Below are 54,127 nucleotides of genomic sequence, written 5' to 3' on the forward strand. Positions count from 1 at the left end.
CTCTCAGGCGCCCTGGGGACAGTCTCGACCGATAGGGGCTGCTGCACTTTGCTGCTGCACAAAGATCAAAAGGGCCACTCCCATGTTGGGATGTGGCCCTTGACCTTGGTGGGCGATACTGGGATCGAACCAGTGACCTCTTCGGTGTGAAGCAGACCTACTGATCATGCGGCCAGGTGTTTTGGCTGCTCAAGCCGATGCACCTGTGCACTGCTGTGCGTGATCGAACCTCACAGAGCACCCCGGATGTCACTCACTTTGCCGCCCGCTCCCGCGATAGGACTCGAATTCGTCGGAGCCCGCAAGCGGCAAGACGGAAGCGATGTCGATCTGCAGTTCGACCAGACACGCCGTTTTCACATCGGCGACAAACGTTCTGATCCTCTGGTCAATGATGGTTAGAGGAAGGGCAGTGGTCCACACATCGGGGTGGAAGACTGATCCGACGCACCATCCTTCTTGGCGCCGGTGGATACGCACGGCTCCATCATCAGAGAATCCTCCTGACTGCATCTCGAACGGAACACCCTCAGGACCGCTTCGCCAGTTCAGCAGTTCCACGGCAAGTTCGGCGACGGGGAAGAGGTGTTCCGTGAAGATCAGGCGCTCTCCGTCAGTGATTGAAAAATCTGCCTCAACGTGGGCCAGAATCTCAGCCGAGTGGCGAGAGTGGAGATCGTCTGCGCTGACGTTGGAGAACACGAACTGCATTCAGGCATGTTATGCGCTCTGGCGTAGCGGCGTAGCGTTGACCAACGTCTACCCTGCCCGTCTGCCGTCGTCCCACCCGCAGAGGTAGCGGGCCAGCCGCGGGGCTGCCCGGCCGCGCGCCCGGTGTCACGGCCGTGATGGAGCGTGGCGGCCCCGCGGCTGGTCTGCTAGGGCTTGTCCTGGGACGGCGGCAGATGGGCAGGCTTCCACCGCGACCACCCCACCGCCGCTCGCCGTGATCTTGGCCTGCCCGGAGCCGGAGCGCCCCGCCGGAGGCATGCGGTAAGCCCAGCCCCGTGACTGGCTGCGCCTGCGCTTGGCGACCCTCACCCCGTGGGCAGCGCACCGCGCCTACGAAGCGGCCCTGTCCTCGTTCGCGCCAGCTGACCGGCGTTTGCGCGGGCCGGTGCGGGAGCCTAAGTGGACGCAGCCGGCCCGCGCCGAGTCGGCAGCGCGTGCGGCCTGTCAGGGCCGCTTTAAAGACGTACAGAAAGTTCTCACAGAGCACGCAGACCATGTCTGTCGGGTCCCGAGACCTGGCACACGCAAGCGGTGCCCGTCAGCGTCTGTCAGCTGGCATGCCGACGGCGGCTGCTGCGTCTGCGAGCTCGGGAACTTCGAGGACCTCGACCCCGCTGGCGGTGAGGAGCTCAACTCCCTGGCAGTCGTCCACGAACAGACTCGGTTCACGCCAAGCGATCACCACACGACGGATACCTGCGTCAAGAATGAGCTGAGTGCAGGTCCGTGGGCGAGAACGCCTCTCGGAGCAGGGTTCCAAGCTGCTGTAGATCGTCATGTCGGTATGGGCGCCGGGTTTCAACTTGGCTAGGGCTGACTCCTCCGCGTGAATGTGAGGATCGGATTCACGCGAGTAGCCGCGCGCGACCTCGTGGCCGGCACTGTCCGTGATAATGGCGCCAACGGAAAAGGCTGTCGCTGAGGGGGGACATGCTTTCGCAAGCTCGATGGCGTGCATCAGCCATTCGTGGTCCGTCGTGGTGATGCCGCTCATGAGATGTCGGAGACTTCCTTTGGCAGGTAGCGAATTAGCGTGACGTCACCGATGGCGCGGACCTCGGCGACTTTCATGCGACGGCCGGAGCCTCCAGGGAAGTCACCGGCGTTGACGAACCTCGGAGCGGTGGCGTCGCCTACGAAGATCGGGGCGCTGACAAGCTGTAGTTCGTCTGCTAGGCCCTGAGTCAGGAACTGTGTGTGAACCGTACCGCCGCCTTCAACCATGAGGCGACGGACTCCGCGATGACCCAGGTCATCAAGCACCGTTGGTAGGTCAACGCTTGGTCCTACGCTGACGACGTCGGCTAGGCCCGCAAGCGCTTCGTGAAGCTTCGGCGCGCTCGACTCGGGGCAGTACACGATCTTGTCTCCGCCGTGATGCCAGAACCTGAGATCTGGGTCTAGGTCACCGCTGTTAGTGATCGTGACCTTGACTGGGAACGGTGGAAGCCCCTGGGCGACGCGCTCGTTCCGGCGAGCTTCAGAGTTCACGAGTAGCCGCGGATTGTCTTTGCGCATGGTTGTGGCACCGATCGAGATGGCGTCACTGTGAGCACGAACGTCATCGACACGATCGAAGTCTGCGGCGTTGGACAGGAGTAGGCGCTCGGGGATGTGTCGTCGATGTAGCCATCGACGGACACTGCGCAGCTCAGCAGGACGTGTGGGCGCTGGGACATGGCAGATGATTCCTTGTGACGACCATGGAACAGGACAGTCACTCAGATAGTCACCCGGAAGATCAAAAGGGCCACTCCCCATGTTGGGATGTGGCCCTTGACCTTGGTGGGCGATACTGGGATCGAACCAGTGACCTCTTCGGTGTGAACGAAGCGCTCTCCCCCTGAGCTAATCGCCCGCCCTGTCGGCTCCTTGCGGTGCCGACGGGGAAAACCATACCGCACTCTGGCACCTGCTGGCGAAGCGAAGCGGCCGGGTGGTGGTTCGCAGGTGGCTGCGCGGTTGCTCTGGGGTTGCTCCGGGGAGGATCGGGGGAGGTTCCGGGGTGACGAGGACGGGGCCGGGGAGGGATTCAGGTGAAACGCGGCGGTTGCCCACCGGCGGGGTGGGTCGGTGGCATACCATCGTCCTGTTCCGTAAGGCACCGATCGCGATCTTTTGGCAAGAAACGTTCATGGTCGGCGCGGCGGGACAGGCTCCACAACACGCAAAACCCTCGTAAATACGACCCGATTTGATCCCGTTTAGCCTGGTAGATGCCTAAATGTCCAGCTGTGATGTGCGTTACAGAAGGCCCCTGGAGCGGAATCTTTCCTACAGGTTTCTTCGTTCCGCGTCATAGCTGCAGGACGAAGTCCGTCAGAGCAGTGAAAGCCCCGAAGAGGGGACCTACGACGAAAAGGTTTGGCTGACGATGAACAGCACCACCGTCTCCGCCGAGCTTGGCCTTCGGCTTGTGGTCCCCGACCGTACTACCGTCCCCCTGCTCGCCGGACTGAGTTACACAGCCGACGACCCTTACGCCATCCGCATGGCCTTCCACGTAGGGAATGACGAGCCGGTCGAGTGGATCTTTGCTCGCGAACTGCTCACCGTGGGCATCGTGAGACGTGTCGGCGACGGCGACGTACAGGTGTGGCCGGCGCGTGCCGACGGCGAGCGCACGCTCCACATCAGTCTCACGTCCCCGTTCGGGCAGGCGCTCTTCGAGGTGCCGCTGGCCCCGCTCACCGAGTTCCTGCACCGTACGTACGAGAAGGTCCCCGCGGGCCGCGAGACGGACTACATGGATCTCGACGCCGAGCTGACCAACATGCTCTGGCCCTCCTGACCCCCTAGCCAGGCAGCGTTTCCAGGACCTTGCGCATGCGGGCGATCTCGATGCTCTGACCCGAGTAGACGTCCTTCGCCATCAGCCGCATGCGCTGGTCCCGGCCGGTCGCCAGCTCCTCCCCCGCCATCTTGACCGCCCCCTCGTGGTGCCGGGTCATCAGCTGCAGGAACATGCGGTCGAAGGCCGCCCCCTTCGCGGCGCGCAGGGCGTTCAGCTCCTCGGGCGTCGCCATGCCGTACCCCGCCGCCTCGGTGTGGGTGTGAGCGTCCGGAGCTGAGCGGCCGAGTTCGTCCAGCCAGGCCGTCATGGCCTTGATCTCCGGGGTCTGTGCGGCGGTGATCTGGCGGGCGAACGCGCGGATGGTGTCCGTGGTCGTACGGTCGTTCACCAGTGAGGTCATCTCCAGGGCCTGGCGGTGGTGGGGGATCATGGCCTCGGCGAAACGTACGTCCGAGGCCACCGTCGGCACCGGCGTCTGCCCGACCCGCTCCCCCGGCGTCGCGGTACGGCCCACCGCCCCCGGACGCCCCGGCACGATCACCGGCGCCCCCGTGCCCACGGGGGAGGGCCCGGCAGGCGCGGCAGGCTCCTGTGAGCAGGCTGCGAGCACAAATGTGGTCACAACTGTGATGAACACCGCACACGACCGCGTACCCACTGACATAGCTTCCATAGTGAACTACGAGACAAAGGGGAATGCGCGTTGATCTCTGCCAAGTTGCGCGGAGCGTTGTTGTGTACGGTGCTGCTGTTAACCTCCGCCTGCGCGGCGGGGCAGTCGGCGTCCGGGGAGTCCACACCCGCCACCTCCACGCAGGAGACCAGCGCTCCAACCGGCAAGCCGTCGTCCGACGACGGGGTGATGACGAGCGACAACGTCAAGCTCGTCGCCCAGATGCCGCGCCCCGCCCCGATGAACGGCCGCGACGACATCAACACCGACCTGGCGTTCCAGGGTGACTACGCGTACGTGGGGAACTTCGGCGGGTTCGCGATCTATGACATCAGCGAACCGACCAAGCCTCAACTGGTGAGCACGGTGTCCTGTCCGGCGCAGCAGAACGATGTTTCGGTGTACGGCAACCTGTTAGTCCTGTCGATCGACGAGCCGCGCGGCGGCGAGGAGTGCGACTCCGGCGACGACAGCCGCGAATGGGAGGGGCTGCGGATCTTCGACATCACCGACAAGAAGAGCCCCAAGTACATCAGTGCGGTCAGGACCGACTGCGGCTCCCACACCCACACGATGGTCCCCGCCGGGGAAACGCTGTACGTGTACGTCTCCTCGCCCGGCCCCGAGCCCGAGTCGAAGACCTGTCCCCCGCCGCACGAGCTCATCCAGATCGTAGAGATCCCCACAAAGTCGCCTCAGTCCGCAAAAATCGTGGCGAAGCCGGATATCTTCCCTGAGCGGCAGCACTCCGAGCTCGCCTCCGGCTGCCACGACATCACCGCGTACCCCGAGAAGAAGCTGGCCGCGGCTGCCTGCTTCGGCGACGGTGTGCTCCTCGACATCTCCGACCCGGTCAATCCGAAGGTCCTCCAGCAGATCACCGACACGGAGAACTTCCAGATCTGGCACTCGGCGACGTTCAACAACGACGCCACGAAGGTCGTCTTCAGCGACGAGCTGGGCGGCGGCGGCCAGGCCACGTGCGACAGCAACACGCCGCGCACGAAGGGCGCGGACGCCGTGTACGACATCGTGAACGGCAAGCTGGAGCGGCGCGGATACTTCAAGATCCCCCGGGACCAGCAGGAGAACGAGAACTGCGTGGCCCACAACGGCTCCCTGATCCCGGTGCCGGGCAAGGACGTCATGGTGCAGTCGTGGTACCAGGGCGGGGTGTCGATCTGGGACTTCACGGACTCGGCCAACCCCAAGGAGATCGGCTACTTCGAACGCGGCCCGTTCCCTGGCGGTGGCATCGCGGGCTCCTGGTCGGCGTACTACTACAACGGGTACATCTACTCCAGCGACATCATGGCGGGGCTGGACGTGCTGCAGATCAACGATCCCCTCACCGATCCGGCCAAGAAGGTCAAGATGGACGACTTCAACGTCCAGACCCAGAAGTCGTACTGACCCAGGGCCGAGTGCCGATTGCCAGTTGCTCTCGGGGTGCGGCCCACGTGGCCGTCTCCGGACGCTGACTCGAACGTCTTCCCGGGTGGGTGCCGTTTTCTTGTTCTTGACGGCGCCCGCCCGTCCGTCCAGGGCACCACTGGCCGCCGTGCCCTGAGCGCCGCCCGTGAGCCCCGTCCGTGAGCCCCGCTCGTGGACGCTACCTGGGCGCCGTCCCTGAGGAGTCCCTCCTTCTGTACGGCGGCCGCTCATCGACACTGGAGGGCCGCCTGGGCGCCCGTCACCACGTGACCGCTCTTGGGTGGTCCCTGGTCGGCGGTTGCTGGTCGGCGGTCTGAAGTGGCTGGGCGGGGCAATGCGGCGGGTGCACGCGCGGACGACGCGCTGATCGGCCCGGAACGCCACCTGATCGGCCCGGGACAGCGAAAAAGCCCCAGTCTCCCGGCAGGTGCCGTGAGCTGGGGCTTTTGGAGCATGGTGGACGATACTGGGATTGAACCAGTGACCTCTTCCGTGTCAGGGAAGCGCTCTCCCGCTGAGCTAATCGTCCTTGTGAGGTGGCGACGGGATTTGAACCCGTGTGGACGGCTTTGCAGGCCGCTGCCTCGCCTCTCGGCCACGCCACCGAGCCGGAAGCTCCGAGCGGAAGACGGGATTCGAACCCGCGACCCTCACCTTGGCAAGGTGATGCTCTACCACTGAGCCACTTCCGCATCCGCCCCGTCTTACCCGGGGCGACGAGAGAACTCTAGCGAATCCTGGCCGAGTACCCAAACTGGATTACGCTCCCGCAGGTCACGTGTGGCCCCCGTTGACGGTGATGCGCTGGCCTGTGACGAACGCACCACCCTCCGAGGCGAGGAACGAGACGGCCGCCGCTACGTCACCGGGCGTGCCCATGCGCCCCAGGGGCACCTCCACGAGGTAATCGCTCTCGTCGAGGCCCGCGTGCCGCTCGACCGGGATCCAGCCGGGGGCGACGACGTTGGCCGTGATGCCGTACGGGCCCAGCTCGCGGGCCCACACCTGGGTTATCGCGTGCTGTGCGCCCTTTGCCGCGATATAGGCGGACATGCCGGGCAGCTTGCGGTCCACGATGTCGGAGCCGATCTGGATGACGCGTCCGCCGCCGTGCTCCTTCATGCCCGGCAGCACCGCCTGCACCAGCAGTGTCGGGCTCTTGACGAAGAACTCCAGCTGGTCGAGGTGCGTCTGCCAGGTGAGGTCCTCCAGCGCGACGGACGGCTGCTGGCCGGTCGCGTTGACCACCAGGACGTGGACCGGGCCCAGGCGCTCGGTGACGCCGGCGACCAGGGCCGCCACGTCGGGCTCGTGCGTGACGTCGGCGCCGAACGCCTCCGCGGCGCCGCCCGCGGCGTGGATCTCGTCCACCACCCTCGCGGCGCCGTCGGCGTCCCGGCTGTAGTTGACGGCGACGGCCAAGCCGTCGGCGGCCAGCCTGCGCGCGATCACGGCTCCCAGGCCGCGCGACGCGCCGGTCACGAGGGCGACTGCTGTCATGAGATCCGACTCTAGCGACGATCTCCTCGATCTCGACGATCTCCTCGAACGCCCGCAGCTCGGGCCTTGGCGACGCACGCGCCATCCACCAAGCTCAGGCGACGCGGGCACCGTCGGCCCGGCTCCCCCAGTCGACATGGGCACGGTCCGCCCGGCTCCCCCAGTCGACATGGGCACCGTCCACCCGGCCCCCTCGGGCAACGTGGGCACCGTCGACTTGGCTCCCCCAGGCGATGTGAGCGCCATCGGCCAGGCTCAGGCGACATGAGCGCCGTCGAGCGCGTGAGCCCGGCGAGCGCCCCGAACCCGGCGAGCGCCGGAGAGCGCCCTTGAGCCCGGCGAGCGCCGTCCAGCACTCTGAGCCTGACGTCCTGAGCCCCGTAGGCCGGGTTTCAGCGGCCCTGGGGGCCGCCGGACACGGCCGCCGGGTGCGGGCCCTCCGTCTCCAGGCGGTATTCGCGGCCGGAAACCGCGCGGTTGCCGTCGATGACGCGCTCCGACGGAGTCCGCTCCCCGTCCGCCAGCGCCTGCCGCATCCTCCTGAACCGCTCGTGCTCCTCCAGCACGTACCCGGTCCCCAGGGTCGTGCGGTCGACCTGGGTGGCGAGCAGGTCGCGGAGGTACGCCTTGTTCGGCGCGAACGTCATCGGCGGCGGGAACGCCTGAGCCAGCACCTGGTCCGGATCCCGCCCCTCGAAGCGCCTGAACAGCTCCGCCGCCAGCCGCAGATGCTCCAGCTCCATGTTGAGATGCAGCTCCCAGATCCCCTTCACCCGGGGATCCGACTCGGTCTCCATGAACGAGTAGTACAGGTAGCACTCGTTGTACTCGTGGTTGAGCAGCCGCTCCCACCAGCTCTCGCCCGGATCGGCCAGCGACTCGTAGTGGGTGAGGTGCCCCTCGTCGATCAGCGCGATCTCCTGGTAGAGCCGCCGGGCCGCGGGCTCCAGGCACATGGGGCCGGCGTTCATGGAGAAGTTCATGAGCTGTTGCTCCAGCGCCATGACGGTGAGCGCGTGCAGCCGTGACAGCGGCTCCGTCTTCCCCCTGTCGTACGGCTCGCGCACGTTGTCCGTCGGGTCCCGGTGCTGCAGGTACGTCGGCCGCCCCGGCATCACCTCGGTCACCCGGCCCACGATCTTCTCGGCCGCGCGGTGCTCGATCATCTCGTACAGGTTCGCGTACCGGTAGAGATGGTCGAGATGCTCCAGCGCGCCGAACTGGTAAGCCTGCTTCAGGTACTCGTCCGGCTCCATCCGCGCCGCCCACGCCGTCAGGTCCACCGCGGCCTGCTCGTAGGCGATCGTGGTCTCCAGCACCGACGACACCCCCGGCAGCAGCCAGTTGACCACCTTCTGCTGCTGTGCCTCGATGTAGCGCACCCGCGCCAGTCGCTGCCTGATCTCGGCGTCGGGGCAGTGGCGGGCGAGCTGGTGGCCGAAGAAGATCGCCTCCGTCTCGATCCCGTTCATGGTGATGATCCGGCACCGCGTGTAGGGGTCGATGTGGTCGGGGTCGATCGGTGTGACGTTCAGCTGGTTCCAGGCGCGCAGCTGGTCGTCCAGCGGGATACCCCGCTCCTGCAATGGGTCGAAGGCCATGTCGCTGCGCTTACCCGGGGCGAAATGCGGCAACCTCCGCGTTCGGTCCTCTAACGGCCCGCGTTCGGTAAGGAAGCGCGTGCCCGCCGGAGCTCCGGGTAGGGCGCGGGCGTGGGTGAACAAGATGTCATCGATTTGCTGGTGACCCAGCACAGCCAGATCAGGGACCTGTTCGACGAGGTCGAGCAGGCGCCGCCGGACAAGGTGGAGGAGGCCTTCGACCGCCTGACGCGGTTGTTGTCCGTGCACGAGACGGCCGAGGAGGAGATCGTCCACCCGTACGCGCGCAGGAAGCTCGACAACGGGCAGGGCGTCGTGGGCGACCGCCTCACCGAGGAGAACCGGGCCAAACAGCTCCTCCTCGACCTCCACAAGGGGGGCGTGGACCATCCGCAGTTCTGGGAGCGCCTCGGCCAGCTGCGGCTCGCCGTGGCCGCGCACGCCCGGAGCGAGGAACGCTACGAGTTCGCCAAGCTGCGTGCGAACACCTCCGCGGTCGAGCGGCGGGCCATGGCCGCGGCGGTGCGGGCGGCCGAGAGCCTCGCCCCGCTGCGCCCGCACCCCGGCACGGAGAGCGCCACCAAGAACGTGCTGGTGGGCACGCCGATCGCGCTGATGGAGCGGGCTCGGGAGCTGATCCGCAAAGCGCTCGGCAAACGCGGCTGACGCCCGCTCCGCAAAGCGCTCCACAAAGCGCTCGGCAAGCGCCGCTGACACGCGCCCGGCGACTGCGGCTGACGCTTCGACGCAGGTCGAAATGTCGCCGTACTAACGTCGTACGCATGGAGTACATCGCTCGTGACGCCGACATAGCCCCCGTCGCCGCGCTCATCGCGGACCCGACCCGGGCGGCCATGCTGACGGCCCTGCTCGACGGGCGGGCCCTGGCGGCGGGAGAGCTGGCCAGGGTGGCCGGGGTCAGCGCCGCCACGGCGAGCGCCCACCTGGCCAGGCTGCTCGACGGGCGGCTGGTCGACGTCGTACGCCAGGGCCGCCACCGCTACTACCGCCTGTCCGGGCACGACGTGGCCGAGGTGCTGGAGGTGCTGGCCAGGGTCAGCGCCCGCCCGCCCGTGCGGTCGCTGCGCCAGTCCAGGCAGGCCAGGATGCTGGAGGAGGCCCGCACCTGCTACGACCACCTCGCGGGCCGCGCCGGGGTGGGGCTGCTCGACCGGCTCAGGGAGGGCGGCTACTACGCGGCGCACGACCTGACCGAGGCGGGCGAGCGGCTGCTCGGCGGCATCGGCGTGGACGTGGACGGCGCGCGCGGGTCCAGGAGGCGGTTCGCGCCCGAGTGCCTGGACTGGACCGAGCGCAGGTCGCATCTCGGCGGCGCGCTCGGGGCCGCGATCACGGAGGTGCTGTTCGAACGGGGCTGGTACCGGCGTGGGAAGGTGCCCAGGGCGGTGGTCCTCACCGACGAGGGCAGGGAGGGCCTGTCCGCATTGTTCCCAAGTAAGGAGCTAACATCGGGTACGCCGGTTACCTAGCGAGCAGCGAGAGAGACTCCCCATGCGCGACAACGAAGTCGTGAACGTCGGCCCCGAGCCCCTGACCTTCGACGACGTCATCAAGGTGGCCCGTCACGGCGCCGCCGTACAGCTCACCGACGACGCCCTCGCCGCCATCTCGGCGGCCCGCCAGCGGGTGGACGAGCTGGCCGAGAGCCCGACGCCCGCGTACGGCATCTCGACGGGCTTCGGAGCCCTGGCCACGCGGCACATCGACCCCGCCCTGCGGGCCCAGCTCCAGCGCTCGCTGGTGCGCTCGCACGCGGCGGGCAGCGGGCCCGAGGTCGAGACCGAGGTCGTGCGCGCGCTCATGCTGCTGCGCCTGCACACGCTCGCCACCGGCCACACCGGCATCAGGCCCACCACGGCCAAGACCCTGGCCGCGCTGATCAGCGCGGGCATCACGCCGGTCGTGCACGAGTTCGGCAGCCTCGGCTGCTCGGGCGACCTCGCGCCGCTGGCGCACGTCGCGCTCACGCTGATGGGCGAGGGCGTCGTACGGGACGCCTCCGGGAGCCTCCAGTCGGCCGGCGAGGCGCTCAAGCAGGCCCACATCGACCCCGTCGAGCTGGCCGCCAAGGAGGGCCTGGCGCTCATCAACGGCACGGACGGCATGCTCGGCATGCTCATCCTGGCCATCCACGACCTCACGGCGCTGGTCAGGACCGCCGACGTGAGCGCCGCGATGAGCGTGGAGGGGCTGCTGGGCACCGACCGGGTGTTCATGCCGGAGCTGCAGGCGCTGCGGCCGCACCCCGGCCAGGCCCTGTCCGCCGCCAACATGACCAAGGTCCTGCGCGACTCCGGCGTCATGGCCAGCCACCGCGACCCGGAGTCCTGCACCCGCGTCCAGGACGCCTACTCGCTGCGCTGCGCCCCCCAGGTCGCCGGGGCCGCCCGTGACACGATCGCGCACGCCGCCACCGTGGCCGGGTGGGAGCTGGCCAGCGCCGTCGACAACCCCGCCGTGCTGGCCGACGGCCGGGTCGAGTCCAACGGCAACTTCCACGGCGCCCCGATCGCGTACGTCCTGGACTTCCTGGCCGTGGTGGCCGCCGACCTGGCCTCGATGTCGGAGCGGCGTACCGACCGGTTCCTGGACGTGGCCCGCAACCACGGCCTGCCCGCCTTCCTGGCCGACGATCCCGGCGTCGACTCGGGTCACATGATCGCCCAGTACACCCAGGCGGCCATCGTCTCCGAGATGAAGCGCCTGGCCGTGCCCGCGAGCGTGGACTCCATCCCCAGCTCGGCCATGCAGGAGGACCACGTGTCCATGGGCTGGTCGGCGGCGCGCAAGCTGCGCAAGTCGGTGGACGGGCTCACCCGCGTGCTGGCCGTCGAGGTGCTCACCGCCGCCCGCGCGCTCGACCTGCGCGCCCCGCTGGTGCCCGCGCCCGCGACCGCCGCCGTGGTCAAGGCGCTGCGCGAGACCGTGCCCGCGCCGGGGCCCGACCGGTTCCTGGCGCCGGAGATCGAGTCGGCCGTGCGCCTGGTGGCCGACGGCGGCGTGGTGGCGGCGGCGGAGTCGGTCACCGGTCCCCTGAACTAGCGGGGAAGCCCGACTCCCCTGAACTAGCGGGGAAGCCCGACTCCCCTGAACTAGCGGGGAAGCGCGACGATCAGGTCCACCTCCAGCAGCAGCCCCGGCCGGAACAACCTGGACACCTCCACGGTGGTGCTGGCCGGGGGCGTGCCGGTGATGTACTTCGCGCGGACCCGCCCGTACTCGACGAGCTGGTCCATGTCCGTCACGTACGACCGGATGAACGCGATGTCCTCGAACGTCGCCCCCTGGTCGGCGAGGATCCGCGAGACGACCTGGAAGATGTGCTCGGACTGGGCGGCCATGGAGCCCTCTCCGACGAGGTCCCCGTGCTCGTCGAAGGCGGCCTGGCCGGAGACGTAGAGCATGTCGCCGACGCGTACGGCGTGCGAGTAGCGGCCGTTCGTGGCGGGGATCGTCGACAGGTTCAGCGGCACCGCGCGGTGGGCGGGACCCCCGCCGGCATGCTCGGCGACGGCCGTCAGGTCGCGCTCCCCCAGCCCGGCCGCCCGCGCCTCCTGCAGCCTGGCCCGCGCCGCGCCGGCCATGGACGCGCCCTCCCAGGCGCCCAGCTCCAGGTCCTTGGTCGCGTGGGCCAGCGAGTAGCGGGTCTCGGCGGACGGCACGCGCAGCCGCTCCGCCAGCGTGCCCAGCGGGGTGCCAGACAGCACGTCGATCAGCGCGCCCCGGTCCACGCCGTGCGCCTCGCCGTATGCGAACGTCTCGGCCAGCAGCACCTGGGCGGGCACGAGCGCGCTCATGACGGCGATCTTCATGGCCGCGCCCGCGCCCAGCGGCCCGAGCTCCCGCACCGAGCCGAACACCGACAGCACCTCGCGGCAGCCCGACACGTCGCCGCCGGCCAGCACGGTCAGCGTGCCGTCGGCCGCCGGGCCCACGCTGCCCAGCACCGGCGCGTCCACCAGGCCCACCTCGGCCGGGAGCAGCGCGCGCAGCTCGCGCACCGCCTCCGGGCCGATCGTGGACATCTCCACCACCGTCGCGCCGGGCCGCAGCCCCGGCAGCGCCGCCGTCAGCACCTCCCGCACCGCGGCCGGGTCGCTGAGCATGGTGACGACCAGCTCGGCCCCGTCCACCGCCGCCGCCGCGGACACGCCGCCCCCGCGCCGCCACGTGGTCACCTTGTGCCCGGCCCGGGTCAGCCGCCGGGCCATGGGGACGCCCATGCGCCCCTGTCCGAGAAAAGCAATCATGTGCGACAGTCAACCTGGACGCGAGGTATTCCACCACCGACTAGATTGCATATCAGCCATGCGAGATCTGAATGCCTTGGATCCAGGAGCGCTGCGGCTGTTCCACGAGGTCGCCGCGAGCGGCTCGTTCACGGCCGCCGCCGAGCTGCTCGGATACACCCAGTCGGCGGTCTCCCGCCGAGTCGCCGCGCTGGAGCGCGCCACCGGCGGGCCGCTCTTCGAGCGCCTGCCCCGCGGGGTGCGCCTGACCCCCGCGGGGCAGGCGCTGCACCGGCACGCCGTGGCCGTGCTCGACCGGCTCGAACGCGCGGGCGAGGAGCTGGCCGCCATCCACACCGGCCGGGGCGGGACGCTGCGGGTGGGCGCGTTCGCCACGGCCAACGTGGATCTGGTGCCCGGCACGCTCAAACGGTTCGCGCAGCGGCGGCCCGGCGTCGAGCTGCGGCTGGTCGAGGGGCTGACCCCGCGGCTGATGGACCGGCTGCGCGGCGGCGCGCTCGACGTGGCCGTGATCAGCGACTACCCGGCCGGGCTGGCCGCCGAGGGCGTCCGTACGGTGCCGCTGCGCGAGGACCGGCTGCTGGTCGCGCTGCCCGGCGGCCACCGGCTGGCCGCCGAGGCCGACGTGGACCTGCGGGACCTGGCCGGCGAGACGTGGATCGAGGCCGCCCCGCGCGGGCAGCCGACCCTGCTGGTGACCGCGTGCGCGGCGGCCGGGTTCACGCCGCGCAGCGGGCTGCGGGTGGCCGAGTGGACGGGCAAGTTCGGGTTCGTTGCCGCCGGGCTCGGGGTGACGCTGGTGCCGGAGCTGGCGGCGCGGGCCGTGCCGCCGGACCTGGTGCTGCGGCCGCTGCGGGGAATGGCGCCCGCGCGGAAGGTGTACGCCGCCCTGCCCGAGACGCCACTGCCGGCCGCGCTGGAGCTCGTCGAAATGCTGGGAGAATGGGGAGTGTGTACGACGGTTTCGCCCACTTAGGACACGTGTACGCGACCGGGTTGCGTGACGTGACCTCCGACCTGGCCGCGCTCGACGGCGAGGGCTGGTGGGCTGTCGTCGTCGACTACGAGGGCAAGGTGACGTGCGCCCGGTTCGACCGGGTGCGCCGATCTCCCCTGCCCGCTCCCGCCGGCCCCTGGCACGGGCCCCGGCCCGACCAGTGGCGCAGCTCACTCGACCGGGCCGCCTACGAGCAGGGCGTTCGCGCCATCCGCGGCTATATCGAGCGGGGCGAGGTCTACCAGGCGAACCTCTGCCGGATCCTGTCGGCCCCCGTCCCGGCGGACGCCGACCCGCTCGCCCTGGCCGCCCGCCTGGCCGCGGGCAACCCCGCGCCGTACGCGGCCGTCATCCGGGTGCCCGGCCTGAGCGTGGTGTCCGCGTCGCCCGAGCTCTACCTGTCGCGTTCCGGCGACGTGGTGGAGTCCAGGCCGATCAAGGGCACGGGCGCGACCGCGGACGACCTCCTCGACAAGGACTACGCCGAGAACGTCATGATCGTCGACCTCGTCCGCAACGACCTCGGCAGGGTCGCGGCGGTGGGCTCGGTCGAGGTGCCGTCGCTCTGCGCCGTCGAGGAGCACCCCGGGCTCGTCCATCTCGTCTCCACCGTCCGGGCCAGACTGGCGCCCGGGGCGGGCTGGCCCGAGCTCTTCGCCGCGACTTTTCCGCCCGGATCTGTCACGGGCGCGCCCAAGTCGTCGGCTCTGCGGATCATCAACGAGCTCGAACCTGCTCCCCGGGGGCCGTACTGTGGGGCTGTGGGCTGGGTCGACGCCGACCGCCGCCGGGCGGCGCTGGCCGTGGGCATCAGAACATTCTGGATCTCGACGCCGGCTCACGGCGGCGGCGAGATCCGATTCGGCACGGGAGCGGGCATCACCTGGGGCAGCGACCCCAGGCGCGAATGGCTCGAAACCGAGCTCAAAGCAGCCAGGCTCATCGCACTGGCATCCACAGGAGGAACTACATGAACATCCCTGTCTGGGTCAACGGCGAGCTGATCGACCCCGCGCAGGCCACCGTCTCGGTGTTCGACCACGGACTCATGGTCGGCGACGGCGTCTTCGAGACGATCAAGATCGTGAACGGTCGGTCGTTCGCGCTCACCCGCCATCTCGACCGGCTCACGCTCTCCGCCCAGCGCATGGATCTGCCGGAGCCCGACGTCGAGGCCATCGCCGACGGCATCGCCAAGCTCCTGGAAGTCGCGCCCGCCTGGCAGCTCGGCCGCATCCGCGTCACCTACACCAGCGGCCCCGGCCCCCTCGGCTCCGACCGCGGCGACCAGGGCACCACGTCCGTCGTGATCGTGGACGAGCAGAAGCCGTTCCCTGCCACCGCCAACGTCACCGTCGTCCCCTGGCCCCGCAACGAGCGCGGCGCCCTGTCCGGGGTCAAGAGCACCTCGTACGGCGACAACGCCAAGGCCCTGCTGTACGCCAAGAATCGCGGGGGCGGCGAGGCCATCTTCGGCAACCTGGCGGGCAACCTCTGCGAGGGCACCGGCTCCAACATCTTCATCGTCCGCGACGGCCGCCTGCTCACCCCCACCCTCGAGGCCGGCCCTCTGGCCGGGGTGACCAGGGCGCTGGTGCTCGAATGGTGCGGCGCGGAGGAGACGGACGTGCCGCTGTCGGCGCTGTACGAGGCCGAGGAGGCGTTCCTGACCTCGACGACCCGGGACGTCCAGCCGATCGGGCTCGTCGACGACACCGAGCTGCCGGTCGCACCCGGCCCGATCACCACCAAGGCCATGCGGATCTTCGCCGAGCGCTCCGCCGCCGATCTGAACCCGTAAGCGGAAGGGCCCGGCCGCGCTCACCATTGGGCCACTTCACCGTCACCGCGCGGAGGCATCCGACCCGGCTCGGGCAGAGGACGGGGCGTGGCGAAGTCGACCCGTATCTTCCTGCTCGCGGCCCTGATCGCCGTGCTCGCCGTCTCCGGCGTGTGCGCCCTGCCGCCCGTGGGCGGTTTCCTGCTCGGCCGGGCCCTCGGCGGCGTGCTGGTCTTCCCCGGGATGGGCAGGGCGCCGGCGGGGGGCACGGCGGCGACGCTGGTGGCCTTCGCTCTGGCCTTGACCGGCGGGGCTTACCTCGCGTTCCGGTGGGCCGGGTTCGGCGGGTCGCGGCTGGGGGTGCTGGTCTGCTGGGGGCTGGCCGGCGGCCCCGCCGGGGTGCTGGCCGTGCTGATGTGGGCGCGGTTGCAGGATGTGCCCTTTCGGGACTATGTGACGTACGCGGCTTCGTGGGGGATGGCGACGGCGCTGCTCTCCGCCCTGCTGGCGCTGGCCGTCACCCGCGTGGCCCCGGGCGAGCCCGCCGCGCCCAAGAAAGCCACGAAGAAGGCCGCGAAGAAGAGGACCCTGGCGTTCCGGCCGCGTGGCTGGGTGCTGCCGAGCCTGGTGGCCGGGTGGTCGGTGGTCTGGAGCGTCTTCCTCGGACGGCACGACCTGCCGGCCTGGCTGCCGCTCTCGCCGGGTTACTTCGACCAGGTGGCCGTGGTGCTCGCCGCCGTCGCGGCCGGGTCGCTGGAGGGCGTGCTGCGGCGGCGATTACCGGTCGAGGGGCGGCCTGGGCGGGCGTTCGTCCTGGCGTGGGTCGCGCTGACCGCGGCCCCGGTCGTGTACGCGGCCGTCGTCGCGATCGACCGCGGCATGCGGGAGCTGCTGCTCGCGGACCCGCTGGGCTGGGCCTGGGCGGCGCGCTACCTCCGCGACCTCGGGACGGCGCTGATCGCCGAGCCCGCCCAGGTCGCCGTGCCCCCGCTGCTGCTCGCGCTGGCGGCCACCGGGCTCCAGACGGTCATTCCCGCCAGGCAGCGCCCGGCCGCCGCGCCCGATCCCGTGCGGCCCGATCGGCGGTGGAGCCTGCTGGTGGCCGGGGCGGCGGTCGCGCTGACGTACTTCTGCCTGGCCGTCACCTCGCGGTTCGCGCTGCTGACGCGGCGAACGTTCGACGAGGAGACGCCCGCGCCGCTGCGGGCGCTGGCGCTGCTCGCCCCGCCCGACCCGGCGCTGGGCAGGACCGTGGTGGTGTGGTCGTGGGCGGTGGTGGCCGCGTTCGCGGTGACGGCGGCGGCGCTGGTGTACGCGGCCGTCCGGGGACAGCTCGTCCGGCTCTTCCCCGCGTCGGACTACCTGGTGCTGACGGGCGCGCTCGCCCTGGCCACCGCGCTGGCCTGGAACCTCGGCAGCGTGATCGGCCACGCGGTCACCGGCGAGCGGCCGCTGGACGTCTCGCCCGCCCGGGAGGCCGCCGCGTTCACCGGGTTCGTGGTGCCGGTGTTCGGGGCGCTGCTGTTCATCGTGCATTCGCAGGTCGGCCTGACCAGGTTCGTCCGCGTGGTCGAACTGGAGGGCGAGGAGGGCTGGGCGAAGCTGCGCGAGCGCTACCGGGCCTGGAAGGAGCAGGTGCGCCCGCACGTGCCGAGCCGCGGGGAGCGCGGCCTGGCCGCGGCGCGGGCGGGCGGGGCGGCGCTGGTGATCGCCGTGGTGGCGGGGGCGCTCCAGGGGTTCGGCCTCGGGCCGCCCGTGGGGCGGGCCGACGCGCCCTTCCTCGCCGTGCCGGTGCTGTGCGTGACCCGCCCGCCGCTGGAGAACCTGACCGGCGCGCTGTACGTGGTCCTCCTGGCCGGGCTGGTCTACCTCGCCTTCGCCAGGCTGAACACGAAGGAGCGCCGGATGGCGCCCCTGCTGGCCGTCTGGGGGCTGTCGGTGGTCGCCGGCGGGCTGGCCGGCCTGTTCGACCCGGTCACCGGGCTGCAGACGGGCCTGGTCGCCGGGCCGCTCGTGGCCGCCGCGCTCGTGGTGCCGCTGCGGCGCAAGCTCCTCCTGTACGGCGCGGCGCTGCTGGTGCTCGTGGCGGCGGCGCCGGCCGTGAAGGGGAGCCCGGCGCGCGAGCGGGTCGCGCTCAGCCCCGTCACCTGGCGGGAACAGCGCCCGAGGCTCACGATCGACGTCTCCTACCCGCGGGCCCAGGGCCCCGACGCGGCGCGGATCGACGCGGCGCTCGCCGAGCCGGTGCGGGCGGCCGTCGAACGCGCGTCGCGCGACCTGCGCGCCGACCCCGCCGCCTCCCGTGCCGTCACGTCCACGTACGTGGTCGTGCGCGACGACGCCGACGTGATCTCCGTCCGCTACATGATGGCGGGGGACGCCGGGCGGGCCGTCAACTACGACCGGGCCGCGGGCCGGGCGCTCACCGTACAGGAGATCTTCGCCCCGGCCGCGTTCACCCCGGCGGGCCGGCGGCGGCTGGCCGACGCGCTGCGCCCGCTCATGCCGCCGCCCCAGAACCCGCGCACCGTGAGCGTCGACAACGACCGGGTGCTGGTCAACCTGGCCGCGGGCGCGGTGGAGTTCACGTTCGGGCGCGGCTACTACTGCGCGGCCTGCGAGCCGTTCACCGTACGGGCGTCGCGCGAGCGGCTGTCCGGGCTGTTGCGGCGCTGAACGATCTGGTCATCGAGCGCTCATAGCGCGACGATCACCCCATGGACACGCAGGAGATCGCGGATCGACTCGAAATCACCGGACTGCTGGCCCGCTACACCCGCGCCATCGACTCCGGCCAATGGGACCTGCTCGACGAGGTGTTCAGCCCGGACGCGGTGATCGACTACCGCTCCACCGGCGGCATCAGGGGCACGCGGGAGGAGGTCAAGAGCTGGCTCGCCGAGGTGCTGCCGAACTGGCCGGGGCGGCTGCACCTCATCGGGGCCCCGAGCATCGACTTCCAGGACGGGGAGGCGCGCGTGAGCGCCCCCTTCACCGACACCCTCGCCCCCACCAGGGACATGGTCACCGCGGACACCGAGGGCTTCCTGCACGGCGGCGGCTGGTACCACCATCGCCTGCGGCGCACCCCCGACGGGTGGCGCAGCGTGGAGCTGGTCGAGGAGCAGGCCTGGCGCACCGCCCGATAACCCGGTTCCGCTGAGCTGCGGGGACGGGGCGGATACAGAGTTAAGACGTTTGTGGTCGAAACCCTCAGGGCAGCGCGGGGGCGGGCAGCAGTCCCCCTGCCCTCCCCGGTCGAAAGGCTGTGCGGCACATGGCATTCGCATTGGGTCTTCTCGGTCACGACATAGCCGTCGATCTCGGTACGGCCAACACCCTCGTCTACGTCCGCAGGAAGGGCATCGTGCTGAACGAGCCCTCCGTCATCGCGATCAACCTGCACAAGAACACCGTCGTGGCCGTGGGCAAGGCGGCCAAGCGCATGATGGGGCGCACTCCCCCGCACATCGCCACGATCAGGCCGCTCAAGGACGGCGTGATCGCGGATCTGGACGCGGCCGAGCGGATGCTGCGCATGTTCATCCAGAAGGCGCACCCGAGCAGGTTCCTGGCCAAGCCGCGCATCGTGGTGGCGGTTCCGAGCGGCACCACCTCCATCGAGCAGCGGGCGGTCAAGGAGGCCGCCTATGAGGCGGGCGCGCGCCGGGTGCACATCATCGAGGAGCCGATGGCCGCGGCGATCGGCGCCGGGCTGAAGGTCGGCGAGGCCACCGGCAACATGGTGGTCGACATCGGCGGCGGCACCACGGAGGTCGCCATCGTCTCGATGAGCGGCGTCGTGGTCGCCAAGTCGCTGCGGGTCGGCGGCGACGAGCTGGACGAGGCGATCATCACCCACACCAAGAAGGAGCACGCGCTCCTGCTGGGCGAACGCACGGCCGAACGGCTGAAGATCGACCTGGGCATGGTGCGGCCCGCTCCCGTGCCCGACTCCGACCCCAGAGGCAGGCACCGGGTCGGCGTGGTCCTCACCGCCGGGGACGGCCCGGTGGTCGTCGTGGACGAGGCGGAGCCGGAGCCGCCGCCCGCCCCGCACCGCTGGAACCCGTTCAGGTCCAGGCGGCCCGACGCGGCGCCCGCGGCCGAGGCGCGGCGGCTCGACCCGAAGACCTCGGCCCCGGTACGCGGCCGCGACCTGGTCAGCGGGCTGCCGAAGACGACCACCATCACCTCCGAACAGATCAGCGAGGCCATCGAGGACCAGGTCCAGGCCATCATCGACGCCGTGCAGGCGACGCTGGACCAGTGCCCGGCCGAGCTGGCGGGCGACCTGCTGGACAACGGGATCGTGCTGACCGGCGGCGGCGCCCTGTTACGCGGCCTGGCCGACCGGATGGGCGCGGCCACCGGCATGCCGATCCGGGTCGTGGACAAGCCCCTCTACTCGGTGGCGCTGGGCGCGGGCCGCTGCGTCGAGCGCTTCCAGGCCATGCGTGACGTGCTGCTGCCCGATCGGTCCCGTCGGTGAGGCGGGCGTTCGTCCTGCTCGTGCTCGCCGCCGCCGTCCTGCTCGTCGTGATCGACCGTACGCTGACGCCCCTGGCTCCGCTGCGGGCGGCGGGATCGGCCGTGTTCGGGACGATGGAGAACGCGATCGGGGCGGTGACCCGGTCCGTGGGCGGCGAGCAGCGCGTGCGGATCCTGGAGCGCGAGAACGCGCAGCTGCGGGCCGACCTGGTGGCGGCCCGGCAGCGGCCCGGCCCCTCCGCCAGGGGGGTGGCCGCGCACGTGGTCGGGTTCGGACGTGGGCGGCAGGTCACCATCGACGCCGGAACCGGCTCCGGCGTCGAGCGCGACGTGACGGTGCTGAACGCCGACGGGCTGGTCGGCAAGGTCACCTGGGCGGGCCCCGCGACGGCCTCGGTGTCGCTGATCACGGACGCCGGGTCGTCCGTGGGCGCGCGCATGGCGGGCTCGGGCGAGCTCGGCCTGGTCACGGGCGGGCCGGAGGGCCTGCGGCTGAGCCTGTTCGACCCGAACGCGCCGCTGAAGGTCGGAGACCGGGTCCTGACGCTCGGCTCGGCGGGCGGCCGGCCGTACGTGGCCGGGCTGTCCATCGGCACGGTCAGCGCGATCGAGAGCGTGCCGGGCGCGGCCACCCGCACGGCGCTGGTGCGGCCCGCGGCCCGCCTGTCCGCGCTCGACCTCGTCTCGGTCGTCGTGCCCGAGCCGGAGCGGTGAGCCGTGGGACTGGTGATGTTGGTGTTCGCGGCTCCGTTGCTGCAGGTGCTGCTGGTCAACCGGTCGCCGTGGGGCGGCCCTGACCTGGTGACGCTGGCCGTGGTGTGGCTGGCGCTGGCCCGGGGGCCGGTGTGGGGGTGCGTGGCGGGGCTGGTGGCCGGGCTGGCCGCCGACGTGACGCCGCCCGCCGACGGCACGGTGGGCCGGGCGGCGCTGGTGCTGTCGATCGTGGGCCTGCTGGCCGGCCACTGGCGCGAGGGCAGGCCGCTCCCGGTGGCCGCGGCGGGCGCCGCCATGGGCGTCCTGCTGCAGGCCGCGGCCGCCGTGGCGCTCGGGGACGACCCGTGGACGGCGGTGCTCCCCGAGCTGCCACCGACGCTGGGCTGGACGGTGGCGCTCGGCGCGGTGGTGGGGGCGCTTCTGACGCGGCGCAGGGCGAGGGCGCCGTTGCCCGGTCGCTGGGACGTGGAGCCGCGCCGTGTCTAGGGCCAGGCTGTTCGTGCTGCGGCTGGTCGTCACGGCGATGATGCTCACGCTGGTGGGGCGGCTCTGGCAGCTTCAGGTGATCGGCGCCGCCCGGTACGCGCAGGCGGCGGCCGAGGTGCGGATCAGGACCGTGTCACTGCCGCCGACCCGAGGGCAGATCCTCGACGTGGCCGGGCGCCCGCTGGTCACGAACAACACCAGGCCGGTCGTCACGGTGGACGCCGTCGAGCTGGCCCACCAGCCCGACGGCGGCAGGGCGGTGCTCACCCGGCTGGGCAAGGTCCTGCGGCAGCCGTACCGGCAGCTGGCGGAGAAGGTGCGGCTGTGCGGGCCGCGGGTGGCGCAGCCGTGCTGGCAGGGCTCGCCGTACGAGCCGATCCCCGTCGCCGAGGGCGTCGCGGCGCTGCAGATCAGCGAGCGGCAGCAGGACTTCCCCGGGGTGCGCACGGAGCTGAGGCCCGTCCGCGTCTACCCGTTCGGCGCGGCGGCGGCGCACCCGCTCGGGTACGTGCAGGGCGCGAAGGGCCGCGACGGCCTCGAAGCCGTGTACGACAAGGAGCTGGCCGGCCGGGCGGGACGGCGGGACGTGGCCGTGGACAACACCGGACGGGTCACCAGGGTCATCCGCCTGGAGCCGCCCGTCCCCGGCGACACGCTCGTGACCAGCATCGACTCCCGCATCCAGACCATCGCCGAGCAGGCGCTGAGCCGGGCCCTGTCGAGCAGCGGCGGCTCGTCGGGCGCGGCCGTGGTGATGGAGTCGAAGACCGGGCGGGTGGTCGCGCTGGCCGGGCGGCCCTCGTACGACCCGGCCGTGTGGACCGACGGCGTGACGGCCCGCGAGTACAAGTCGCTGCCGCTGCTGTCGCGGGCCGTGCAGGGCGAGTGGGCCCCTGGCTCGACGTGGAAGGTCACCTCGGTGGCCGCCGCGGCCGCCGCCGGGTACGGGCTGGGCGCCACGTACGACTGCCCGAGCGGCTACACGGTCGGCAACCGCCTGTTCAGGAACTTCGCGAGCGCGGACCTCGGCCCGATGACCATGCACGGGGCGCTGGTGGAGTCGTGCGACACGATCTTCTACCGGCTCGCCGACCAGCTCTGGGAGCGCGGGTCGGACGTGATGCAGAGGACCGCCCGCGGGTTCGGGTTCGGCCGGCCGACGGGGGTCGACCTGCCGGGCGAGGCCGCGGGCGCGGTGCCCGATCCGGCGTCGAAGAAGGCGTACTGGCAGGCCACGCGCGAGGAGAGCTGCCGGCGCGCGGTCAAGGGCTACCCGGAGCTGGCCGACCGGGGGCGGGCCGCGTACCTGACGGCCATCGCCAAGGAGAACTGCCGGGGCGGCGGCGCGTGGCGGGGCGGCGACGCGGCCAACTTCGCCATCGGGCAGGGCGGCGTGCTGGTGACGCCGCTGCAGCTGGCGCGGGCGTACGCGGCCGTCGCCAACGGCGGCACGCTGTACGGCCCGCGCGTGGGCCTGCGGATCGTGCGGCCCGACGGGAGCACCGTGCGGGCGATCGAGCCGCCGGTGGCGGGGCGGCTGCCCGCCTCCGCCGAGACGCTGCGGTTCATCAGGCAGGCGCTGAGCCAGGTGCCCCGGTCGGGGACGGCCGCGGACGCCTTCGAGAAGTTCCCGTTCGACCGGATCGCGGTGGCCGGGAAGACCGGCACGGCGGAGTCGTTCGGGCGGCGGGACACCTCCTGGTTCGCCTCTTTCGCCCCCGACCCGGCCTACACCGTGGTGGTCGTGCTCTCGGAGGGCGGCAGGGGCGCGGAGGGCGCGGCTCCCGCGGCTCGTCAGATATGGGAGGGCATCCTGGGGTTGAGGGAGAAGCGATGAGGTCGCGGCTGGTGTGGGCGCCGGCGCTGGCCGCGCCCGACCGGGTCCTGACGCTGCTGGCGCTGGGCCTGTCCGCGGTGGGCCTGCTGCTGGTGTGGTCGGCCACGCGGATGGAGGGCGACTACTCGCTGCTGGTGCGGCAGGCGGTCAGCGTCGGGCTCGGCCTGGTGCTCATGTGGCTGGTCTCGCGGGTCGACCTGCGGGTGCTGCGGGCGTACGTGCCGGTGGTGTACGTGCTGGCCCTGGCCTCGCTGGCGGGCGTGCTGACCCCGCTGGGCGTGCGGGTGAACGGAGCGCACTCGTGGATCGTGCTGGCTCCCGGGGTGCGGTTCCAGCCGTCGGAGTTCGCGAAGGTGGCGCTCGCGCTGGCGTTCGCGGTGCCGCTCGGCGAGCTGCGCGACGGGCAACGGCGGCCCGGGTTCGGCGGGGTGGTGCTGGCGCTGGTGCTGGCCGCGGTGCCGATCGGGCTGATCGCGCTGCAGCCGGACATGGGGACGATGCTGGTGTTCGCGGCCATGGTGACCGGGGCGCTGCTGGTGTCGGGGGCGCCCAAGCGGTGGCTGCTGGCGCTGGCCGCCGGGGCGGTGGGCGCGGGCGCGGCGGCCTGGCAGCTGGGGCTGGTGCGGCCGTACCAGATCGAACGGCTGCTCGTGCTGGCCAACCCCGCGTCCGACCCGGGCGGCGTGGGGTACAACGCGGCCCAGGCGCGCATCGCCATCGGGTCGGGCGGCTTCTACGGCAAGGGCCTGTTCAACGGCGAGCAGACCGCCGGGCACTTCGTGCCCGAGCAGCACACCGACTTCATCTTCACCGTCGCGGGCGAGGAGCTCGGGTTCGCCGGGGCCGCGCTCATCGTGCTGTGCGTGGGCGCGCTGCTGTGGCGCGGGCTGGCCATCGCGCGGCGCAGCGGCTCCCCGTACGGGACCGTGCTGGCCGGGGCGCTGGTGTCGTGGATCGCGTTCCAGACGTTCGCGAACGTGGGCATGACCGTGGGCCTCATGCCGATCGTGGGCGTGCCGCTGCCGTTCGTCTCCTATGGCGGCTCGGCGACGGTCGCCGGGCTGGTGGCCATCGGGCTGCTGCAGGCCGTGCACCGGACCAAGGCCATGGAGGTGTAGCCCCGTCGCGGCCGCCGACGGCTGCAAGCTCGGTCCTTCGCGTAAGGGCGGAGCGGCCGACGCGGCGGCATGCTGTATGGATGACCGGCGAAGAACCGAGCGATCTGATTCGCAGCGTCTCCCGTGCGCTCCGTGTGCTTGAAGAGGTCTCGCGTGCCGACCGGCCGCTGTCGGTCAAGGTCATCGCCCGCCGATGCGGCCTGAACCTGTCCACCTCGTACCACCTTGTCCGCACTCTTTGTTACGAGGGCTACCTGCACCGGCTGCCCGACGGCGACTACCTGCCGGGCTCGCAGGTGGCCGAGCGGTTCCACGAGATGCTGGAGTCGTTCGAGCGGCCGCCGCGCGCCTCGGAGGTGCTGCGGCACCTGGCCGACTCCTCCGGCCACACCGCCTACCTGGCCCAGCTCTCCGAAGGGCGGCTGATGGTGGTCGAGGTGGCGGAGGGGCCGCGCTCGCCGTGGCTGGAGGACCTCCAGGCGGGCCTGGAGACGGCGCCGCACGCCACCGCGCTCGGCAAGGCGCTGCTGCTGTCCCTGCCGCCCCATGTCCGGCGTGGCGTGCTCACCTCGCACGGCATGCGCCGCTTCACCTCCGCGACCCCGGCCAGTGTCGAGGACCTGGAGGAGGAATTAGCGGGGTTGCGCCCCGGGCAGGTGGTGGAGGAGCACGGGCAGTTCAGGGCGGACGTGGCGTGCGCGAGCGCGGTCGTGCCGGGCACGCAGTGGGCGATCGGCATCTCGGCCCGCGGCCTGACCGTCCCGACGCCCGCCGCCGCCCACCTTGCGCTCGCGGTCAGGGACCTGGCCGGGCCATAATCCGTTGCCCTCCGGCGCCGCTCTTCGCCAGTCTGGGCGCATGAACGTGCCCTACCGGCAGATCCGTGCCGCCTACACCGAGGAGTCGATCACCGTCTACCAGGCGTACGACGCCGCCATCGCCGGGCCCGCCGTGGCGGCGCAGCGGTTCGTGGCGCCGTTCAAGCGCGAGCGGATGACGTGGATCAAGCCGTCGTTCCTGTGGATGATGTACCGGTGCGGGTGGGCGACCAAGCCCGGCCAGGAGCGGGTGCTGGCCGTCTCGCTGTCGCGCGAGGGGTCCGAGTGGGCGCTGGCGATCACCGACATCACCGACCGGGTACGGGAGGTGCGCGCGGCGGTCGTGGGCCGCGCGGACGTGAGCGGGCTGCTGCCCGCGGAGCGGCCCTATCCCCTGCCCGGCGAGATCGGAGAGACAATCGGGGTATGAGGGTGATCCTGTTCGGGGCGACCGGGATGATCGGGCGCGGGGTGCTCAGGGAGTGCCTGCTCGACGACCGGGTGAGCGCCGTGCTCACCGTCGGGCGCGCCCCGACGGGGGTCGCGCACGCCAAGCTGCGCGAGATCACGCACGGCGACCTGCTCGACCTCGCCCCGATCGAGGCCGAGCTGAGCGGCTACGACGCCTGCTTCTTCTGCCTCGGGGTCTCCTCGGCGGGCATGAGCGAGCAGGACTACCGGCGGATCACCTACGACGTCACGCTGGCCGCGGGGCGTACGCTGGCCCGGCTCAACCCGGGCTCGACCTTCGTGTACGTCTCGGGCGCCGGCACCGACGCCCAGGGGCGCTCGATGTGGGCCAGGGTGAAGGGCGCGACCGAGAACGCGCTGCTGGAGCTGCCGTTCGAGGCCTACATGTTCCGGCCCGGCTACATCCAGCCGATGCACGGCGTCACGTCGCGGACCCGGGTCTACCGGCTGGCGTACGTGGTGACGCGCCCGCTCTATCCGATCCTGCGGCGGCTGTTCGCGTCGGCGGTCACCACGACGGAGCGCATCGGACGGGCCATGATCGCGGTCGCCGAGCACGGGGCACCCCGGCGGATCCTCGGCCCGTCCGACATCAACGCGCTGGCGTCCTAGCCGATCAGCCGCCGGGCGGCGGGCTGGAACGTGATGGAATATCTCAGCGGGGCTGTGCGCTACCGTATCCGTCAAAAATTCAACAGTCATGGATGGTGACTAAAGTGCAGTTCGGAATCTTCAGTGTGGGCGACGTCACCACCGATCCCACCACGGGCCGGACGCCGACGGAGCACGAGCGGATCAAGGCGATGGTGGCGATCGCCCTCAAGGCCGAGGAGGTCGGGCTCGACGTGTTCGCGACCGGCGAGCACCACAACCCGCCCTTCGTGCCGTCCTCGCCGACCACCATGCTCGGCTACATCGCGGCCAAGACGGAGCGCCTGATCCTGTCCACCGCCACGACGTTGATCACGACCAACGACCCCGTGAAGATCGCCGAGGACTTCGCCATGCTGCAGCACCTGGCGGACGGGCGGGTGGACCTCATGCTGGGCCGGGGCAACACCGGGCCCGTCTACCCGTGGTTCGGCCAGGACATCAGGCAGGGCATCCCGCTCGCGATCGAGAACTACGCCCTGCTGCACAAGCTCTGGCGCGAGGACGTCGTCGACTGGGAGGGGCGCTTCCGCACCCCGCTGCAGGGCTTCACCTCGACGCCGCGCCCGCTGGACGGGGTGCCGCCGTTCGTGTGGCACGGCTCGATCCGCAGCCCCGAGATCGCCGAGCAGGCCGCCTACTACGGCGACGGTTTCTTCGCCAACAACATCTTCTGGCCGAAGGAGCACTTCATGCGCCTGATCCACCTCTACCGGCAGCGCTACGCGCACTACGGGCACGGCACGGCGGAGCAGGCCGCCGTGGGCCTGGGCGGCCAGGTGTTCATGCGCAAGAACTCGCAGGACGCGGTGCGCGAGTTCCGCCCGTACTTCGACGTCGCCCCCGTGTACGGCCACGGGCCGTCGCTGGAGGAGTTCATGGCGGAGACGCCGCTCACCGTGGGCAGCCCGCAGCAGGTCATCGACAGGACCCTCGAGTTCAGGGACTACTTCGGCGACTACCAGCGCCAGCTGTTCCTGATGGACCACGCGGGCCTGCCGCTGAAGACCGTGCTGGAGCAGCTCGACCTCCTCGGCGAGGAGGTCGTCCCGGTGCTGCGCAAGGAGTTCGCCAAGGACCGGCCCGCCGAGGTGCCGGACGGGCCCACCCACGCCTCCCGCCTGCCCGCCGTCACCGCCTGACCCACCGTCACCGCCCGACCACCGTCACCGCCCGACCACCGGAAAAGGAGATCGACCAGATGAAGCTCGCCGTCGTCACGGCGGGGCTGACCCAGCCCTCCTCCAGCCGTCTGCTCGCCGACCGCCTCGCTGAGGCCGTCGCGCGTCAGACGCAGGCCGAGGTACGCGTGATCGAGCTGCGCGACCTCGCCGTGGACATCGCGAACAACTTCGTGACCGGCTTCCCGAACGGCCGGCTGCGCGCGGCGATCGAGGCCGTGACGGAGGCCGACGGGCTCATCGCGGTCACGCCGATCTTCAGCGGCTCGTACAGCGGCCTGTTCAAGTCCTTCTTCGACGTGCTCGACAACGCGGCGCTGGCCGGCAAGCCCGTGCTCATCGCGGCCACCGGCGGCACCGCCCGGCACTCGCTGGCACTGGAGCACGCGCTGCGCCCGCTCTTCGCCTACCTGCGCGCGGTCGTCGTGCCCACCGCCGTGTACGCGGCCGCGGAGGACTGGGGCGGCGGGGGCGACGCCTTCACCGACGGCCTCGGCCCGCGCATCGCCCGCGCCGCCGACGAGCTGGCCGACCTGCTGCTGCACCGCGCGCCCAGGGTCGAGGCCGAGGAGGAGGTCGTCCCGTTCGAGCAGCAACTGGCCGCACTTCGCCCCTTGAGCTAGTTTTCACAACATGAGCCCCCTGGATTGACATATCGGAGTATGGTTCGTTAGGAAGCTTTCCTAACCTCCCTCTCCCCCAGGGGCTCATGTGCTGACCGCGACACTCCTGACCCTCTCCCTCGCCATCACCGGCACCGGCCCGGTCGACCTCGACGATCCGCACAAGAAGGACATCGCCATGCAGCTGGTGTCCAGCGCGGAGAACTCGTCGCTCGACTGGAAAGCCCAGTACGGCTACATCGAGGACATCGACGACGACCGCGGCTACACGGCCGGGATCATCGGCTTCTGCTCGGGCACCGGCGACATGCTGGAGTTAGTCGAGCTCTACACCGAGCGCAAGCCCGGCAACGTCCTCGCCAAATACCTCCCGGCCCTGCGCAAGGTGAACGGCACAGCCTCCCACAAGGGCCTGGACCCGAACTTCACCAAGGACTGGAAGACGGCCGCCAAGGACACCGCCTTCCAGCAGGCCCAGAACGACGAACGCGACCGCGTCTACTTCAACCCGGCCGTCAAGCAGGCCAAGCAGGACGGGCTGCGCGCGCTCGGCCAGTTCGCCTACTACGACGCCATGGTCATGCACGGGCCGGGCAGCGACAAGCTGAGCTTCGGCGGCATCAGGAAGTCGGCCCTGGCCAAGGCCAAGACCCCCGCGCAGGGCGGGAACGAGGTGACGTACCTGAACGCGTTCCTGGACGCCAGGAAGGCGGCAATGAAGGCGGAGGAGGCGCACGAGGACACCACGCGCGTGGACACGATGCAGCGCGTGTTCCTCAAGAACGGCAACCTCGACCTGAACCCGCCGCTGACCTGGAAGGTCTACGGCGACAGCTACACGATCAAGAAGTAGCGCGGACGGGCAGGGGGAAGCCCCCTGCCCGTCGAGGGTCGTCAGCGCTTGACGGCGACCACCGCGTACGGCGTGTCGGGGGCCGGGGTGGTCGTGAAGCGGGCGTTGGGCAGGTAGAGGCGCTTGCCGAAGGCGGCGACCGTCGTCGGGACGTCGAACCGCGGATCGGTCAGCCGTTTCACGACTTTTCCGGATGCGCCGTCCCGCGTCAGGTCGACGACGGCGATCGCGTTCATGCGGTTCTGCACCGCGTACAGGGTCCGGCCCGACAGCAGCAGGCCGTCGCCGTTGACGAGCGACTCGCCGCCCAGGTCCACCTCGGTGGTGACCCCGGAGGACGGGTCGACCTCGAACAGCTTGCCGGTGTTCGACTGGACGATCAGCAGCGACTCGCGGTCGGGGCTGGGGGCGATGCCGTTGGCGTTGTTGCCGGTCGTGTACTGGATGGCGCCCGAGAGCGGGATCTTGACGGCCTCGGCGGGCAGCGCGCCGCCGCGCCCGAGCTCCAGCTTGTAGAGGACGGGGTTGCGGGAGTCTGTGAAGTAGGCGGCGTGCCCGGTGAGGATGACGTCGTTGACGAACGCCGGGTCGGCGGTCAGCTTGTACGACTTGACGACCTCGCCGGTCCGCGGATCGATCACGCGAGCGTCGCCGCCCGCTCCCCCGGCCACGAACAGCCGCCCGCGCCCGTCGGTCTTGAGCCCGAGCGAGGGCGTGCCCGGGCCCTTGCTGATCACGGCCCCCTTGCCGGTGCGCAGGTCGGCCCGGTAGATGTCACCGGTCGCCCGGGAGCCGAAGTAGGCGTACGGGCCGGGCCCGATCGCGATGCCCTCCGGTTGGAAGCCGTTCGGCAGCGCGAACGTGTCGGGCTTGCCGGTGGCCTGCGCGGGCACGCCGCCGAGCAGGACCACGAAGAGGGCCCCGGTCGAGGCGCTGAGTGCGGTCTTCAGGATCGCGGATCTCATGCGGCCCACGATGCCCGCGCCGACGGCCCGGGCAAAGCCCTGAGGGCAGGCTTCACAGGGAGCTTTCAGCAAGCGCTCGCCCGCCGCGCGCCGGGCCGGGTGCCGGAGGCCACCCCCACGCCGCGAGATCAGGCGGTAGGTTGGGGCACAAGCGAACAAACGGGGTTTAGTCATGTCAAACGGTGCCCGTCATGTTCTGGGAGTGGTCGCAGGGCTGCTCCTCCCTCCGATCGTCGCCGCGAGCCTCTGGTACGGCGTCGGCGAGTACCTGGTCAGATTCCAGTCGGCGTTCGAGCCGTCCTGGCTCGGGCTGTCCGCGATCGCGGCCTCGGCCGTCGTGCTCGCGTTCCTGGCCGGCTCGCGGCTGTCGCCGATCGCCTCGCTGCTCGGCGGGCTGTCGTTCGCCGCCCTGGGCATCCTTCCCGTGGTGGAGCTGCGGGGCGTGCGGGTGCTGCCCGACCACTGGCTGCCGAATGTCATGGAGCAGGGGTTCCAGACCGTCGCGTACTCGGGGGTGCTGCTGTTCCTGGGCGTGGCGCTGGTGGTCGTCTCGCTGTTCCCGTCCCGGTGGCGGTCCTCGGCCACGCAGACCGGCTACGCCGCGCCCGAGTACGGGCCGGCGCCCTCGCCGTACGCGTCGTACAACGGGCCGGAGGACGCCACGCGGCCGATGCACCGGGAATGACCGGCCCGTGACCTGACAGAATGCCGCCATGCGCGACACGAAGATCGTCGATTTCCTGGCCGAGCTGGCCGACAGGGTGCCCGCGCCCGGCGGCGGCGCGACGGCCGCCCTGCACGCGGCGCAGGGTGCCGCGCTGCTCGGCATGGTCGCCCGATACACGACCGGGGAGAAGTACGCCGATCACGCCGAGACCATCGTCGGCGTGATCGGCGAGAGCGACACCCTGCGGGTCCGCGCGCTGCGGCTGGCCGAGGCGGACGCGGCGGCGTTCACCGCGGTCACGAACGCGTACCGGCTGCCCAAGGGCGAGGAGCGCAGCGCCGCCATCGCCAGGGCGCTGGCCGGCGCGGCCGAGCCGCCCGCCAGGGTGGCCGAGACCGCCACGCGGGTGGTCGAGCTGTGCGAGGTGCTGTTGCCGATCTGCAACCGCAACGTCGTCACCGACGTCGCCGCCGCCGCGGAGGCCGCCCGCGCCGCGCTCACCACTGCCCGGATCAACGTCGAGGTCAACCTGTCGGGCATCAAGGACGAGCGGGTACGCGAGGAGCTGAACCACCGTGTCTCCGGCGTGGACGCGGCCGTCGCCAGGGCAGACTGGGTGACCGCCGAGGTACGCGAGGAGATCAATCCGTGAAGACGCTCACCGGGAAAGAGCTGGCCGCCGCCATCAGGGCCCAGACGGAGGCCGAGGCCGCGGCGGGCCCGCAGCCGCGCCTGGCCGTGGTGGTCGCCACGGACGACGAGGCGAGCCTGTGGTACGTCCGATCGATCGCCAAGGCGGCGGCCGGCGTGGGCATCGCCTGCGACATCGTCGATCTCGGGCCCGAGACCGCTCCCGAGCGGATCGGCGAGACGCTGACCAAGCTCAGCGCCGACGCCAACGTCCACGGCGTCATGCTGCAGACCCCGCTCCCTGCGGGCGCCTCCGCGCAGCGGCTGGCCGGGGCCATCGACCCGCGCAAGGACGTCGACGGCGCCAACCCGCTCTCGCTGGGCCGGCTCGTCGCCGGGCTGCCCGCGTTCCCGCCCGCCACGGCGGCGGCCGTGCTGGCGCTGCTCGACCACCACGAGGTGGAGCTGGAGGGGCGGCGGGCGGTGGTGGTCGGCCGCTCGACCGTGGTCGGCAAGCCGGTGGCCCACCTGCTGCTCGACCGGCACGCCACGGTGACCGTCTGCCACTCGCGCACCCGCGACCTGGCCTCCGTCACCTCCACCGCCGAGGTGCTGGTCACGGCGCTGGGCCGCGCCGAGCTGATCGGCGCCGGGCACGTCGCGCCGGGCGCGGTGGTGATCGACGTCGGCACCAACCCCACGGACGACGGCGGGCTGGTCGGCGACGTCGACTTCGACGCGGTGTCGCAGGTCGCGGGCGCGATCACGCCCGTCCCCGGCGGGGTCGGCCCGGTGACGACCGCGCTGCTGCTGCGCCACACGGCCAGGGCGGCGAACCTCCCATGACGGCGCCTCCCAGGACGGCGGCTCCCACGACGGCGCCTCCCACGGCCTCGGGGTCCCGGTGAGCCGGTGGACGTGCCCGGAGTGCGACCGGGAGTTCGGCCGGGCGAGGCAGTCGCACGTGTGCGTGCCCGGGTGCACGGTGGACGAGACGTTCGCCCCGTATCCGCCGGTCTACCGGGAGATCTACGACCGGCTCGTCGAGCGGCTCGGGCCGGTCCACGAGGACGCGGTGCGGGTCGGGGTGTTCCTCAAGAGCGAGCACAAGTTCGCCGAGGTGCGGCCCAAGGCCCGCAGCCTCAACCTGGAGCTGACGCTGCCCAGGCGGGTCGAGCACCCGCTGGTCTCCAGGGTGCTGCCGATCCCGGGCGGCAGGACGGCGCACTTCTTCAAGTTCACCCGCGTCGAGGACGTGGACGAGCAGATCCTGGATTGGATGGCCGAGGCTTACGATGGGTGACGTTCTGATCGTCCAGAACAGCAGGAGCGGCGGCCCCGGCCGGCTGGGCGGCTGGCTGGAGGAGGCCGGGCTGCGGCTGGACGTCGTGCTCGCCCACGAGGGCGCCCCCCTGCCCGCCCGCCTCGACCACGCGGCCATGGTCATGCTCGGCGGCGGCTTCCTGCCCGATGACGACGACCGGGCGCCGTGGCTGGCCGACGCGCGGCGGCTGGTGGGGCAGGCCCTGGAGGAGGGCGTGCCGGTGTTCGGCATCTGCCTGGGCGGGCAACTGCTCGCGCAGGTCGCGGGCGGCGAGGTGACCGGCGACACGGGCGCGCCGGAGAACGGCAGCCTGCCGCTCACGATCCGGCCCGAGGCCGCCGGCGATCCGCTGTTCCACGGGCTGCCGGAGGTGGTGCCCGCGATCGAGCACCACAAGGACGCGACCACCCGGCTGCCCGGCGGGGCCGTCTGGCTGGCGGAGACGAGTGCCTGCCCGTACCAGGCGTTCCGGGTGGGTGAGCGGGCCTGGGGCGTGCAGTTCCATCCCGAGGTGCTGCCCGAGCGCATCCGCGAGTGGTCGCCGGGCGAGTTCGACCCCGAGGAGGTGTACGCGCGGGCGGTGGCGGACGAGCCGGTCTCCACGCCGGTCTGGCAGCGGGTCACCGCCCGTTTCGCCGCGCTCGCCAGCGGCGCGGGCGAGGGGGTCAGCTCGCGTACGAGTCCCAACCCAGCTTGACCGCCACCGCCAGCCCGCAGGCCGCCGCCAGGTAGCGCAGGCTGTCGCCCGGCAGCCGGCGCGCGATCCTGGGCCCGATCCACCCCCCGAGCAGAAATCCGGCCGCCAGCGGCGCCGCCGCGCCCCAGTCGACCGGCCCGAACAGCGCGAACCCGAGCGCGGCCACCGCGTTCGCCAGCCCGGACATCACGTTCTTCATGGCGTTCAGCTTGGCCGCCGGGTGGTCGAACATGAAGGCCAGCACGGCGAACACCATCAGCCCGCCGGCCGCGCCGAAATACCCCGTGTAGACCGTCACGGCGAACAGCGCCACCCGCCCCAGCACGTCGTGCTCGCCGTGCGCCCGTACCGACGGCGGCCTGACCAGCAGCAGCGAGGCCATGGCGATCAGCCACGGCGCGATCAGCTCGAACGTCCTGGCCGGGGTGACCAGCAGCAGCAACGCGCCCGTCGCGCCCCCGATCGCGGCCACGGGGCCGAGCTTCAGCACCCGCGCGCCCTGCCCGGCCAACTCCGGCCGGGAGCCGGCGGCGGCGCCGACGCCGGTGAAGACGAGGGCGACGGTGTTGGTGACGTTCGCGGTCAGCGGGGGCAGGCCGAAGGCCAGGAGCGCCGGGTAGGAGACGATCGAGGCGAGGCTGACGACCGTGCTCACCACTCCGGCCGCCACCCCGGCTCCGAGCAGGCCGAGCGTATCTCCGACGATCACCCGGCAATGTTATGGGTTGTCCGTTTTGTCCATTGAGGTGGGGCCTTTCTCACCGCCCCGGCCGGATGCGGGTCGGCGGGCGCACCCCGGCCGCGTAATAGCGTGGGCGGGTGCAGGTTGAGCAGCTTCACCCATGGCCCACCACCGCCGCCGAGGCCGAGGCCGTCCAGGACCGGCTCCGCGGGCACGTCGAGCTCACCGGGCCCGACACGTTCGCGCTGGTCGCGGGCCTGGACGTGCACTATCACGGCGACTCGCTGACGGCCGCGGCGGTCGTCCTCGACGCCGGCACGATGGAGCCGGTGGAGGAGGTGACGGCGCGCGGCCGGGTGGCGTTCCCGTACGTGCCCGGGCTGTTCGCCTTCCGCGAGCTGCCCGCCCTGGTGGAGGCGCTCGAACGGCTCACGGTGACGCCCGACCTGCTGGTCTGCGACGGGTACGGGCTGGCGCACCCGCGCGGCTTCGGCCTGGCCTGCCACCTGGGCGTGCTGACCGGCCTGCCCGCGCTCGGCGTGGGCAAGACGCCCTTCGTCGGCACGCACGAGCCGCCTGGGCCGGAGCGGGGCGACTGGGCGCCGATCGTTCACGAGGGCGCCGTCGTCGGCCGCGCGCTGCGCACGCAGCGGGAGATCAAGCCGGTGTACGTCTCGCAGGGCCACCGCATCTCCCTCGACACGGTCACCGACCAGGTCCTGCGCCTGGCCCCCCGCTACCGCCTCCCCGACCCGATCCGCCGCGCCGACCACCTGGCCCGCCACCCCGGCTGACCCCCGCACCCCAGCCAGGCAAGGCCAGCAGAGCGGGGTCAGCAGGGCGGGGTCAGCGGCGCCAGGCCCAGACGAGGAGCCAGACGCTGAGCCCGAAGAGGGTCATCCCGAGCGGCACGTGCACCGCCAGCACGCCCGAGCCGCCCAGGGCGGACTGGACGAAGCCGAGCAGCAGCACCGCCAGGCCGACCAGCGCGGGCCAGCCCGGTCCCCGGCCGGGCCGCCATAGCAGGACGGCCGCGACGAGTTGCAGCAGCCCCAGCACGTGCACGGCGAGCGCTCCCACGCCGTGCGAGCCCGCCCCTCCCCCGCTCATCAGCTGCCCGGCCGTCACGGCCTGCGCCAGGACCGACAGCGTGTTGAGGACGACGACGGCCTTGAACGCGGTCACGTACCCGTTCCCCTTGGCGACCTGGGTTACCACTGGACTCTCCTCCGACCTCGGTTGCGGGTCTCCAGCATCCGGCCGGGCCCGCCGGAGGGCATCCGCCGCTCGTCGTCATCCCCGATACGCCGCCCGTCGTACGGCTAGACGCCCGAGTAGGCCACCGGTGGGAGCACGGCCTGGGCGTCGGCGCCGCCGAACCAGAGCCCGATCATGAACGCGGCCGTCGCCTCCAGCAGCGTGGCCCGGTCGAGCCCGCCGCCGTCCACCGGGGTGCAGCCGAGGTCGGCGACCAGCGTGCGCACCGCGGCCAGGGCCTGCGGGTCGTCGCCGCACAGCGGCACGGCCAGCGGCCGCCCGTCGAACACCGGCGGCGTCAGCCGCCACACGTCCACGTGGCACAGGTTGAACGCCTTCACCACGTGCCCTCCGGTGAGGTCGCGGATCAGCGGGGCGATGGGGCGGGCGGGGTCGTACGGACCCTCGGCGTTGGCCACGTCGATGACGGGCTTGCCACGCAGCGCCGCGCCGGCGGACCCGAGCACGCCCGTCAGCCCCGCCTGCCTGACGGCCACCATCACCACCTCCCCGAACGCCGCAGCCTCCGCCCAGCTCCCGGCCCGGACGGCCGCCGACCCGCCCTCCGGCCCGCCATCCAGCCTGCCCTCCGGCCCGCTCTCTGGCCCGCCCTCCGGCGGACCGGCCGTGCGCGCCGCCTCGGCGGTCATCGCCGCGGCCCGGGTCGCGCTCGCGGCGGCGTCCCTGCCGCTGATCATCACCTCGTGGCCCGCCCTTGCCCACTGCGTGCCCAGGGCGTCCGCCATGCCGCCCGCTCCCAGGATCCCGATACGCATGTACGTCCTCCGTCGTGTGAACTGGTAAAAGGACTGTAGAAAGCCCGTCACACACCATTTGGTGCCTAACGGAGGCCACGTTGGGGTTCATCGCCGACTGCCAGGCCCGGCTGGCCTTCGACCTGCTGGCCAACACCTGGAACGCGGTCGTCCTGTGGGCGCTGCGCCACGGCCCGCGCCGGCCGGGGCGGCTGCGCGAGGAGATCGGCGGCATCAGCACCAAGGTGCTCACCGAGACGCTGCGCCGCCTGGAGTTCAACGGCCTGGTCGCGCGCCGTACGTACGCGGAGGCCCCGCCCCGCGTCGAGTACGAGCTGACCGACCTGGGCCGCACGCTCCTCGGCCCGATCGAGGCGTTCGGGGTGTGGGCGCACGACCACGCCGACGAGGTCATGGACGCGCAGGACCGCTGGGATTCGTGAGAGCTTTCTAATTATACGCAGTGTTACTGAATCACTACCCTGGGTAGCTAGATGGCGGTTGTTCATTACCGTCTCCCAGGAGGTTCTATGCTTTTCTCCCCCCGCAGGATCATCGCCGTCGCGGCCGTCGCCGGAGGCCTGACCCTGCTCGCCGCCCCGGCTTCCTACGCCGTGGTCGATCCCCTGGCCCTGGTCCCCTGCCTGGCCGAGGCCGGCGCCGGCGTCACGACGCTGGTCGACCCGGCCGCCCCGGGCGTGCCGGCCGAGTTGCCGGCCGTGGGCTGCCTGCAGCCCTGACCGGCTCCGCCTGGGCACGACCCCGGCCGATCCGGTTATCCGGGCAGGCGGCGCGGCAGCTCCGGCCGCGCCGCCCGCCGCGGCGGCCCGATCAGTTCCCCCCCACAGCGCAAGCCCAGTCCATCCGATAGCGCAGAGCAGCTAGGAGATCCTTTGAAGGTCCGCGTCCTGACCGCCGTCGCCGCACTCGCGCTGGCGGGCGCACTCCCCTCCGTCTTCCTCGACAAGCTCACCACCGACCCGCCCGTCGTCCGGGTCGAGACCTGGGTCCAACACGTCAACGTCTTCACGTCCTAGTGCGGCTCGCGCAGGTTCCCGTGGCCGACACCCCACCAGAGCCCCGGACCATGTCCGGATATGTCGGCTACTTCATGTTCCTTAGCCGGTGGATTCAGGCGCCGCTCTACATGGGGCTGATCCTCGCCCAGATCGTGTACACGTGGCGGTTCATGATGGAGCTGCTCCATCTGATCGAGCTCGGGTTCGGCGGCTCACCACCGGAGACCGCGGTCATGCTGATCGTCCTCGGCCTCGTCGACGTGGTCATGGTCTCCAACCTGCTCATCATGGTCATCATCGGCGGCTACGAGACGTTCGTCTCCCGGCTGCGCATCGACGGGCACCCCGACCAGCCCCAATGGCTTTCCCACGTCAACGCCAACGTGCTGAAGGTCAAGCTGGCCATGGCGATCATCGGCATCTCGTCCGTCCACCTCCTCCAGATCTTCATCAACGCCTCCAGACCGACCATCACCGACCGGGAGCTGCTGTGGAAAACGCTGATCCACCTGACCTTCGTGGTCTCGGCGCTGACGCTGGCGCTGATCGACCGCATCATGGCGGGCGCGCGGCGCGACACCGAGACGAACGGGGGCGAGCGGCAGCCGTGCCTGCACCAGGAACGGGTCGCCGCGTGACCGGGGAGCCCCGGTGAGGCGGCCGGCCGTCCTCGTGGCGAGCGTGGTGTTCATGAGCTCGCTCGCGGGCGCGGTGTTCATGGGCTCGCTCGCGGGCGCCGCGCACGCCGATGGCGGGTCCGCGGCGCCGAGCGGCCCGCCGCCCCTGATCGGCAACGTGACCATCTTCAACGACGAGATCATCGAGCCGGTGTCGCTGCCCGTGAGCACCTGCGGGTCGCTGCTTCCGCTGCTCGGCAAGTCGCCCACCACGTGCACGGGCGCCTCACGGGTGTCGGACGACGACGCCTGACGCCGTACGTGCCCGCCTGCGGGGGCGGGCGGGCACAGAGGCGGACACAGCGGTGGGCGCGGAGGCAGGCACAGTGGCGGGCACAAGTCAGCCGTAGAGGCAGGCGACTGAGGCGGGCACGCGTCAGCCGTAGAGGGCCTCCAGCACGGCGGCCACCCCGTCCTCGTCGTTGGACAGCGTGCGGCGCTCGATCGCCGCCAGCACCAGGTGGTGGGCGTTGGCCATGGCGTACCCGGCGCCCGCGTAGGCGAGCACGGCCAGGTCGTTCGGCATGTCGCCGAAGGCCACCACCTCGCCGGGCGCGATCCCCCGCTCCCTGCACAGCGCGTCGAGCGTGCCCGCCTTCGTCACCCCGCGAGCGCTGATCTCCAGGAGCCCGTCCACGCCCGAGTGCGTGACCTCGGCCAGCCCGTCGACCTCCGCCGATACGGCCGCGACCATCTCGTCCGCCGTCCAGGTGCGCGACTGGGCGAGCAGCTTGACGATGGGCTCGTCGCCGTCGAAGACGGAGCCCACCTCGCGCAGGTAGGCCAGGTCGTGCGCGATGCGCCTGGTGTAGGCGGGCTCGGCGAGCACGCCCCGGCCCGTCTCGACGGCCAGGCCGACCCCGGGCAGGGCCGCGGTCAGGGCCCGCGCGACCCCCTTCGCCACCGCCCGGTCCAGCGGGTGGCTGGCGACGATCTCGTCGGTGGTCAGGTCGTACACGATCGCGCCGTTGCTGCAGATCGCGAGGTCCGTGACGCCCGCCTGACCGGCGATCGCGCGGACGCCGCGCGGCGCCCTGGCGGTGACGAAGACGATCTCGGCTCCGGCGGAGCGGGCGGATCGCAGGGCCTCTCTGGTGCGGGGGGTGATGACGCCGGAGGAGTTGAGGAGGGTTCCGTCGAGGTCGGTGGCCACGATGCGCGGGAGAATGCTGGTGCTCACGGTGCCGATTATGCCGATCTGTCAGATCCGCATCTCGGACGGGAGCCGCGCCGCCGCGTCCGTGAGCTCCAGGCCGAGGAGCTGCCCGGTGTCGCCGAAATCCAGGACGACATCTGCCGCTTCGACCTGACTTACGGTCTCTTCCGGCGCTATTTCATGCTTCATCGCGATATAGGCGACATCGCGGATCTTGTCCCAGCTCACGTACACCGTCTGCGGACGCCGCCCGGACGGCGCCTCGTCCCAGCTCAACAGCCCCTCCCTGGCCTCGTGCGAGCCCGCCAGCGCAGCCCGGACCATGGCCAGGGCCAGCTCGATCGCCTCCAGCGAGTCGACCCCCGTGACCTTCCGCTCGTGCTCCCACCCGTCGAGCCCGTCGATCCGGTACGGGCACGACCAGTCCCCCGTCGGCTCCTCGTAAGGCACGCCGATCGTGACGGTGACATCACGCGGCGGATCGGTACGCAGCACCAGCACGCGATGGGCGATCTCGTACATGTAGCCTGATCTACCCCCAGGGCCCTCTGGAAGACACCCGTTCATATCGGCGCTGTAGTAAGCATTCCTGGCCACAGCCGCCGCAGGCTAGGCTGCGTACGGTCGTTAGGGGGCCATTTACATGAACGAGTCGTTCGGGACGCGCCTTCGAGCCAGGCTCGACGAGTGCGGACCGCTCTGTGTGGGCATCGATCCGAGCCCGGCGCTGCTGCACGCCTGGGGGCTCGACGACTCGCCCGCCGGTCTGGAACGCTTCAGCCGCACGGTCGTCGACGCCGTCAGCGACGTGGCGGCCCTGGTCAAGCCGCAGTCCGCCTTCTACGAGCGCTGGGGCAGCCGCGGCATCGCGGTGCTGGAACGCACCATCGCCGACCTGCGCGAGGCCGGGACGCTGGTGGTGCTCGACGTCAAGCGCGGTGACATCGGCAGCACGATGGCCGCCTACGCCGAGGCCTACCTCGACCGGGGCAGCCCGCTGGCCGCCGACGCCGTGACGCTGAGCCCGTATCTCGGGTTCGGGTCGCTGGAGGGCGCGATCACCTCCGCCATGGCCAACGACGCCGGCGTCTTCGTGCTGGCCCGCACCTCCAACCCGGAGGCGGCTCCGCTGCAGCGGCCCGTGGCCGGGCAGGTGCTCGACGGGGTCGCCGCGGCCAACGCCGGGCACGAGCCGCTGGGGTCTGTCGGGGTGGTGATGGGGGCCACGCTGTCCGAGCTGGAGCACTCGCTGGCCGACCTCAACGGCCCCATCCTCGCGCCGGGGCTGGGCGCCCAGGGGGCCACTCCCGCCGACGTGGCCCGGCTGTTCGGCTCCGTACGGCACGCCGTCGTGCCCTCGGTCTCCCGGGCCGTCCTGGCCGACCCCAAGCGGCTGCGCTCCCGTACCCTCTACTTCCGCGACGAGTGCGCGGCCCACCTGGACGCGAAGATCGCCACCCAGCTCTGAGCCGCGCCCCGTGATCAGCCCAGTGATCAGCCCTGTGCGGACGCCAGGACGCGGTTGACGGCGGCCAGCACGGCGTGCACGGAGGCGGTCAGGACGGAGGTGTCCCGGGCCGCGCCCCAGCTGGTGACGCCGCCGACGCGGGCCTCCACGTAGGCGATGGCGCGGCTGCCCCGGCCCGGGTCCAGGGCGTGCTCGGCGAAGTGGAGGATGTCCACGTCGATCCCGTCGTCCCCGAGCGCGGCGGTCAGCGCGGACAGCGGCCCGTTGCCGGTGCCGCGCAGCCGGCGCCCCGACCGCAGCGTGCCCTCGAACTCGTGCACCCCCGGCGCCGTCTCCCTCGTGCTCCATCCGGCCAGCGCACTGGCCTCCCCCGGGGCCAGGTAGGTGGCGTGGAAGAGCTCCCACAGCTGCTCGGCCGTGATCTCCTCGCCGCTGCCGTCGGTGGCGCGCTGCACGACCGAGGAGAAGTCGATCTGCAGCCGCCGGGGCAGCTCCAGGCCGTGGCGGGTCTGCAGGAGGTAGGCGATGCCGCCCTTGCCCGACTGGCTGTTGACCCGGATGACCGCCTGGTAGTCGCGGCCCACGTCGGCGGGGTCGATGGGCAGGTACGGCACGTCCCACGGCGCCTGCTCCGGCGGCACGCCCAGCTCGGCGGCCCGCTTGGTGTGGTGGGCCAGGCCCTTGCCGATGGCGTCCTGGTGGGTGCCGGAGAAGGCGGTGTAGACGAGGTCGCCCGCGTACGGGTGACGGTCGGGCACGGGCAGCCGGTTGCAGTGCTCCACGACCCGGCGGACCTCGTCGATGTCGGACAGGTCGAGCATGGGGTCCACGCCCTGGGAGTGCAGGTTGAGCGCGAGGGTCACCAGGTCGACGTTGCCGGTCCGCTCCCCGTTGCCGAACAGGCAGCCCTCCACCCGCTGCGCGCCGGCCAGCACGGCCAGCTCGGCGCAGGCCACGCCGGTGCCGCGGTCGTTGTGCGGGTGCACCGAGAGGATCACCGCGTCCCTGCGGTCGAGGTGGCGGTGCATGTACTCGATCTGGTCGGCGTACACGTTGGGGGTGGCCACCTCGACCGTCGCGGGCAGGTTGTGGATCACCGGGCGGTCCGGCGCGGCGTCCCACAGGGCCGTCAGGTCGTTGCAGACCTCCAGCACGTAGTCGGGCTCGGTGAGGTTGAACACCTCCGGCGAGAACTGGAAGCGCACGTCGCGGCCGTCCGCGAGCCTGGCGATGTGCCCGGCGGCGTCCATGATCAGGGCGCGCAGCTCGCGCCGGTCGTGGCCGAGCACCACGTCGCGCCAGGTGGGGGCCGTGGCGGTGTAGAGGTGCACGACCACGCGCGGCAGGCCCTCGACGGCGGCGAACGTGCGCTCGATCAGGTCCCGCCTGGCGGCCGTGAACACGACCACGCTCACGTCCTCCGGCACGACGCCGGGCTCGGCCAGGTGGCGGACGAAGTCGAAGTCGAGCCGGCTGGACGAGGGGTAGCCGGCCTCGATCTCCTTGAACCCCATGCCGGTCAGCAGGTCGAACATCCGGCGCTTGCGTGCCGGGTCCATCGGCTCGGCCAGCGCCTGGTTGCCGTCGCGCAGGTCCACGGGCACCCAGAGCGGGGCTCGCGTGATGCGCCGCCCCGGCCAGGCGCGCTCGGTGAGCGGCACCTGGACGCGCTCGTGGGCGGGCTTGTAGCGGTGGTAGGGCATGTTGCTGGGACGTTGCCGGTTCCAGGCGTGCGCGAACGGCGTCATGGCGGCTACACTAACCACAACACAGGTCCTCAGACAACCTGAGAGGTGCGTTCGATGCCGCTCGGCTCACTCCGTCCCAGCCCGCTCGTCGAGCAGGCCACCCAGCACCTGCGCGAGCAGATCACGCAGGGCGAGTGGCCCGTGGGCACGCGCCTGCCCGGCGAGAACGCGCTGGCCAAGGCCCTGGGAGTGGGACGTTCGACCGTCCGGGAGGCGCTGCGCGCGCTGGCGGGCGCGGGGCTGGTGCAGGCCCGGCAGGGCTCCGGCGTGTTCGTGATCGCCACTGCGATCGCCACTGTGACCGCCGAGGACTGGCCCGCCCGGCTGCGGCGGGCGGCCATCACGGACGTGTACGAGGTCCGCATGATGGTCGAGACGCAGGCCGCCCGGATGGCCGCCCAGCGGCGTACCGAGGAGGACGTCGCGGCGCTGCAGGAGGCCCTGGAGGCGCGGGCGCGGGCGGCGGCGCGGGACGACGCCGCGTTCGTCGACGCCGACATCGCCCTGCACGCGGCGGTCGTGGCGGCGGCCGGCAACCCGGTGCTGACCGACCTGTTCGCCGAGTTCGCGCCGGCGCTGCGCGAGGGGTTGATCGGCCTGGTGGAGGTGCTCGGGCTGCGATCGGCCGACCGCAACCCCGGGCACGACGCGCACGCGGCGCTGGTGGCCGCCGTCCGGGACGGGGACGGGGCGGCGGCGGGCGCGATCCTGCAGGCGGAGCTGGAGGAGACGCTCGCCCGGCTGCACGGCGCGTAGCCTGGTCACGATGATCGCCCGTACGCAACGCCCCACGGCCCGCGTCATCCTGGCCGCCCCCGACGACCGCGTCCTGCTGTTCCGCTTCGTCCCGCCGGACCCGTGGCCGAAGGAGCCCGCCTGGCACCTGCCCGGCGGCGGCCTCGACCCGGGCGAGACCCCGGCACAGGCGGCGGCCCGCGAGGCGCTGGAGGAGACCGGCCACGTGCTCGGCCCCGCCGACCTGGGCGACCCCGTGGCGGTGAACGAGGGCGCGTGGTCCAACCTCGGCCGGCACTTCTACACCGTGCACACGTTCTTCTTCGCCCGCGTGCCGGCCGCGACCGTCAACCCCACGGCGCTGGAGGACTACGAGACGGAGGAGTTCAAGCTCGGCAACCGCTGGTGGGGCGCGGACGAGCTGGCCGCCACCGGGGAGCGGGTGTTCCCGCCCGGGCTGGCCGCGCTGCTGCCCGGCCTCCTGGCCGGAGTGCGGCCCGCCGCCCCCGTCAGGCTCCTCTGGACGCACGAGAAAGAATCTCCGGAAGGGATGTAGAGGACGCGCGGTCGGCTCCGACCCAGTCACGAGCACAACGTGAAGGAGCACCCCATGAGCAAGCTCATCTACTGGGTCCACACCTCCGTCGACGGCCACATCGAGGGCCCGAACGGGGAGTTCGACTGGCCGACGATGGGGCCGGAGCTGTCGGCGTACGGGGACGAGATCAACGCCCGCGTCGGCACCTTCCTGTACGGGCGCGTCGTCTGGGAGATGATGTCCGGCTACTGGCCCCAGGCGGAGTCGATCTCGGATCACCCGCACGACCTCAAGTTCGCCCCCATCTGGCGCAGCACCCCGAAGGTCGTCTTCTCCACCACGCTGAAGGAGGCCGGCTGGAACACCCGGATCGTCTCCGGCGACCTCGCCAAGGAGGTCGCCGAGCTGAAGAGCGGGCCCGGCGAGGACCTCCTGCTGAACGGCGGCTCCCGGCTGGCCGGCACGCTGACCGAGCTGGGGCTGATCGACGAGTATCACCTCATGGTGCACCCGGTCGTCCTCGGCGGCGGCCGGCCGGCGTTCCCGCCCTCGGCGCAGCGGACCGGCCTGCGCCTGGTGGAGACGCGGACGTTCGACGCCGGGGTGGCGCTGCTGCGCTACGAACGGGCCGAGGGCTAAGGCTGGGCGGCCTCGATCTCGTGGCGGGTCGGCATGGACGTGCTGGCTCCCTCCCGCTGGACGGACAGCGCCGCCGCCGTGGACGCGAAGCCCAGCGCGTCGGCCATGTCCATCCCCTCCGACCTGGCCACGGCCAGCGCGCCCACGAAGGTGTCGCCGGCCGCGGTCGTGTCCACGGCCTCCACCTTGACCGCGGGCACCCGCAGCCGCTCCCCCGAGCGCGACCCGTACAGGGCGCCCTCGGAGCCCAGCGTGATCACCACCTCCTCGACGCGCTCCAGGAGCACGTCGAGGGCGGCTTCCGCGCTGGCGGCGCCGGTGATGGCGGCGGCCTCGTGCTCGTTCGGGACGATCGTCGTGACCGCGTCGAGGAGCTCGGCGGGCAGCGACTGCGCGGGCGCGGGGGTGAGATAGACGGGCACGCCGGAGACCTGGGCGGCCTGGGCCGCCGCCACGACTGCCTCCATGGGCAGCTCCAGCTGGAGCAGCAGCGCGTCCGAACGGGCGATCGCGGCCAGGTCCTCGCCCGAGGGGCCGGCGACGGTGCCGTTCGCGCCGGGGACGACGATGATCGAGTTGCCGCCGTCGTCGTCCACCACGATGTGCGCGATGCCGCTGGGGCCGGGCACCTGGCGCAGGCCGCGCACGTCGATCCCGGCCTCCGCCAGCGTGGCGCGCATCTCCGCCCCGAACCCGTCGTCGCCCACGGCCCCGAGGAAGGCCACGTGCGCGCCCGCGCGGGCGGCGGCGATGGCCTGGTTGGCGCCCTTGCCGCCGGGCACGGTGCGGAACTGGTGACCGGTGACCGTTTCGCCCCGCTTGGGGGCTTGGGAGACGTACGCGACGAGGTCCATGTTCGCGCTGCCGAAAACCGAGATCATGGCCCCATCATCTCCTGTGTGCGGGCCGCCAGCGTGGCCAGCCCCACCCCGTCGTACCCGGTCAGGCTGCTGGCCAGGCTGTCACGCAGCCGCCAGCGGTCCGGCACGCCCCCCGCCAGCGCGCCCGCGACGGATCCGGCCGTGGCCCCGGCGGAGTCGGTGTCCCAGCCGCCGGCCACCGCGCCGGCGATCGTGGCGGTGAAGTCGCCCCGGCCGTGGATCAGCGTGGCCGCGACGAGAGCGGCGTTGTTGACGGTGTGCACCCAGTGCAGGCCGCCATGGCGTTCGTGGAGGAGGTCGACGACCCGCTCGAAGTCGTCCTCGCGGGCGGCGTCCGCGGCGGCCAGGCGGACCGCCTCGTGCAGGCGCGAGCGCTCCGGCACCACGGACAGACCCGCCCGCACGACCTCCTCGGGCGAGGTGGCGACCAGGGAGGCCGCGCACATGGCGGCCACGAACATCGCCCCGTAGATCCCGTTCGCGGTGTGGGTCAGGCGGGCGTCGCGCCAGGCGTGCTCCGCCGCCGTGGCGGGGTCGCCCGGGTTGCTCCAGCCGTACACGTCCGCCCTGATCAGGGCGCCGATCCACTCCCTGAACGGGTTGCGGCGGGTGGCCGTGGCCGGCGGCTCGACGCCGTCCAGGAGGTTGCGGTACGCCACCCGTTCGGCGGTGAACGTACGGCCGGCGGGGAGCTCGTCCAGCCACAGCTTGGCCACGTCGTCGGTGGTGAAGCCGCGGCCGTGGCGCTCCAGGACGGACAGGGCCAGCAGCGGGTAGTTGAGGTCGTCGTCCTCGGGGATGCCGTCGATGTTCTCGGCCAGGGAGTTGACGGCGCTGCGGCGGTTCCACGGCCAGCGGCGGGCGACCTCGTCCGGGAGCCCCTTGGCGGTGAACCAGCCGCGGATGGGCCAGTTGCCGGTGGCCTCGGCGATCTGCCTGATGCCTTCGCGCGGGATCTTCTCCACGGGCTTGCCGAGCACGCACCCGGCCGCCCGCCCCTGCCACGCGCCCAGCACCCGCGCCGGGTCCACGACCGCTCTCGAAACCGCTCCCTGAGCCGACCCCTGGGTCGCGCCCGGCCAGGACGGGCAGGCGGCGATGATGCCGGCCAGGTCCGAGGGCTCGGGCAGCGGGGACGGGACGGCGGCCAGCTCGTCCAGCAGCTCCTCGGCCAGGCCCCGCAGCCGGGCCGCCACCGGCTCGGAGGCCCCGGCGCGCGGCGGCGCGTCGTGGCCGCCGGCCGCGTGCCAGCGGGCCGCGATCTCCCGCACGCGCTCCGCGTCGGGGCCGGACGCCCGGCCGTCCTCGGCGGCCTGGCGGAGCTCGTGGCCGATCAGGTCCTCCGGCTGGACCCAGGTGAGCCGGATCATCGGCGGTCGAGGTCGGCGAAGGCGGCCTCGTGGCCGCGGCGCCGTACCAGGTCGTCGGCGTGCACCCGGCGCGCCACCTCCGCGATGGCGAGCCCGGGGGCCACCAGGTCCGTACGGCTGGCCGCCCCTACCTGCGAGAGCCACTCCGACGGCACCGCGGACAGCCCCCCGAGGGCGCCCGCGATGGCCCCGCCCATGGACGCGATCGAGTCGGCGTCGCGCCCGTAGTTGACGCCGCCCAGCACGGTCTCGCGGTAGTCGCCCTTCGCGATCACCAGGAACCCGAGCGCCAGCGGCAGCTCCTCGATGCTGTGCACCCGGCTCGGCCGCCGCGCCCCGAGCCCCTGGTCGCGGTAGGTGTCGGCGACCGTGTCATAGGGCCGCATGGCGCCGCGCAGCGCCTCGAACGACCCGTCCCAGTGCCCCATCCCGGCGGCGGCCTCGCAGACGGACTCGATGGCGGCCCTCGTGCCGTCCTTGGCCAGGCGCAGGCAGGCCGCGACCACGGAGTCCGCGGTGGCGCCCGGTCGCATGGCCTCGGCCACGGCGGCGGCCATCACCCCGGCGGCCTCCCGGCCGTAGCTGGACTGGTGCGCCCCGGCCAGGTCGACGGCCTCGGCGTAGGCGGCGTCGGGGTCGGCGGCGTTCACGATGCCGACGGGGGCGACGTACATGGCCGCGCCGCAGTTCACGATGTTGCCGACGCCGGCCTCGCGCGGGTCCACGTGCCCGTAGTGGAGCCTGGCCACGATCCACTTCTCGGCCAGGAAGATCCGCTGCAGCGGCAGCGCCTCGGCCTCCAGCTCGGGGATCCAGCGCCGCTCGCCCATCAGCTCGGGCACCAGGTGCTCGGCCATGGAGTACGCGTTCAGGTGCCCGCCGGCCTTCTCGTAGACCCGGACCAGGGCGTGCGTCATCAACGTGTCGTCGGTGATGTGGCCGTCGCCCTTGTGGTACGGGGCGATGGGGCGGGCGTTGCGCCAGTCCTCGTTGAACGGCGGCACGATGCCCTCGACGCGGCCCCCGTACCTCTCGACGATCTGCTCGGGAGTCCAGCCCTCGGTGGCGCCGCCCAACGCGTCACCGACCGCCGCCCCCGCCACGCAGCCAGTGGCCCTGTCTTCAAGCGGCGTCATGCGATTCCCTCCGATAGTTCGATCAGATCCCGGCCCGCCAGGTCAGGCAGGCAACAACCGGCCAGCGTGCGGACCGACGCGATCCACCCCTCCGGGATCGCCTCCATCCCACCGCACGCCCCCGCGAGCGCCCCGGCCAGCGCGGGCGCCGAATCCGCCAGCGTGGCCAGGCAGGCGGCCGCGGGCACGGCCCGCGCGAGCTCGCCGCCCGCGGACTCGGCCAGCGCCAGCGCCACCGGCACGGTCTGCGCGGCGCCGACGCCGTAGCTGTAGACGTGGTCGAGCAGCGCCGCGTCCAGCGCGGGCACGGCCGCGAAGGGGTCGCCCGCCGCGCGTGCGACGGCCAGCGCGGCGCGGGCGTTGTGGCCGATGGCGGTGTCCTCGGGCAGCACGGCCAGCGCCGCCTCCACCGCCCCGGCCACCGACCCCGACCGCACGGCCTCGGCCACGGCGGCCGCCATGGCCTGGGCGCCCAGGACGCCGTCATAGGCGTTCGTCACCTCGGCGTCCCGCGTGGGGTCCCGTCCCAGGACCCCGAACGCCACGGCCCTGACGGCGGCGGCGTCGTCGAAGTGGTGGGGGTTGTCGTGCCCGGACGCGGGCGGCTCGACCCCCTTGGCGAGGTTGTCGAGCGCGGTGGCCACCGAGATCCGCGCCCTGACCTCCCCCTCGGACAGGTCCCTGAACGCCTCGGCCCGCGGGCGGTCGATCGTGAGCGCCGTCCAGGCCAGCCATTCGGCGTCGTCGGACGGCCCGACGGCCAGCGGGGCCGTGGGCTGGTTGAGCGCGAACGGAACCGGCAGCGTGGTGACCCTGTGCTCCTCCGCGAAGGCGTCCAGCTCTCTGTGCAGGCGTCTGCTCCAGGGGGCGTGCAGGGCCGCCCGGTGCCTGGCCGCCGGCCATCCGGCGGCGTCACCGACGGCGAGCCCGGCGAAGGCCCCCCTGATTCTGTCCCCCGACATCGTGATCTACAGTCCTCCTGCCAGTTCGTCGGCGACGTCCAGTACGTGTTTTCCGGCCACGGCGGGCAGGCATTTGCCCGTCACGGGTCCGATCCTGGCCGCCCAGCGCTCGGGCACGCCGCTCTCGCCCCGCATGGCTCCGGCGATCGCGCCGGCGATGGCGCCGATCGTGTCGGCGTCCCGGCCCAGGCTCACCCCGAACGTCACAGACGCCTCGACGTCGCCGTCCCCGGCCAGCACCGCCGCCAGGGCCAGCGCCACGGCCTCGGGGGCGACGTCGGTCCAGGGGTAGTGCCTGACGACCACGGCCTCGTGCAGCACCTCGACGAGCGCGGTCCCGTCGGCCGGGCCCGTAACCTGTTCCGTGGCCCGTACGACGTTGCGGGCCGTCCACGAGTCGGCGGGGATCACCGACAGCGCCGCTCGTACGACGTCCTGGACCGAGGCGCCGCCCATCGCGGCGGCCACGGCCCCGGCGACCGCGCGGCCGCCCAGGATGCCCTCGCCGGACCCGCTGACCAGCCCGTCCTGCTCCATCAGCCGGGCCGCCTCCACCGGGTCACCCGGGCAGAACACTCCGTACGGCGCCGCGCGCATCGCGAGCCCGTCCGACCAGCCGTGCGAGTGGACCAGCCCCGTCAGCGGCGGCTCCAGCCCTCGGCGAAGCGCTTCGACGGTGCCCAGCTCGGAGAACCCGGCCCCGCGCATGGGCCCGGCGACCAGGGGGATGATCTCCCGCCGGTACGCGGCGGCCACGTCGGCGGAGGTCAGCTCATGCCCGTGGCGCACCAGGAGGGACGCGGCGAAGATGGCGTACTCCGTGTCGTCGGTCCCTCCGCCCTCGATCTCCGTGAGCCGTCCCCACCGCCGCCGGATCTCCGACGGCGACAGGTTCTCGGCCGGAGCCCCGAGGGCGTCCCCGGCCGCGAGGCCGAGGAGACACCCACGGGCTCTATGGCGATAAGTCACCGCTGGTAACGCTCCAACACCTTGTTGCCGTCCTCGACCAGCTTCGTGGCCACCTGGTCGATGGTGATCTTATTGGCGAAGTACTCCTGGAGCACCGGGGTGGCGACCTTGGTCTTCCACTCGTCGAACCCGTTCACCTTGAGGAACGGCGCCACGACGAGGTTCTTGGCGGAGGCGGTGGCCACGTCCCAGCCGTTCTCCGCGGTGGTCATCGCCGGGTCGGCGGCGGCCGCCTGGGAGGTCGGCAGGAGCCAGTCACCCTTGGCGAGCTTGGCCTGGTTCGCGCCGTTCAGGAAGAAGGCGATGAACTTCATGGCCTCGTCCGCGTGCTTGCTGTCCTGCGCGATCGACAGCGTCTGCGAGACCGCGCCCTGCTGGGCGCTGGTGCCCTTCGGCGCGGGGAGCGTGACCCACTCGAAGTCCTTCGGAGCCTGCTCGGCGACCTGCTGGCGCAGGTACACGCCGGCCGGCAGCAGCGCGAACTTGCCCTTGTAGAAGGCCGGCAGCGGGTCCGCGGTGCCCTGGCCGAGCGCGGCCGGATCGGCGGACTCGTCCTTGTAGAGCTGGTCGTGGATGCGCTGGAGCACCTCGCGCTCCTCGGGCCCGACCTTGACCGTGGTCTTGCCGTCGGCCGTCTGGAAGAACGTGCCGCCGAAGTTGAGCGCCAGGTTGAGCGTCTTGTTGACCGGCGACTTCATCGGCCAGGCCACGCCGAAGTTGCCGTCCTTGGTCATCTTCTTCGCCGCGGCCGAGAACTCGTCCCACGTCCAGGGGTTGTCGGCGGTCGGGACGCGCGCGCCGGACGCGTCGAGCAGCTTCTTGTTGGCGATGATGACCTGCGACTCCTGCAGGAACGGCACGCCGTACACGCCCTGCTGGCCCTTGCCGTCGTCGAAGGTGACGGTGTCCCAGGCGGGCTGCGGGATGTCGCTCTTGAGCTCGGCGGGCAGCTTGTCCTTCAGGTCGAGCAGGTAGCCGTCGGAGGCGAAGCCGGCCAGCGCGGGCGAGTCGTTGTGGATCACGTCCGGCGCCGTGCCACCGGCGAACTGGGTGACGAGCTGGTCGTTGACGTTGTCCCAGCTGCCCTGGACGTAGGTGACCTGGATGTTGGGGTTGGCCTTGTTCCATTCGTCCACGAGCTGCTTGTTCGCGGCGACGGATTCCTTCTGCCACGCCAGGCTGAGGAAATTGATCTTTACTGGCTCGTTGGGGGCGGACGACGACTGCGTGCCGCCGCCTCCCCCGCCGCACGCGGCGGCGAGCGTGAGGATCGCCGCAGCCGCCAGAGCGGACGTGATTCGCATGTGAGCCTCCTAGCCCTTCACGGCGCCGGCCATCAGGCCGGACTTCAGTCGCCGCTGAATGATTGCGAAGAAGATCAGACTCGGGATCGTCGCCATGAGCGACGCCGCGGCCAGCGGGCCGAGCCTGGCCACCCCCTCTGGACCGGTGAACCTCACCAGCGTGAGCGGGAGTGTCATGACATCGGGGTTCTGCAGGATCACGAGCGCGAACATGAACTCGTTCCACGACGAGATGAACGAGAACAGCAGCGTGGCCACCACCCCCGGCGCCAGCAGCGGCGCGATCACGCTCACGATCGAGCGCAGCCGGGTCGCGCCGTCGACGGCCGCGGCCTCCTCCAGCTCGCGCGGCACCGCGCGCACGTACCCCTGCAGCATCCACAGCGCGAACGGCAGCGTGAACGTCACGTGCACGACCACCAGGCCGGGCAGCGTGTTCACCAGGTCCAGATCGCGCAGGATCATGAAGAGCGGAATGATGATCAGGATGAACGGGAACACCTGGCTGACCAGCACCCACCCGATCGCGATCCGGTTGAGCAGGCTGCGGTAGCGCGCCATCGCGTAGGAGGCGGGCAGCGAGATCACCACCGTGATCACGCTGCTGAACAGCGCCACGACCAGGCTGCGCAGCCCCGCGCCCACCAGGTCCTGCTCGCCGAACGCGTCGGCGAAGTTGGCCAGCGTCGGTTCGCGCGGGATCCACGTCGGGTCGGCCAGGGCCATCTCCCGCGGCGTCTTCAGCGCCGTCGACAGCAGCCAGGCCAGCGGGAACGCCAGGAAGACGATGTACGCGACCAGCGCCACGTACTGCGAGAAGCGCCTCATCACTTGGTCTCCCTCATCTGGCGCCCCAGGTACAGCGCGAGCACGGCCAGCACGACGATCGCCATCGCGAGGCCGAGCATCGACGCGTAACCGGCCATCCGGTACCGGAACGCCTCCTCGTACGCGAACAGCATCGGCAGCCGCGTCTGCCCGCCCGGCCCGCCCTGCGTGAGCACGTAGACCAGGCCGAACTGGTTGATGTTCCACACGAAGTCGAGCGAGGTGATCGCCACGATCACCGGCCGCAGCTGCGGCAGCGTGATGTTCCAGAACCGCCGCCAGCGGGTCGCGCCGTCCACCTCGCCCGCCTCGTAGAGCTCCTTCGGGATGCCCTGCAGGCCCGCCAGCAGCACCACCGTGGTCTGGGGCATGCCGGTCCAGATGCCGACCACGATGATCGCCGGCAGCGCGAGCGAGAAGTCGGCCAGCCAGTTGATGTCCGTGCCCAGCAGGCCGTTCAGGATGCCCGCGTCGGGGTGGTAGACGAGCTTCCACATCAGGCCGATGACCACCGGCGGCATCGCCCACGGCACCACCGCCAGCACCCGGGCCACGCCCCTGAACCGCAGGTTCTCGTTGAGCAGCAGCGCCAGGCCGAGCGCGGCCAGGAACTGCAGCACGGTCACGGAGACGGCCCAGATCGCGCCGATCTTGAACGACGACCAGAACTCGTCGTCGGTCAGCAACCTGCCGAAGTTCTCCAGGCCGACGAAGCTCGTCTCGTGGTTGCGGGTGTTGCGGGCGTCGGTGAACGCCAGGCCGATGCCGTACAGCAGCGGGCCCACGCTGAACAGCGCCACCGGCACCAGGGCGGGCAGCATGAGCAGCCACATCTCGCGCGTCTGGCGCGAGATCCGGCGGCGCTTGGCGCGCCGCGTCCCGCGCGGCGGCGCCGCTCTCGTCACGGTCGCCGTCACGCCATCTCCCTTTCGTCCGTACTGTGCTCATGTCCGGGCTCGTATCCGGGCTCGTATCCGGCGGTGGAGGCGCGGATCGCGAGCCTGGGCGGCACGGTGACCAGCCTCGGCTCGCGATCGCCGCCCTGCAGCCGCTCCAGCAGTAACTCGGCGGCGGCCTTGCCACGCTCGGCGGATCCCAGCGAGACGCTGGTCAGCGACGGCCAGGAGGCGGCGGCCAGGTCGGTGTCGTCCATGCCGACCACCGCCACGTCGTCCGGCACCCGCCGCCCCGCAGCCCGCAGCACGTCGAGCGCGCCGAGCGCGATCAGGTCGTTCGCGCACATGAGCGCGTCCACGTCGGGAACCCTGGCGAGCAGCTCCGCCACCGCGCGGCCCCCTTCCGCGCGGTAGAAGTCGCCGATCTGCACGAGGTTCTCGTCGTAGGGCAGGCCGAGGTCCTGGAGCGCCTCCCGGTACGCGGCCCCTCGGGCGGCTCCGGGGACGGTGTCCAGCGGGCCGTTGACCATGGCGATCCTGCGGCGGCCAAGCGCGTACAGGTGGTCGACCGCCAGCCTGACGCCAGTCCGGGAGTCTGCCCGTACGTTGTCCACGCGGGTGCCGTCGGGCACCGAGCCGATGATCACGACGGGGGCCCGGGCGGCGGCCAGCATCTCGAGGTGCGCCTCGGTGACCCGCAGCGGGCTCATGATCAGCCCGTCCACGTACCGCTCGCCCAGGCTGTGCAGCACGTCGATCTCGTCGGCCACGACGGCGTCGGTGGAGTGCAGCACGAGCCGGTAGCCCGCGGCCTTCAGCACGGGCTGGATCTCTCGGAGCATGGCCAGGTACGCGGGGTTGCCGACGTCGGCCATGGCGAAGGCGACCTGGTGAGTGCGGCGCGACTTGAGCGACCTGGCCACGGCGTTGCGCACGTAACCGAGCTCGTCGGCGGCCGCCATCACCTTGCGCACGGTCTCCTGCCTGGTCGGCAGGCCGTTCAGCACCCGCGAGACGGAGGCGATCGAGACACCGGCGCGCGCGGCGATCGTGTTGATCGTGGGTCCGTCGGCCAAGGCTGTCCTTCCATATCCTGTAAACGTTTACGGTCAAGAGACTGTAAACGTTTACGGTGTTTGGGACATGAAACATGCGCGTAACTTGGTGGGTCAAGTCACGATCGCATAACACCAGCTCAAAGCCCCTTTTCCGCAACTTCCCACCCTCCCCCGCCACCGCCACGCGCCGCTTGAGCACCGTGCGCGTTGCGCCGAGCACCACCGTCCCGCACCTCGCCGACCTGGCGCCCGATGAGCGGCGGCACCGACGCGACCGCGAGCCACCGCGATACACCCCCGCCACCACCGCGCCCATCGTGCACGGCGTCCGGTTTCAGCGGGCGGCCGTTCGAAAGGTGGGTCAGTCGTGGGCGGGGGTGGGGGTGGGAGTGGGGCTTTCCTCGGGGCCGCGGGCCGGGAGGCGGGTGAGGGTGCGGATGGCGGGGGCGCCGGTGAGGGCGACAACGGCGGCGAGGACCGCGGGGATGATCAAGGCGGTCGGGAGGGACGAGGCCTCGGCGACGTAGCCCAGGACGGCGGGGCCCAGGAGGAGGCCGCTGTAGCCGAAGGCGGTGACCATGGCGAGGGCGCGGCCGACGCGGCCCCCTGCGGCCCCGACCGCGCTGAAGAGGACCGGGACCACCGTGGCCAGGCCGACGCCCGCCAGTGCCCAGCCGGTCCAGGCGCAGACGAGCTGGAGGGCGTCCCCGGTCACGGGTGACACCAGGACCAGGAGGTAGC

At 71.8% G+C, this 54,127-nt stretch carries 60 protein-coding genes and 4 tRNA genes (1 of these 64 only partly in view); 36 read left to right on the forward strand and 28 right to left on the reverse strand.

Going from position 1 to position 54,127, the window contains the following annotated elements; genetic code table 11:
* Positions 1-249: 249 nt before the first annotated feature.
* From ABZS69_RS24860 to ABZS69_RS24875, 4 genes are all read right to left on the reverse strand, one after another.
* Positions 250-711: a hypothetical protein gene (locus ABZS69_RS24860; protein ID WP_355376665.1), complete on the reverse strand. Its 462-nt coding sequence runs from the start codon at positions 709-711 to the stop codon at positions 250-252.
* A gap of 559 nt (positions 712-1,270) precedes the next feature.
* A complete protein-coding gene (locus ABZS69_RS24865) occupies positions 1,271-1,726 on the reverse strand; it encodes a dCMP deaminase (RefSeq protein ID WP_355376666.1) in 456 nt (151 codons plus the stop codon).
* On the reverse strand, positions 1,723-2,493 hold the full coding sequence (locus ABZS69_RS24870; RefSeq protein WP_355376667.1) for a dihydrofolate reductase family protein: 771 nt from the start codon (positions 2,491-2,493) through the stop codon (positions 1,723-1,725). The genes ABZS69_RS24865 and ABZS69_RS24870 overlap by 4 nt, the downstream gene beginning before the upstream one ends.
* Positions 2,494-2,515: 22 nt before the next feature.
* Positions 2,516-2,590 (reverse strand) — tRNA-Val (locus tag ABZS69_RS24875).
* A gap of 516 nt (positions 2,591-3,106) precedes the next feature.
* Between ABZS69_RS24875 and ABZS69_RS24880 the strand changes: the two genes are divergently transcribed.
* Positions 3,107-3,523 carry an SsgA family sporulation/cell division regulator gene (locus tag ABZS69_RS24880; RefSeq protein ID WP_103958541.1) on the forward strand — a complete coding sequence of 139 codons (417 nt, stop codon included), beginning with the start codon at positions 3,107-3,109 and terminating at the stop codon, positions 3,521-3,523.
* A gap of 4 nt (positions 3,524-3,527) precedes the next feature.
* Here the strand turns inward: ABZS69_RS24880 and ABZS69_RS24885 are convergent, their stop codons facing one another.
* Positions 3,528-4,148 (reverse strand): DUF305 domain-containing protein, encoded by a 621-nt coding sequence (locus ABZS69_RS24885; protein ID WP_355376669.1) that lies wholly within the window; start codon positions 4,146-4,148, stop codon positions 3,528-3,530.
* Between the two features lie 81 nt (positions 4,149-4,229).
* Here ABZS69_RS24885 and ABZS69_RS24890 point away from each other — a divergent pair, with 81 nt between their 5' ends.
* Entirely contained in the window at positions 4,230-5,612 is a 1,383-nt protein-coding gene (locus ABZS69_RS24890; RefSeq protein WP_355376670.1) for a hypothetical protein, read from the forward strand.
* Positions 5,613-6,087: 475 nt separating this feature from the next.
* Here ABZS69_RS24890 and ABZS69_RS24895 read toward each other — a convergent pair.
* The 5 genes from ABZS69_RS24895 to ABZS69_RS24915 form a co-directional block, all read right to left on the reverse strand.
* Positions 6,088-6,162, reverse strand: a tRNA-Val gene (locus ABZS69_RS24895).
* A 5-nt stretch (positions 6,163-6,167) separates the two neighbouring features.
* Positions 6,168-6,238: transfer RNA gene (locus ABZS69_RS24900), tRNA-Cys, on the reverse strand.
* 15 nt (positions 6,239-6,253) lie between these two features.
* Positions 6,254-6,325, reverse strand: a tRNA-Gly gene (locus ABZS69_RS24905).
* Positions 6,326-6,407: 82 nt separating this feature from the next.
* The gene (locus tag ABZS69_RS24910) at positions 6,408-7,133 is read right to left on the reverse strand and encodes an SDR family oxidoreductase (RefSeq protein WP_355376672.1); all 726 of its coding nucleotides are present in this window, start codon (positions 7,131-7,133) and stop codon (positions 6,408-6,410) included.
* A 392-nt stretch (positions 7,134-7,525) separates the two neighbouring features.
* Positions 7,526-8,734 carry a hypothetical protein gene (locus tag ABZS69_RS24915; RefSeq protein WP_355376673.1) on the reverse strand — a complete coding sequence of 403 codons (1,209 nt, stop codon included), beginning with the start codon at positions 8,732-8,734 and terminating at the stop codon, positions 7,526-7,528.
* A 111-nt stretch (positions 8,735-8,845) separates the two neighbouring features.
* Here ABZS69_RS24915 and ABZS69_RS24920 point away from each other — a divergent pair, with 111 nt between their 5' ends.
* From ABZS69_RS24920 to hutH, 3 genes are all read left to right on the forward strand, one after another.
* Positions 8,846-9,400: a hemerythrin domain-containing protein gene (locus ABZS69_RS24920; protein WP_355376674.1), complete on the forward strand. Its 555-nt coding sequence runs from the start codon at positions 8,846-8,848 to the stop codon at positions 9,398-9,400.
* 116 nt (positions 9,401-9,516) lie between these two features.
* Positions 9,517-10,224 (forward strand): metalloregulator ArsR/SmtB family transcription factor, encoded by a 708-nt coding sequence (locus ABZS69_RS24925; RefSeq protein WP_355376676.1) that lies wholly within the window; start codon positions 9,517-9,519, stop codon positions 10,222-10,224.
* Between the two features lie 22 nt (positions 10,225-10,246).
* Entirely contained in the window at positions 10,247-11,797 is a 1,551-nt protein-coding gene (gene hutH / locus ABZS69_RS24930) for a histidine ammonia-lyase (RefSeq protein ID WP_355376678.1), read from the forward strand.
* Positions 11,798-11,847: 50 nt separating this feature from the next.
* Here the strand turns inward: hutH and ABZS69_RS24935 are convergent, their stop codons facing one another.
* Positions 11,848-13,005, reverse strand: coding sequence for a Rid family hydrolase (locus tag ABZS69_RS24935; protein WP_355376680.1), 1,158 nt, complete (start codon positions 13,003-13,005; stop codon positions 11,848-11,850).
* Positions 13,006-13,063: 58 nt separating this feature from the next.
* On the opposite strand from ABZS69_RS24935, the gene ABZS69_RS24940 reads away from it, so the two are divergent.
* From ABZS69_RS24940 to ABZS69_RS25015, 16 genes are all read left to right on the forward strand, one after another.
* Entirely contained in the window at positions 13,064-13,981 is a 918-nt protein-coding gene (locus ABZS69_RS24940) for a LysR family transcriptional regulator (protein WP_355376682.1), read from the forward strand.
* On the forward strand, positions 13,948-14,976 hold the full coding sequence (locus ABZS69_RS24945) for a chorismate-binding protein (protein WP_355376683.1): 1,029 nt from the start codon (positions 13,948-13,950) through the stop codon (positions 14,974-14,976). The genes ABZS69_RS24940 and ABZS69_RS24945 overlap by 34 nt, the downstream gene beginning before the upstream one ends.
* Positions 14,973-15,803, forward strand: coding sequence for an aminotransferase class IV (locus ABZS69_RS24950; RefSeq protein WP_355376685.1), 831 nt, complete (start codon positions 14,973-14,975; stop codon positions 15,801-15,803). Before ABZS69_RS24945 ends, ABZS69_RS24950 begins: the two co-directional genes overlap by 4 nt.
* Positions 15,804-15,890: 87 nt before the next feature.
* On the forward strand, positions 15,891-18,458 hold the full coding sequence (locus tag ABZS69_RS24955; protein WP_355376687.1) for a hypothetical protein: 2,568 nt from the start codon (positions 15,891-15,893) through the stop codon (positions 18,456-18,458).
* 41 nt (positions 18,459-18,499) lie between these two features.
* Complete coding sequence (locus tag ABZS69_RS24960; RefSeq protein WP_355376689.1) at positions 18,500-18,931, forward strand: nuclear transport factor 2 family protein; 432 nt, start codon at positions 18,500-18,502, stop codon at positions 18,929-18,931.
* 128 nt (positions 18,932-19,059) lie between these two features.
* Complete coding sequence (locus ABZS69_RS24965) at positions 19,060-20,274, forward strand: rod shape-determining protein (RefSeq protein ID WP_355376691.1); 1,215 nt, start codon at positions 19,060-19,062, stop codon at positions 20,272-20,274.
* Positions 20,271-20,987, forward strand: a complete 717-nt coding sequence (gene mreC / locus ABZS69_RS24970; RefSeq protein WP_355376692.1) for a rod shape-determining protein MreC — start codon at positions 20,271-20,273, stop codon at positions 20,985-20,987. The genes ABZS69_RS24965 and mreC overlap by 4 nt, the downstream gene beginning before the upstream one ends.
* Before the next feature lie 3 nt (positions 20,988-20,990).
* Positions 20,991-21,473 (forward strand): rod shape-determining protein MreD, encoded by a 483-nt coding sequence (locus ABZS69_RS24975; protein ID WP_355376694.1) that lies wholly within the window; start codon positions 20,991-20,993, stop codon positions 21,471-21,473.
* Positions 21,466-23,310: a penicillin-binding protein 2 gene (gene mrdA / locus ABZS69_RS24980; RefSeq protein ID WP_355376696.1), complete on the forward strand. Its 1,845-nt coding sequence runs from the start codon at positions 21,466-21,468 to the stop codon at positions 23,308-23,310. The genes ABZS69_RS24975 and mrdA overlap by 8 nt, the downstream gene beginning before the upstream one ends.
* Positions 23,307-24,428, forward strand: a complete 1,122-nt coding sequence (rodA, locus tag ABZS69_RS24985) for a rod shape-determining protein RodA (protein ID WP_355376698.1) — start codon at positions 23,307-23,309, stop codon at positions 24,426-24,428. The genes mrdA and rodA overlap by 4 nt, the downstream gene beginning before the upstream one ends.
* Before the next feature lie 80 nt (positions 24,429-24,508).
* Positions 24,509-25,246, forward strand: coding sequence for a helix-turn-helix domain-containing protein (locus tag ABZS69_RS24990; protein WP_355376700.1), 738 nt, complete (start codon positions 24,509-24,511; stop codon positions 25,244-25,246).
* A 40-nt stretch (positions 25,247-25,286) separates the two neighbouring features.
* Positions 25,287-25,676, forward strand: a complete 390-nt coding sequence (locus tag ABZS69_RS24995; protein ID WP_355376701.1) for a DUF4291 family protein — start codon at positions 25,287-25,289, stop codon at positions 25,674-25,676.
* Positions 25,673-26,329 (forward strand): NAD(P)H-binding protein, encoded by a 657-nt coding sequence (locus ABZS69_RS25000; RefSeq protein ID WP_355376703.1) that lies wholly within the window; start codon positions 25,673-25,675, stop codon positions 26,327-26,329. Before ABZS69_RS24995 ends, ABZS69_RS25000 begins: the two co-directional genes overlap by 4 nt.
* Positions 26,330-26,433: 104 nt before the next feature.
* Positions 26,434-27,510: an LLM class flavin-dependent oxidoreductase gene (locus ABZS69_RS25005; RefSeq protein WP_355376705.1), complete on the forward strand. Its 1,077-nt coding sequence runs from the start codon at positions 26,434-26,436 to the stop codon at positions 27,508-27,510.
* 59 nt (positions 27,511-27,569) lie between these two features.
* A complete protein-coding gene (locus ABZS69_RS25010; RefSeq protein WP_355376707.1) occupies positions 27,570-28,172 on the forward strand; it encodes an FMN reductase in 603 nt (200 codons plus the stop codon).
* A gap of 88 nt (positions 28,173-28,260) precedes the next feature.
* Positions 28,261-29,025, forward strand: coding sequence for a chitosanase (locus tag ABZS69_RS25015; RefSeq protein ID WP_355376709.1), 765 nt, complete (start codon positions 28,261-28,263; stop codon positions 29,023-29,025).
* 41 nt (positions 29,026-29,066) lie between these two features.
* On the opposite strand, the gene ABZS69_RS25020 is transcribed toward ABZS69_RS25015, so the two are convergent.
* Positions 29,067-29,990, reverse strand: coding sequence for a superoxide dismutase (locus ABZS69_RS25020; protein WP_355376710.1), 924 nt, complete (start codon positions 29,988-29,990; stop codon positions 29,067-29,069).
* Positions 29,991-30,162: 172 nt separating this feature from the next.
* Here ABZS69_RS25020 and ABZS69_RS25025 point away from each other — a divergent pair, with 172 nt between their 5' ends.
* The 5 genes from ABZS69_RS25025 to ABZS69_RS25045 are packed head-to-tail and all read left to right on the forward strand — an operon-like array spanning position 30,163 to position 33,308.
* The gene (locus ABZS69_RS25025) at positions 30,163-30,675 is read left to right on the forward strand and encodes a hypothetical protein (RefSeq protein ID WP_355376712.1); all 513 of its coding nucleotides are present in this window, start codon (positions 30,163-30,165) and stop codon (positions 30,673-30,675) included.
* A 28-nt stretch (positions 30,676-30,703) separates the two neighbouring features.
* A complete protein-coding gene (locus ABZS69_RS25030) occupies positions 30,704-31,309 on the forward strand; it encodes a cyclodeaminase/cyclohydrolase family protein (RefSeq protein ID WP_355376713.1) in 606 nt (201 codons plus the stop codon).
* Positions 31,306-32,133, forward strand: coding sequence for a bifunctional 5,10-methylenetetrahydrofolate dehydrogenase/5,10-methenyltetrahydrofolate cyclohydrolase (locus ABZS69_RS25035; RefSeq protein ID WP_355376714.1), 828 nt, complete (start codon positions 31,306-31,308; stop codon positions 32,131-32,133). Before ABZS69_RS25030 ends, ABZS69_RS25035 begins: the two co-directional genes overlap by 4 nt.
* A gap of 58 nt (positions 32,134-32,191) precedes the next feature.
* Positions 32,192-32,590, forward strand: coding sequence for a DUF5655 domain-containing protein (locus ABZS69_RS25040; RefSeq protein WP_355376716.1), 399 nt, complete (start codon positions 32,192-32,194; stop codon positions 32,588-32,590).
* Entirely contained in the window at positions 32,583-33,308 is a 726-nt protein-coding gene (locus tag ABZS69_RS25045; protein WP_355376718.1) for a type 1 glutamine amidotransferase, read from the forward strand. The genes ABZS69_RS25040 and ABZS69_RS25045 overlap by 8 nt, the downstream gene beginning before the upstream one ends.
* Here ABZS69_RS25045 and ABZS69_RS25050 read toward each other — a convergent pair.
* Entirely contained in the window at positions 33,277-34,017 is a 741-nt protein-coding gene (locus ABZS69_RS25050; protein ID WP_355376720.1) for a sulfite exporter TauE/SafE family protein, read from the reverse strand. The genes ABZS69_RS25045 and ABZS69_RS25050 overlap by 32 nt on opposite strands.
* 110 nt (positions 34,018-34,127) lie before the next feature.
* Here ABZS69_RS25050 and ABZS69_RS25055 point away from each other — a divergent pair, with 110 nt between their 5' ends.
* Positions 34,128-34,784: an endonuclease V gene (locus ABZS69_RS25055; protein ID WP_355376721.1), complete on the forward strand. Its 657-nt coding sequence runs from the start codon at positions 34,128-34,130 to the stop codon at positions 34,782-34,784.
* A 52-nt stretch (positions 34,785-34,836) separates the two neighbouring features.
* Here ABZS69_RS25055 and ABZS69_RS25060 read toward each other — a convergent pair whose 3' ends face one another.
* Both ABZS69_RS25060 and ABZS69_RS25065 read right to left on the reverse strand, forming a co-directional pair.
* Positions 34,837-35,208, reverse strand: a complete 372-nt coding sequence (locus tag ABZS69_RS25060) for a hypothetical protein (protein WP_355376723.1) — start codon at positions 35,206-35,208, stop codon at positions 34,837-34,839.
* Positions 35,209-35,312: 104 nt separating this feature from the next.
* On the reverse strand, positions 35,313-36,023 hold the full coding sequence (locus ABZS69_RS25065) for an NAD(P)-binding domain-containing protein (protein WP_355376724.1): 711 nt from the start codon (positions 36,021-36,023) through the stop codon (positions 35,313-35,315).
* Between the two features lie 80 nt (positions 36,024-36,103).
* Here ABZS69_RS25065 and ABZS69_RS25070 point away from each other — a divergent pair, with 80 nt between their 5' ends.
* The 5 genes from ABZS69_RS25070 (at position 36,104) to ABZS69_RS25090 (ending at position 37,951) form a co-directional block, all read left to right on the forward strand.
* Positions 36,104-36,445, forward strand: a complete 342-nt coding sequence (locus ABZS69_RS25070) for a helix-turn-helix domain-containing protein (protein WP_355376726.1) — start codon at positions 36,104-36,106, stop codon at positions 36,443-36,445.
* A gap of 87 nt (positions 36,446-36,532) precedes the next feature.
* On the forward strand, positions 36,533-36,742 hold the full coding sequence (locus tag ABZS69_RS25075) for a hypothetical protein (protein WP_355376728.1): 210 nt from the start codon (positions 36,533-36,535) through the stop codon (positions 36,740-36,742).
* 153 nt (positions 36,743-36,895) lie between these two features.
* On the forward strand, positions 36,896-37,039 hold the full coding sequence (locus ABZS69_RS25080; RefSeq protein WP_355376729.1) for a hypothetical protein: 144 nt from the start codon (positions 36,896-36,898) through the stop codon (positions 37,037-37,039).
* 50 nt (positions 37,040-37,089) lie between these two features.
* A complete protein-coding gene (locus ABZS69_RS25085) occupies positions 37,090-37,659 on the forward strand; it encodes a TIGR00645 family protein (protein WP_355376731.1) in 570 nt (189 codons plus the stop codon).
* 13 nt (positions 37,660-37,672) lie between these two features.
* Positions 37,673-37,951 (forward strand): hypothetical protein, encoded by a 279-nt coding sequence (locus tag ABZS69_RS25090; protein WP_355376732.1) that lies wholly within the window; start codon positions 37,673-37,675, stop codon positions 37,949-37,951.
* A 123-nt stretch (positions 37,952-38,074) separates the two neighbouring features.
* On the opposite strand, the gene ABZS69_RS25095 is transcribed toward ABZS69_RS25090, so the two are convergent.
* Both ABZS69_RS25095 and ABZS69_RS25100 read right to left on the reverse strand, forming a co-directional pair.
* Positions 38,075-38,878 carry an HAD family hydrolase gene (locus ABZS69_RS25095; protein WP_355376734.1) on the reverse strand — a complete coding sequence of 268 codons (804 nt, stop codon included), beginning with the start codon at positions 38,876-38,878 and terminating at the stop codon, positions 38,075-38,077.
* 21 nt (positions 38,879-38,899) lie between these two features.
* A complete protein-coding gene (locus ABZS69_RS25100) occupies positions 38,900-39,376 on the reverse strand; it encodes a DUF2283 domain-containing protein (protein WP_355376736.1) in 477 nt (158 codons plus the stop codon).
* Between the two features lie 121 nt (positions 39,377-39,497).
* On the opposite strand from ABZS69_RS25100, the gene pyrF reads away from it, so the two are divergent.
* Positions 39,498-40,322: an orotidine-5'-phosphate decarboxylase gene (gene pyrF / locus ABZS69_RS25105; RefSeq protein WP_355376737.1), complete on the forward strand. Its 825-nt coding sequence runs from the start codon at positions 39,498-39,500 to the stop codon at positions 40,320-40,322.
* 26 nt (positions 40,323-40,348) lie between these two features.
* Here pyrF and ABZS69_RS25110 read toward each other — a convergent pair whose 3' ends face one another.
* Entirely contained in the window at positions 40,349-42,070 is a 1,722-nt protein-coding gene (locus ABZS69_RS25110; RefSeq protein WP_355376739.1) for a 2-isopropylmalate synthase, read from the reverse strand.
* A 54-nt stretch (positions 42,071-42,124) separates the two neighbouring features.
* Here ABZS69_RS25110 and ABZS69_RS25115 point away from each other — a divergent pair, with 54 nt between their 5' ends.
* The 3 genes from ABZS69_RS25115 to ABZS69_RS25125 are packed head-to-tail and all read left to right on the forward strand — an operon-like array spanning position 42,125 to position 43,982.
* Positions 42,125-42,826 (forward strand): FCD domain-containing protein, encoded by a 702-nt coding sequence (locus ABZS69_RS25115; RefSeq protein ID WP_355376741.1) that lies wholly within the window; start codon positions 42,125-42,127, stop codon positions 42,824-42,826.
* Positions 42,827-42,836: 10 nt separating this feature from the next.
* Complete coding sequence (locus tag ABZS69_RS25120) at positions 42,837-43,361, forward strand: NUDIX domain-containing protein (RefSeq protein ID WP_355376742.1); 525 nt, start codon at positions 42,837-42,839, stop codon at positions 43,359-43,361.
* A gap of 54 nt (positions 43,362-43,415) precedes the next feature.
* Positions 43,416-43,982, forward strand: a complete 567-nt coding sequence (locus tag ABZS69_RS25125) for a dihydrofolate reductase family protein (RefSeq protein WP_355376743.1) — start codon at positions 43,416-43,418, stop codon at positions 43,980-43,982.
* Here ABZS69_RS25125 and rbsK read toward each other — a convergent pair.
* From rbsK to ABZS69_RS25175, 10 genes are all read right to left on the reverse strand, one after another.
* On the reverse strand, positions 43,979-44,863 hold the full coding sequence (rbsK, locus tag ABZS69_RS25130; protein ID WP_355376745.1) for a ribokinase: 885 nt from the start codon (positions 44,861-44,863) through the stop codon (positions 43,979-43,981). The genes ABZS69_RS25125 and rbsK overlap by 4 nt on opposite strands.
* Positions 44,860-46,233: an ADP-ribosylglycohydrolase family protein gene (locus ABZS69_RS25135; RefSeq protein ID WP_355376747.1), complete on the reverse strand. Its 1,374-nt coding sequence runs from the start codon at positions 46,231-46,233 to the stop codon at positions 44,860-44,862. Before ABZS69_RS25135 ends, rbsK begins: the two co-directional genes overlap by 4 nt.
* Entirely contained in the window at positions 46,230-47,369 is a 1,140-nt protein-coding gene (locus ABZS69_RS25140) for an ADP-ribosylglycohydrolase family protein (protein ID WP_355376749.1), read from the reverse strand. The genes ABZS69_RS25135 and ABZS69_RS25140 overlap by 4 nt, the downstream gene beginning before the upstream one ends.
* On the reverse strand, positions 47,366-48,331 hold the full coding sequence (locus ABZS69_RS25145; RefSeq protein WP_355376751.1) for an ADP-ribosylglycohydrolase family protein: 966 nt from the start codon (positions 48,329-48,331) through the stop codon (positions 47,366-47,368). The genes ABZS69_RS25140 and ABZS69_RS25145 overlap by 4 nt, the downstream gene beginning before the upstream one ends.
* A 6-nt stretch (positions 48,332-48,337) precedes the next feature.
* A complete protein-coding gene (locus tag ABZS69_RS25150) occupies positions 48,338-49,300 on the reverse strand; it encodes an ADP-ribosylglycohydrolase family protein (RefSeq protein WP_355376752.1) in 963 nt (320 codons plus the stop codon).
* Complete coding sequence (locus ABZS69_RS25155) at positions 49,297-50,604, reverse strand: sugar ABC transporter substrate-binding protein (RefSeq protein ID WP_355376754.1); 1,308 nt, start codon at positions 50,602-50,604, stop codon at positions 49,297-49,299. Before ABZS69_RS25155 ends, ABZS69_RS25150 begins: the two co-directional genes overlap by 4 nt.
* Before the next feature lie 9 nt (positions 50,605-50,613).
* Positions 50,614-51,432, reverse strand: coding sequence for a carbohydrate ABC transporter permease (locus tag ABZS69_RS25160; RefSeq protein ID WP_355376756.1), 819 nt, complete (start codon positions 51,430-51,432; stop codon positions 50,614-50,616).
* A complete protein-coding gene (locus tag ABZS69_RS25165) occupies positions 51,432-52,349 on the reverse strand; it encodes a sugar ABC transporter permease (protein ID WP_355376758.1) in 918 nt (305 codons plus the stop codon). The genes ABZS69_RS25160 and ABZS69_RS25165 overlap by 1 nt, the downstream gene beginning before the upstream one ends.
* A complete protein-coding gene (locus ABZS69_RS25170; protein ID WP_355376760.1) occupies positions 52,346-53,404 on the reverse strand; it encodes a LacI family DNA-binding transcriptional regulator in 1,059 nt (352 codons plus the stop codon). Before ABZS69_RS25170 ends, ABZS69_RS25165 begins: the two co-directional genes overlap by 4 nt.
* Before the next feature lie 343 nt (positions 53,405-53,747).
* Positions 53,748-54,127: the end of an MFS transporter gene (locus ABZS69_RS25175; protein WP_355376886.1), read on the reverse strand. It continues 853 nt past the right edge of the window; 380 of the gene's 1,233 nt are visible here — the last part of the coding sequence; the start codon falls outside the window, past its right edge — the gene reads right to left on this strand; its stop codon occupies positions 53,748-53,750.

Origin of the sequence: Nonomuraea sp. NPDC005650 (assembly GCF_040605375.1) — a bacterium.
Taxonomy (GTDB): domain Bacteria; phylum Actinomycetota; class Actinomycetes; order Streptosporangiales; family Streptosporangiaceae; genus Nonomuraea.

What these genes read in the sequence shown, in the direction of transcription:
- ABZS69_RS24990 (WP_355376700.1), top strand. Translation starts at nt 24,509, where the DNA reads ATGACCGGCGAAGAACCGAGCGATCTGATTCGCAGCGTCTCCCGTGCG.
- ABZS69_RS25145 (WP_355376751.1), bottom strand. Translation starts at nt 48,331, where the DNA reads ATGTCGGGGGACAGAATCAGGGGGGCCTTCGCCGGGCTCGCCGTCGGT.
- ABZS69_RS25045 (WP_355376718.1), top strand. Translation starts at nt 32,583, where the DNA reads ATGGGTGACGTTCTGATCGTCCAGAACAGCAGGAGCGGCGGCCCCGGC.
- ABZS69_RS25030 (WP_355376713.1), top strand. Translation starts at nt 30,704, where the DNA reads ATGCGCGACACGAAGATCGTCGATTTCCTGGCCGAGCTGGCCGACAGG.
- rodA (WP_355376698.1), top strand. Translation starts at nt 23,307, where the DNA reads ATGAGGTCGCGGCTGGTGTGGGCGCCGGCGCTGGCCGCGCCCGACCGG.
- rbsK (WP_355376745.1), bottom strand. Translation starts at nt 44,863, where the DNA reads ATGATCTCGGTTTTCGGCAGCGCGAACATGGACCTCGTCGCGTACGTC.
- pyrF (WP_355376737.1), top strand. Translation starts at nt 39,498, where the DNA reads ATGAACGAGTCGTTCGGGACGCGCCTTCGAGCCAGGCTCGACGAGTGC.
- ABZS69_RS25065 (WP_355376724.1), bottom strand. Translation starts at nt 36,023, where the DNA reads ATGCGTATCGGGATCCTGGGAGCGGGCGGCATGGCGGACGCCCTGGGC.
- ABZS69_RS25135 (WP_355376747.1), bottom strand. Translation starts at nt 46,233, where the DNA reads ATGATCCGGCTCACCTGGGTCCAGCCGGAGGACCTGATCGGCCACGAG.
- ABZS69_RS25160 (WP_355376756.1), bottom strand. Translation starts at nt 51,432, where the DNA reads ATGAGGCGCTTCTCGCAGTACGTGGCGCTGGTCGCGTACATCGTCTTC.
- ABZS69_RS24940 (WP_355376682.1), top strand. Translation starts at nt 13,064, where the DNA reads ATGCGAGATCTGAATGCCTTGGATCCAGGAGCGCTGCGGCTGTTCCAC.
- hutH (WP_355376678.1), top strand. Translation starts at nt 10,247, where the DNA reads ATGCGCGACAACGAAGTCGTGAACGTCGGCCCCGAGCCCCTGACCTTC.
- ABZS69_RS24950 (WP_355376685.1), top strand. Translation starts at nt 14,973, where the DNA reads ATGAACATCCCTGTCTGGGTCAACGGCGAGCTGATCGACCCCGCGCAG.
- ABZS69_RS24945 (WP_355376683.1), top strand. Translation starts at nt 13,948, where the DNA reads ATGGGGAGTGTGTACGACGGTTTCGCCCACTTAGGACACGTGTACGCG.
- ABZS69_RS24865 (WP_355376666.1), bottom strand. Translation starts at nt 1,726, where the DNA reads ATGAGCGGCATCACCACGACGGACCACGAATGGCTGATGCACGCCATC.
- ABZS69_RS24915 (WP_355376673.1), bottom strand. Translation starts at nt 8,734, where the DNA reads ATGGCCTTCGACCCATTGCAGGAGCGGGGTATCCCGCTGGACGACCAG.
- ABZS69_RS24925 (WP_355376676.1), top strand. Translation starts at nt 9,517, where the DNA reads ATGGAGTACATCGCTCGTGACGCCGACATAGCCCCCGTCGCCGCGCTC.
- ABZS69_RS24960 (WP_355376689.1), top strand. Translation starts at nt 18,500, where the DNA reads ATGGACACGCAGGAGATCGCGGATCGACTCGAAATCACCGGACTGCTG.
- ABZS69_RS25025 (WP_355376712.1), top strand. Translation starts at nt 30,163, where the DNA reads ATGTCAAACGGTGCCCGTCATGTTCTGGGAGTGGTCGCAGGGCTGCTC.
- ABZS69_RS25125 (WP_355376743.1), top strand. Translation starts at nt 43,416, where the DNA reads ATGAGCAAGCTCATCTACTGGGTCCACACCTCCGTCGACGGCCACATC.
- ABZS69_RS24965 (WP_355376691.1), top strand. Translation starts at nt 19,060, where the DNA reads ATGGCATTCGCATTGGGTCTTCTCGGTCACGACATAGCCGTCGATCTC.
- ABZS69_RS25100 (WP_355376736.1), bottom strand. Translation starts at nt 39,376, where the DNA reads ATGTACGAGATCGCCCATCGCGTGCTGGTGCTGCGTACCGATCCGCCG.
- ABZS69_RS24870 (WP_355376667.1), bottom strand. Translation starts at nt 2,493, where the DNA reads ATGGGGAGTGGCCCTTTTGATCTTCCGGGTGACTATCTGAGTGACTGT.
- ABZS69_RS24880 (WP_103958541.1), top strand. Translation starts at nt 3,107, where the DNA reads ATGAACAGCACCACCGTCTCCGCCGAGCTTGGCCTTCGGCTTGTGGTC.
- ABZS69_RS25000 (WP_355376703.1), top strand. Translation starts at nt 25,673, where the DNA reads ATGAGGGTGATCCTGTTCGGGGCGACCGGGATGATCGGGCGCGGGGTG.
- ABZS69_RS25115 (WP_355376741.1), top strand. Translation starts at nt 42,125, where the DNA reads ATGCCGCTCGGCTCACTCCGTCCCAGCCCGCTCGTCGAGCAGGCCACC.
- ABZS69_RS25010 (WP_355376707.1), top strand. Translation starts at nt 27,570, where the DNA reads ATGAAGCTCGCCGTCGTCACGGCGGGGCTGACCCAGCCCTCCTCCAGC.
- ABZS69_RS24860 (WP_355376665.1), bottom strand. Translation starts at nt 711, where the DNA reads ATGCAGTTCGTGTTCTCCAACGTCAGCGCAGACGATCTCCACTCTCGC.
- ABZS69_RS25020 (WP_355376710.1), bottom strand. Translation starts at nt 29,990, where the DNA reads ATGAGATCCGCGATCCTGAAGACCGCACTCAGCGCCTCGACCGGGGCC.
- ABZS69_RS25155 (WP_355376754.1), bottom strand. Translation starts at nt 50,604, where the DNA reads ATGCGAATCACGTCCGCTCTGGCGGCTGCGGCGATCCTCACGCTCGCC.
- ABZS69_RS25140 (WP_355376749.1), bottom strand. Translation starts at nt 47,369, where the DNA reads ATGACGCCGCTTGAAGACAGGGCCACTGGCTGCGTGGCGGGGGCGGCG.
- ABZS69_RS24910 (WP_355376672.1), bottom strand. Translation starts at nt 7,133, where the DNA reads ATGACAGCAGTCGCCCTCGTGACCGGCGCGTCGCGCGGCCTGGGAGCC.
- ABZS69_RS25110 (WP_355376739.1), bottom strand. Translation starts at nt 42,070, where the DNA reads ATGACGCCGTTCGCGCACGCCTGGAACCGGCAACGTCCCAGCAACATG.
- ABZS69_RS24935 (WP_355376680.1), bottom strand. Translation starts at nt 13,005, where the DNA reads ATGATTGCTTTTCTCGGACAGGGGCGCATGGGCGTCCCCATGGCCCGG.
- ABZS69_RS25075 (WP_355376728.1), top strand. Translation starts at nt 36,533, where the DNA reads ATGCTTTTCTCCCCCCGCAGGATCATCGCCGTCGCGGCCGTCGCCGGA.
- ABZS69_RS25085 (WP_355376731.1), top strand. Translation starts at nt 37,090, where the DNA reads ATGTCCGGATATGTCGGCTACTTCATGTTCCTTAGCCGGTGGATTCAG.
- ABZS69_RS24995 (WP_355376701.1), top strand. Translation starts at nt 25,287, where the DNA reads ATGAACGTGCCCTACCGGCAGATCCGTGCCGCCTACACCGAGGAGTCG.
- ABZS69_RS25120 (WP_355376742.1), top strand. Translation starts at nt 42,837, where the DNA reads ATGATCGCCCGTACGCAACGCCCCACGGCCCGCGTCATCCTGGCCGCC.